Source organism: Fulvimarina endophytica (assembly GCF_003403015.1).
Lineage (GTDB): Bacteria > Pseudomonadota > Alphaproteobacteria > Rhizobiales > Rhizobiaceae > Fulvimarina > Fulvimarina endophytica.
The window spans coordinates 1-56,532 of record NZ_QURL01000010.1; the positions used below are offsets into that span (position 1 = coordinate 1).

Below are 56,532 nucleotides of genomic sequence, written 5' to 3' on the forward strand. Positions count from 1 at the left end.
CGCGCAGGTGCTGGAAGGCCCTCTGGCGAATGTCGAGGCGGCGTTCGAGCGGATCCAGCAGGACGATCGTCATGGGGATGTCTCCCTTCTCGCGCTCGATCCGATCGAAACACGCAGCTTTCCGAACTGGGCGATGGGGTTCGTGGGAACGTCCGATCGTGATGCGGAGCGTTTCGCGGCCGTCGGCACGTCCAGCGGATTCGATCCCGCGCGCCTCAGCGGCGACCAGATCCATACCCTTCTGCGCGATCTGACGATCGAGGAGGAAGCTGCCTGATCGGACGCCTTTCGCCTCGCATGAATTGCGCACTCACGGCCGGTAGGGCGTGAGCAGCGCGTCGCGCTCGAAGGTGCGGCCCTTGCCGGGCGAGAGCTCTTCGTAACGGGCCGAGCGCGTTTCGACGTGGGATCGCGTCAGGTGATGGGTGATGTGGAGGTTCGGCGCGATGAAGCCGTCGCGCCAGCCGCGCGGCAGGAGTGGGCGCTCGTGCACCCGCCCTTCGAAGCGCACGGATCTGCGATTGAGCCGGTACTGAACGTCGGGGTAGAGATCGGCGAGGACGCCGTCGACGAGATTGCGACGCGGCAGGCCGACCGAGAGGGCACCGGTCCCGTCGGCCAGCGCCGCGACCCGGCCGAGATGGGCGAGCGTGTCGTCGTCGAGGCTCTCGTCGGCATCGAGTTGCAGCACCCAGTCGCTCTTCGCCGCGATCTGGCCGGCATTGCGCTGGGCCGCGAAATCGCCGTCGAGCGGTCTTGCCAGCATCCGGACATCGCCGCCGGGCACAGGCCTCGGCGGGACCGCGCTCGCCGAAACCACGAGGACGATCTCCGCAAAGCTCGGCCCCAGAGCCGGCAGCCGGCGCGCGAGCCCTTCGAGATCGGAAGGCCGGCAGAGCATGACGAGAGAGACCGGCACGCGATCGATAAGAGACAAGGGCGACAGCCGGGCGATGGCGGGCAGCGGGCGATAGGGATGGCGAAGCGCATCCCGCTGCGCATCCCCGAGCGGTGTCGTCGCGAGGTCGCGCCCGAGGGCGAGGGTCCGCAGCGCATAGCTCTCGACGGTGATCGGATCGCAGGTCCGGGAGACGAAGTGTTCCGGGGCCAGTCGCTCCTTCAGGAAGCGCTCCAGCGTCCCGTCCTTCGTCCCGGGCCCGGTCCCGGTCCCGGATAGTCGCGGATCGACCAGGATCCCGCAATGCCCGCATTCCGAAAATTCCGCGGCGCCGAGGCCGGACGAACGCTCGCTCGGGCGCAGGCCACGGGCCCCGCAGCAGGGACAGCGCGTCATTCAAACCTCGGATCTGCGTGATGTGAACGGCACCGGACCTCCCTATCACAGGCACAGCTCGGCGGTGAATCGCTCAGTTGGGCGAACGAACCTCTCCGGACGTCCCACGCGGCCTTTCCCATCGCCCACAGACCGGCACCGGTGCTTAAAGCAAATTTTTCTCCCCGACCCGCGATGCCGTTGACAAGTCCGCGGAGGCAACGGAAGATACAGGTATAGACAGGTCTGAGAACAGGTGCGAACAGGTTGAGCGCGAGCGGCATGTCGAGGGCCGGGGTTGGGGCCGGGGCTGGCATCGGGACCGGAGTCGGGGTCGGCAAGCCAGAGAGGATCGCCCGGATCCTCGAACAGGAGATCCGCTCCGGACGGCTTGCCCATGGCGACCAGTTGCAGAGCGAGAGCGCGCTGGTGCGCCGCTTCGCGGTCAGCCGATCGACAGTCCGCAAGAGCCTCGGCCATCTCGCCGAGCGCGGGCTCATCACGACGAGCGTCGGCATCGGGTCCTTCGTCACCTTCGACGGCCGGATCGTCGCCGACGAGGCGGGCTGGACCAAGGCCCTGCGCAAGGCCGGCGCCAACGCCCTGACGCGCACGCTGCGCCTCGAAATCGTCGAGGACGGGGATCTGGCGACGCGGCTCGGCCTCGAGGCCCGCGAATTCGTTGCGCTCGACCGGGCCCGGACCGATGCCGGCGACGGACACGCCATCTCGATCGAACGCTCGCGCATCCCGATGATGCCCGAGATCGAGAACCTGCCCATGCGGGGCCTGAGGGACGGCTCGCTTCATTCGACCCTGCGCGAGGCCGGGCTCGTTCCCGATCACGGCGAGGAGTGGATCGACGTGGTCGCGCTCGAGGCCGAGGATGCCGAAGCCATGGCCTGCCCGCCGGGAACCATGTTCCTGCGCATGCGCCGGGTCATCCGCACCGCCGACGACCGGGTGATGGAACACATCACCAGCCTCCTCAATCCCACCCATTTCGCATTGCATCGGAATTTCTGACGTGACCGCAGACGAAACCCAGTTCGATCGTGCTCTTGGCGCCCTCATGGGCGGGGCCCTCGGCGATGCGCTCGGCATGCCGACGCAGCTTCTCTCGGCCGCCGCGATCCGCCGCGCCTACGGCTTCGTCGATCGCTTCATCGATCCGGCCGGGGATCATCCGGTCTCCCGGGGCCTTCCCGCCGGCATGATCACCGACGACACGGAGCAGACGCTGCTTCTTGCGCAAGAACTCGTGACGGGCGGCGAGCGCTTCGACCACGCGGCGTGGGTCGAGCGGCTCCTTGCCTGGGAAACCGACGTCAAGGCACGCGGCAGCTACGACCTTCTCGGCCCCTCGACCAAGCGCGCCATCGACCTCATCCGCGCCGGCACGCCCGCAAAGGAGGCCGGACGCGAGGGCACGACCAATGGCGCGGCCATGCGCATCGCGCCCGTCGCCATCGCTATGCCCGCCGAGCCGTTGACGGCCCTCATCGACAAGGTGGCCGAGACCTGCGCGGCCACCCATGCGACGACCGTCGCCATCGCCGCCGCCTCGGCGGTCGCGGCCGCCGTTTCCGCCGCGATCGACGGCGCGGACTGGAACGCTGCCGCCGAGCACGGCATCGCGGCCGCCATTCGTGCCCGCGAGGTGGGAGCCTGGACCGCCGCACCCGATATCGCATCGCGCATCCGCTGGGCGCGCGATCTCGTCTCCGGCCAGTCGGAGGAGGCGGCGATCGCCTCCATCGTCGATCTCGTCGGCACCTCCGTCGCCTCGCAGGAATCGGTTCCGGCCGCCTTCGCGGTCGTCGTCGCGGCGAAGGGCGATCCCTGGCGGGTCGCCGTCATCGCCGCCAATCTCGGCGGCGACACCGATACGATCGGCGCGATCGCCGCGACCATGGCGGGGGCTGCGAGCGGGTTCGCGAAGCTTCCCGCAGAGCGCGTCGCCGAACTGCGCGGCCTCGACATCGCCGAGGTGAAACGCCTCGCCGAGGGGCTTCTGCGCCTTCGGGGCGCTGCCAGAGGAGCGCGCGGCTGATGGCGCCCCGCCTCATCCATCTCGGCGGAGCGGTGATGGACTATGTCTATCGCGTGCCAAGCCTGCCCCGGCGGGCGGCAGAGCTTCTGGCGGGAAGCTTCGAGCGCCTGCCGGGCGGGGCGGTGAACATGATGGTCGCGGCCCGGCGCACCGGGCTTGCCACCGCCTGCGGCGGGCATCTGGGCACGGGGGCCGACGGCGACCGGCTGCGCGCCTTTCTCGCGGCCGAGGGGATCGAGGTTCTCCTGCCGCCGCTTGCCGATGTGGACAGCGGCAATTGCGTCGTCCTCGTCACGCCCGATGCCGAGCGCTCCTTCGTCTCATGGCCGGGCGCCGAGGCGCGGGCCGACGGCTTTGCCGCCCTTGCCGGCATGGTGAAGCCGGGGGATATCGTCACCGTCAACGGCTATATCCTCACCTATCCGCGCTGCCGCCCGGCCGTTCTCTCCCTTCTGGAACGCCTCGAAGACGGCGTGGACCTCGTCTTCGACCCGGCGCCCGTCATCGCCGACATTCCGGCCGATGCCCTGTCGGCGGTGCTTGCCCGGGCGACCTGGCTGAGCGCCAATACGAGCGAGATCGCGGCGATCGAGCCGGGCGCGGCTCTCGCCGATGCGGCCGCCCGCATCCTTGCCGAACGCATGCCCCGGGCGCGGGGCGTCGTCGTGCGGGGCGGGGCGGACGGCGCCCATCTCCTCACCCGGTCCGGCACTCTTGCGACCATTCAGGGCTTTGCGGTCGAGGCGATCGATACGAACGGCGCCGGCGACACCCATCTCGGCAGCTTCGTCAGCGCGCTCGCCCGCGGCATGGAGCCGGAAGAGGCCGTCAGATACGCCAATGCGGCCGCCGCCATCGCGGTGACGCGCCATGGCGGGGCGAGCGGCCCCGGCCATGACGAGATCCTCGAATTTCTTGCCCTTAAGGATCAGGATCGGGACCTCGACCGGCGCGGAACCGGTCGAGATCCGATGACACGACAAGCCCCACCCCGGATGATGGTTGAAGGAAACGAGACATGACGAAGACGATGAAGCCGATGCTCCTTTGCGCGGGCGCCCTCCTCCTTGCGACCGGCGCTCATGCCGGCGAGGTCCATGTTCTGAACTGGAAGGGCTATGGCGCGGACGAGCCCTTCGCGACCAAGGCCTTCGAGGAGATGACCGGCGATACGGTCGTCAACGACTTCTTCAACTCCGAACAGGAGATGCTGACGAAGCTACGCACCAATCCCGGCCTTTACGACGTGGTGATGATCAACGCCGCCTTCATGCGCCAGGCCCTCGAGGAGAACCTGGTCCAGCCGATCGACACGGCGAAGATCTCGAACTACGGCGATCTCGATCCCGATCAGGCAGCCTCCGCCATGCTGAACGAGGACGGCAAGACCTATGGCGTGCCATGGACCTGGGGCCTCACCACGATCGCGATCAACGACAAGGCCTTCGACACGGCGCCGACCTCGATCAGGGAGATGTGGAAGCCCGAGCACGAGGGCCGCGTGACGATCCGCGACGACGCGGTCGAGGCGATCCAGCTCGGCGCGCTGGCGACCGGCCAGAACATCAACGACATCAAGGATATGTCGGCGGTCGAGACCTCGCTCACCGAGCTTCTGCCCAATGTTCGCACCTTCTGGTCGGCCGAGAACGACTGGAACCAGATGGTCGCCTCCAACCAGATCGATCTCGGCACCTACTGGTCGGGCTCGGCGGGCCGCGCCAAGGCGCAGTTCAACCTGCCGGTCTCCCTCGCGGTGCCCGAGGAAGGCGCCGTCGGCTGGCTCGACAGCTTCGCCATCCCCGTGGGCTCGGACAATGTCGAGGGCGCGGAGAAGTTCATAAACTACATGATCTCCCCCGAATTCTACGTGGAATGGGACCAGACGGTCGGCGCCCCGGTTTCGGCGAGCCGCCGGGCCGTCGCGGCCCTTCCCGAAGACGCCTTCAACCGGCGCGTCATGGGCTCGCCCGAGATCGCGGAGCGCGTCCAGTTCCAGCAGCCGATCACCGACGAGCAGCGCGAGAGCTACCTCAAGACCTGGCAGAAGCTGAAGGTCGGCGCGAACTGACCGGGATCGTCCCGCCCTGCCCTGCCCTACTCTGCCGCGCGGCCTAGAACCCGCGCGGCAGGCCGCCGCCCATCCACGATCTCGAACCCATCGGGCGACCCCGGGTCGTCATCCGATGCCCAAGGACGACGCAGATGACGCCATCCTTCAAGACGAGACGGCGCAACGGGCTTCTCTCGGCCCTGCCCCTTCTGTTGCCGGCCTATGCGTGGCTGACGCTCGCGATCTTCCTGCCTCTGTCGGCGATGGTCTATTTCTCGCTCCTCAGCGACATCGCGCCGAACGCCCCCTCCCCGTCGCTGACGATCGAGAACTACGCGACCTTCTTCTCAGATCCCCTCTACGCCACCCTGCTGTGGCGCTCGCTGGTCCTCGGCCTCATCGTCACCCTCGCCTGTCTCGTCATCGGCTTTCCCGCCGCCTATGTGCTGGCGAAGATCCTGAAGGGCCGGGCCCGCGAGGCGATCTTCCTCCTCGTCATCCTGCCGTTCTGGAGCAATTCGCTCGTGCGCGTCTTCTCCTGGTCGATGGTGCTGCGCGAGGGCGGCATTCTCGACACCGCCCTCAACGCGGTCCTGCCCTTCGAGGTCACCTTCGACCTGATCTATTCCTATCCGGCGGTCGTGATCGGGCTCGTCCACTCCTACCTGCCCTATATGGTGCTCACCTGCTACCTGACCCTGCAGGCCATCGACGACGCACTGATCGAGGCGGCCCGCTCGCTCGGCGCCTCGCGCCTTTCCGCCCTTCGCCGGATCGTCCTGCCGCTCGCAATGCCCGGAATGCTCGCGGGCTCCGCCCTCATCTTCATTCCCGTGGTCGGCTCCTTCATGGAGCCCCGCATTCTCGGCGGGCGCAACGGCACCCTCTTCGGCACCGTGATCGAGGACCAGTTCACGGCGGTGTACAACTGGCCGCTCGGCGCCGCCCTCTCCTTCATCCTGCTCGCGGTCGTGCTTGTCATCCTCCTTGCCGCAGCGCCCGTCCTCAGGAGAACGGCATGATGCGCTCTTCCTCCCTCCTGTCCGGTCTCGGCCGCGTCTATATCGGCCTCGTCCTCGTCTTCCTCTATCTGCCCCTCGTCATCATGGCGGCGATGTCCTTCAACGCCTCGCCCTTCTACCAGCTGCCCTTCGAAGGAACGACATCCTGGTATGCGGCGCTGGCTTCGAACGAGGGGCTGATCGCATCGACGCTGAATTCGCTTCAGATCGCCGTCCTGACGACGCTGATTGCAACGACGCTCGGCACGGCGGCGTCGCTTGCGCTCTTCCGCAGCGACTTCAGGGGCAAGCGGGCGCTCCAGGCCCTGCTGTTTCCGCCGATCGCCATTCCCTGGCTGATCTCGGGAACGGCGATGCTCATCTTCTTCTTCGGCACCGGCATCGGGCGCGGCCTCCATGCCATCCTCCTCGGCCATGTGGCGCTCGCCCTTCCCTATGTGATCATCGTCGTCTCGGCGCGGCTCCAGACCTTTCCGCGCGAATTGGAGGATGCGGCCGCCTCCCTCGGCGCGAGCCGTTGGCAGACGACGCGCAAGGTCACCCTGCCCGCCATCGCGCCGGGCATCGTCGCCGGCGCCCTCTTCGCCTTCGCGGTCTCCTTCGACCAGTTCGTCGTGTCCTACTTCCTCGCGACACCCGGCCAGACGACCCTGCCGGTCGAGATCTATGCCGCGATCCGCAAGGGCTTCACGCCCGAAATCAACGCCGTTTCGACGATCGTCATCCTGTTCTCCATGGGATTGATGCTCATCGTCTCGCGCTTCTTCCGCTTTGCAGGAGACAGGTAATGGCCCGCGTCGACGTCAAGAATGTCAGCCTGTCCTTCGGTGCCTACCGGGCGCTGAACGATGTCTCGATCTCCTTTGCCGATGGCGGCTTCTACGCCCTGCTCGGGCCGTCGGGCTCGGGCAAGACGACGCTGCTGCGCATGATCGCGGGTTTCGAATATCCCGACGAAGGCTCGATCCTCATCGGCGGCGAGGCGGTGGAGTCCGTTCCCGTCGACAAGCGCCGCATCGGCATGGTGTTCCAGAACTATGCGATCTTCCCGAATATGAGCGTCGCCGAGAACGTCGCCTTCGGCCTTAGGGTGCGCGGCGAAAAGGGCGCGGGCGTCGAGAAGGCGGTTTCGGACGCGCTCGATCTCGTCCAGCTCGGTCATCTGGCCAAGCGCCGCCCGCACCAGCTTTCCGGCGGCCAGCGCCAGCGCGTCGCGCTCGCCCGGGCCATCGTGACGAAGCCGCGCGTCCTCCTCCTCGACGAGCCGCTCTCGGCCCTCGACAAGGGCCTTCGCAAGGACATGCAGATCGAGTTGAAGCGCATCCAGCGCGAGGTGGGCGTGACGACGATCTTCGTCACCCACGACCAGGACGAGGCCCTCTCGATCTCCGATCGCATCGGCATCCTGAAGGACGGGGCCATCGTCCAGGAGGGCGCGCCCGAGGAGATCTACGACCGGCCCCGCAGCGAATTCGCCGCGACCTTTCTCGGCGAGGCCAATATCATCGAGGGCACGGCGGAGGGCGGACGGCTCACCCTCGAAAACGGCGTCTCGATCCCCCTCCCCCAGGAGGCGGCGCGGAGTTCGGGACACCTGCGCTGCGCGATCCGCCCCGAGCGCGTCCATGTCGTGCCCGGCGGCCTTGCGAGCGTGAACCTTTCGCAAGCCGGCACGCTGACGGGCATCGTGCGCCACAAGCTCTTCTCCGGCAGCCTCAGCACCTATTCGATCGACTGCGACGGCCGCCAGTTCCAGGCGATCGTCCCGCGCACCGGCGAAGACGACATCAGGATGGGCTCGCCGGTCGAGGTGACCTGGAAGAAGGAGGACCTGATCATCCTGGCATAGGGACTGCGGTTCCCCGGTCCCGGTGACGGACGAACGCTTTCGCGCCTGACGCTCCACGCCTCTCGATGCTGCCCGGTGGCCGTATCGTGCGAAACCGCAGACACCCCGTCCGCGGAACTCAGGCGCCGCTCGAGCCGCGGACGATCAGGCGTCCGCGCAGGGAGAGGACCTCCTCCGGCTGGTTCTGGTCCTTGCTGCGCGATTGAAGGATCTCGAAGGACCGGCGGATCATCAGGGGCAGCGGCTGCTCGATCGTCGTCAGATCGTAGATCGGCCGGGCCGAGGACGGAAGGCCGTCGAAACCGACCACGGCGATGTCGTCCGGGACCCGCACGCCCGCCAGCCGGAAGGCGTCGAGGACGCCCATGGCCATGATGTCGCTCACCGCGAAGACGCCGTCTGGGCGCTCGGCGGGCGCCATCGCGGCGATCGTCCGCCCGGCCTCAAAGCCCCCGTCATAGGTCGAATGGCCGTCGAGCCTCAGAGCCAGCGTCAGATCGTCCTTCGCAAGGCTTGCCGCGAAGGCGTCCTCGCGCTCCTGCGAGGTCGAGCTCGTCGACGAGGTCCGCACGATCGCGATCCGGCGCCGTCCCTTCGAGCGCAGCAGCTCGGCGAGTTCGCGGCCACCCGCCCGGTTGTCGCAGGTGACCGCGCAGGCGCGCTGCATGGCGACCCGGTTGACCATCACGAGCGGCACCTGATTGGCCGCGCAGATCTCGCTGGCCCGCGATGTCATGATCGCGGACGAAATGATGCAGCCGTCCACCTGATATTGCAGAAGCGCTTCCGCCGTCCGCTCCTCGATGGGGCCGAGCCCGGCGTGGATGATCAAAAGGCGCACGCCGAGCGCCTCGGCCTGCGCCGTCGCCTCGTGCAGGAGTTCGGTATAGAAGGGGTTCGTGGACGGCCCGAGAACCAGACCGTAGAGCCCGCTTCGGCCGGAGGAGAGCGTGCGCGCCAGCGCGTTCGGGGTGTAACCGAATTCGCGTGCGAGGCCGAGGATCCGCTCACGGGTCTTCGTCGATATGCGGCTGTCTCCGCGCAAGGCCCGCGTCACCGTCGAGGGCGCCACGCCGGCCTTCTGCGACAGGGTGACGATGGTCGTGCGCCGGGTGGGCTTCAGCTCGGTTTCTTCTTCCATGGCATCTCCTAGCAAAGCGGAACGGTGCTGTCGCCGGCTACTTTAGGCGCAAGCGATTGCAATGGTTCGAATAGGCCGTTTCGCGCCCATCACGCTCGCATCGATCCCGATTTCTCTATCCCCATACGCAATGGAGTGACTTGACAAGGCGCGTCGGAAGCGGTTCAACACAATTAGTGCGCACACGTTTGCGCAACGAATGAGTGCCGGTGGGAAACCCGTACGCGGCTTGAGGAGGTCGAATTCATGAACGCACCCGACAGACAGATCAAAATGGTGGGGTTCCTGCAGGCGCAGAACTGTTCGATCGCCCCGGGATCCTGGCGCCACCCCGCCAATGCGACGGATTTCCTGACGCCCGACTACTTCCAGAGGGTCGGACGGGTGCTCGAGGACGGCAAGTTCCACCTCGCCTTCTTCGACGATCGCCTCGCGATGCCCGACATCTTCGACGACGATCATTCCGAGGCCGTGGCGAACGGCGTGCGGGTGGTCAAGATGGACCCGGTCTCGATCATCACCGCGATCGGTCTTGCGACCCAGAAGCTCGGGGTCGGCATCACCTATTCGACCACCTATTACGAGCCGTTCCACGTGGCGCGGCTGTTTGCGACGCTCGATCTGATGACGAGGGGCCGCGCGGCCTGGAACGTCGTCACCTCGCTCAACAATTCGGAAGCTGCGAATTTCGGGCGAACCGAACACCTCGCCCATGACCTGCGCTACGAGCGCGCCGACGAATTCCTCGAGGTCGTGACCGGGCTCTGGAACAGCTGGGAGGACGATGCGCTCGTCGTCGACAAGCAGTCCGGCCTGTTCGCCCATCCCGAAAAGGTGCACAGGCTCGGCCACAAGGGGAAGTATTTCAGCTCCCGCGGCCCGCTTCCCGTGCCCCGCTCGCCCCAGGGGCATCCGGTGCTGATCCAGGCCGGCCAGAGCGGTCGCGGCCGCCAGTTCGCGGGCCGCTGGGGCAATCTGATCTTCGTCGTCTATCCCAACAAGGACATGGGCAAGGCGCAGTACGCGGCCGTGAAGCAGGAGGTCGAGGCCGCCGGTCGCAATCCGGACGAGGTCGCGATCTGCCCGGCCTGCTATGTCTGCGTCGGCGAGACCCAGGCGATCGCCGAGGAGAAGCGCGAATATATCCGCGCGCTCGCAAAGCCGGTCGATGCGGTGGTGCTTTTGTCCGAAGCGCTCAATTTCGACTTCGGCTCCAAGCCGATGGACAGCGAATTCACCGAGGAGGAGCTCGCAAAGCTCTCCTGGTCCGGCTTCCGCGACCGCGTCGTCGCCCTGTCCGGCAAGGCCAATCCAACGGTGCGCGACTTCGTCCACTTCTCCGGGCGCGGCACGATCGGGGAGTTCCCGATCTTCTGCGGCACGCCGACGGCGGTCGCCGACCAGATGGAGGAATGGTTCACCGAGCGGGCCTGCGATGGCTTCGTCCTCGCCGCGACCCACACGCCGGGTGCCTTCGAGGACTTCACCCGCTTCGTCGTGCCGGAGCTTCAGCGGCGGGGCCTCTATCACCGCGATTACGCGGGCTCGACCCTGCGCGAGAATCTCGGCCTGCCCTTCCCCGTCCAGGCCGAGCGCCGGGCGGCGGCCGAATAGGGCACGGGAACCCCTCGATCAGGATCGGGCCGCCGACGGCGCCCATTGGGAGGTATAAATGGAAGAATTCAGGATGCTCTCGACGAGCGGCATCCTCGGCTATGGTTATGCCGAGGAGTCGCTGAAGATCGGAATGTCGTGGGAGCCCCACGTCATCGGCTGCGACGGCGGCAGCACCGATCCCGGCCCCTATTATCTCGGCGCCGGCAAGTCCTTCACCTCGCGCCTGTCGGTCAAGCGCGATCTGAGGCTGATGCTCCAGGCGAGCGTCGCCGCCGGCATTCCCTGCATCATCGGCACGGCCGGTGGCGCGGGCGGCGAGCCTCACCTTAAGGCGACCGCCGATCTCGTGCGCGAGATCGCCCGCGAGGAGAAGCTGTCCTTCAAGATGGCGCTCATCCATTCCGAGCAGCCGAAGGCGGATCTGCGCGGCTGGGCCGAGGCCGGGCGCACGAGGCCGCTCGCCCGCATGAAGCCGCTCGACGGCGAGACGATCGATCGCTCCGAGCGCGTGGTCGCGATGATGGGACCCGAGCCCTTCGCCCGCGCCCTCGACGAGGGGGCGCAGGTGATCCTGGCCGGACGCAGCAGCGATCCCGCCCAGTGGGCGGCGCCCGCGATCCGCGCCGGCATGGCCCCGGCGCCCTCCTGGTATGCGGGCAAGATGCTGGAATGCGGCGCCGAGCCCACCGTTCCCAAGGAACCCGACTGTATCTTCCTCAGGGTGCGCAACGACCATGTGGTGTGCGAGCCGCCCAATCCGATCCGCCGTTCGACGCCGCTCGCCGTGGCCAATTTCGCGCTTCACGAGAATTCGAGCCCGATCCACCACGTCGAACCCGGCGGCCTGCTCGACACCAGCGCCTGCCGCTTCATTCCGGTCAGCGACCGGGCGGTGAAGATCGACGGCATGACCTGGACTCCGGCCGACCAGTACACGGTCAAGCTCGAAGGGGTGGAACTCGCCGGCTACCGGGCGATCGCGATCTGCGGCACCCGCGACCCGGTGCTGATCTCCCAGATCGAGGACTATCTGACGACCCATCGCGAAAAGGTCCTCGCCAAGGCCGAGGCCTTCGGCGTGCCGCGCGACGCCTACACCCTCATCGTCCACACCTATGGGCGCAACGGAGTGATGGGCGGCTGGGAGCCCCTGAAGGAGTTCGCCTCCCACGAACTCGGCTTCGTCATCGAGGTGGTCGCGCGCGACCAGGACACCGCGAACGCGGTTCTCGCCATGGCACGGACCTCGATGCTGCATGCCGACTTCCCGGGACGGCTCTGCAAGGAGGGCAACATGGCCTTCCCCTTCAGCCCCTCCGACATCGAAATGGGGGCGATGTACCGCTTCAACGTCTTCCACACGCTGTCGCTCGACGATCCGTGTGCGATTTTCCCGATCGAATACGAGAAGGTCTGAGAACCATGCCGAAGATCAAGGACATCGCCCAGATCTGCAAGAGCAAGAATGCCGGTCCGTTCAACGTGACGATCGACGTGCTCTTCGAGGACCACGACCTCTACCGGAGGGTGAAGGAGACCGGGGTTCTCAACGCCGCGCTCTTCTCGCGGCTCTACGGCGTGCCGGAGGCCGACATCCTCTTCACGCCCTATGACACCGCCGCCGCCTTCAAGGCGACGTTCCCGCGGGCGATCCCGGCGGGCGATTTCGGCGACACCGACGTCTACGGCGCCCAGCAGCACGCGCCGCTTCTCGATGTCGAGATCCCGCTCGAGGCCTGAGCGGAGAAGCTTCAGGACACGGGCGGATCGCCGCCGGCCCGGAAACGGGAAACTTGGCCGCGCGCCGGGGATGAGCGCGCGCGGCCCCATCAATCAGGTGAAAACGGGAGGGCCTCGCGCCGTACGACCATGACCGATGACAAGAAGATACTGCGCAACGCGCTCGGATCCTTCGCGACGGGCGTGACGATCGTCACCACCCGCGCGCCCTCCGGCGTCGATATCGGGCGCACGGCGAACAGCTTCAGCTCGGTTTCGCTCGATCCGCCGATGATCCTGTGGAGCCTGTCGAAGACATCCTCCAGCTTTGCCGACTATCGCGACGCGGAGCACTTCGCGGTCCACATTCTCGGTGCCGATCAGGACGATCTGTCCGGGCTCTTCGCCGGCAAGAAGGCCGACAAGTTCGAGGGGCTGGACATCGAGCGCGGGGTCGGCGACGTGCCGCTCCTGAAGCGTTGCGCCGCCCGCTTCGAATGCCGCACCGTCTACCAGTACGAGGGCGGCGACCACATCATCTTCGTCGGCGAGATCGTCGAGTTCACCCACTGGCCGACGCCGCCGCTCGTCTTCCACGGCGGCCGCTACGGGCTCGTCGTTCAGCACGAGGACGAGGAGCGGACCACCGCCGAGCGCGAGGAAAGTCTCTCGCCGAACGACTTCATCTATCTCATCTCCCGCGTCTTCTACCGGATCCGGGAGGAAGCCGTCGCCGAACGGCGGCGACGCGGCTGGAGCGGGGCCGACTACGCCGTCCTTCAGCTCCTCGGCCATGGCGACGGCCTGTCGATCGATGAGATCAAGCGGATCGGCCGCGCGCGGGGCGACGAAGTCGGCGACGCCACGATCGAGGGCCTGATCGAAAGGGGTCTGCTGCGCCGGGCCTCCGACGATCCGAACGGCTCCGTCCTCATCTATCTGACGGCCGAGGGCCGCCGTGAGATCGTCGAGATCGTCGCCATTCTCAAGGCCTCCGAGGCCCAGTGCCTCGCCGATATTCCCGACAACGAGATCCGCATCCTCAAACGATTGTTGCGCGGCATGGCCTCGGCCGAGGACATCAAGTGGCCGCCATCGCCCAATCCCCGGCCGATGGCCCTCGGGGAGCAGGCGACGCAATGAGGGTTTGGGCGATCGCGCGATAGGCGATCGAGGCCGGCACGACCGGTATCGGCGGGGGCATTCCTCCCCGACGAGGTTGCCCCTTCGTCGCGCTCGGGGCCTCGGGGCCTCCGGGCTCGGCCACAAGGGTTCGAAACACGGCATCGAGGATGATCTTGAACTCAGATATCTCCGTCCCTGCGGGCTCGGCGGGCCCGGCCGATCCGTCCGATGGGCGCGGTATGGCCGCGCGCGGCCTGCTCCGCTCACGCCTCTCCTGCCAGGCCTTCGATCCGCGGGCGACCCTGTCGCGTGCGGCGATCGAAGGCCTGATCGGGGCCGCGGTCCAGGCGCCCAGTGCCTTCAACCTTCAGAACTGGCGCTTCGTCGTCGCCCACAGCCCGAACAGCCGGTCACGGCTCAAGCCAGCGGCCTACGGGCAGGAGAAGATCACCGATGCGGCGGCCGTCGTGATCGTCGTCGGCATCGAGCCGGTCTCGGACGCCTTCTCGGCCCTCATGAACCGTGACGAGGAGGACGGGCGGCTGCCGGCGAGCGAGCGTGAAAGGCTCGATCGGCAGATCGGCCGGTCCTATTCGGACCCTTGCGCAGGCAAGGCCGAGGCGATCCGCTCTGCAAGCCTTGCCGCCATGACGCTCCTTCTGGCCGCCGAAGCCGACGGCATCGCGGCCTGTCCGATGAGCGGCTTCGATCCGGCAGAGGTGGCGCGAGCGTTCGCCCTCGCCGCCGGCGAGACGCCGGTGCTCCTCGTCGCTCTCGGCCGCAACGCCGATCCGGCGCAGGTGCAGAAGCAGCGACGCCCGGTATCTGCGGTGTCGAGCTTCGCGTGATCCTTCGCCGAGGCGCCACGGCGAAACGGCAGTCCGTTCGAGCCATCCGGCCTTTGCAGTGCGGCTCGCGAAAACGAATTGGCCCCGGCCGGTTCCCATCCATTCAGAAGCGGAGACATCAGCCATGACCATCACCTATCTCAAGCGCGGTCGCGAAGAAGCGGCGAAGGCGGCGGACGATCTCGGCGTTCGCCGGTCGGTCGAGGCCGCGCTGGCCGATATCGAGGCGCGCGGCGATGTCGCGGTCCGGGAAATGTCGCAGAGATTCGATCGCTACACCCCGGAAAGCTTCCGCCTTTCCGAAAGCGAGATCGAGGCTCTCGTCGCCCGGCTCTCCAGGCGCGAACTCGACGACATCCGTTTCGCGCAGGAGCAGGTGCGCGCCTTCGCCAAGGCCCAGCGCGCATCGATGACCGATATCGAGGTCGAAACCCTTCCGGGCGTCGTCCTCGGCCACAAGCATATCCCGGTCCAGTCCGTCGGCTGCTACGTGCCGGGCGGCAAGTTTCCCATGGTCGCCTCGGCCCATATGTCGGTCGCCACCGCCTCCGTCGCGGGCGTGCCGCGCATCGTCGCCGCGACCCCGCCCTTCAACGGGGAGCCGAACCCGGCCGTGATCGCGGCGATGCATTTCGGCGGGGCGCACGAGATCTACGTGCTCGGCGGAATCCAGGCGGTCGGGGCCATGGCGCTCGGCACTGAGACGATCGCTCCGGTGCATATGCTCGTCGGTCCGGGCAACGCCTTCGTCGCCGAGGCGAAGCGTCAATTGTTCGGTCGCGTCGGCATCGACCTGTTCGCCGGCCCCACCGAGACGATGGTCATCGCCGACGACACGGTCGACGCGGAGCTCTGCGCGACAGATCTTCTCGGTCAGGCCGAGCACGGCTACAACTCGCCGGCGGTTCTCCTCACCAATTCCCGCCGCCTCGCGGAGGGCACGCTCGAGGAGATCGACCGGATCCTCGCCATCCTGCCGACGGCCGAGACGGCGGGTGCGAGCTGGCGCGACTATGGCGAGGTCATCCTGTGCGACAGCCACGAGGAGATGCTGGCGACAGCCGAGGAGATCGCCTCCGAGCACGTGCAGGTGATGACGGATCGCGACGACTGGTATCTTGAGAACATGACCGCCTATGGCGCGCTGTTCCTGGGCCCGCGCACCAATGTCGCCAATGGCGACAAGGTCATCGGCACCAACCATACGCTTCCGACGAAGAAGGCCGGGCGCTATACCGGCGGCCTTTGGGTGGGAAAATTCCTGAAGACCCATTCCTATCAGCGCGTCGACACGGATGCGGCTGCGGCCGAGATCGGGCGCTACTGCTCGCGCCTGTGCATGCTCGAAGGGTTCGTCGGCCATGCCGAGCAGGCCAATCTGCGCGTGCGCCGCTTCGGCGGCGACAACGTGCCTTACGGGGAAGCCGCCGAATGACCCCGGCGCCCGATTTCTCCCTCGACGGCCGGATCGCGATCGTGACCGGCGCCGGGCGCGGCATCGGTCGCGCGGTGGCGGACGTCTATGCGCGGGCAGGCGCGGATGTGAGGCTCCTGGCGCGAACGGGGAGCGAGATCGAGGACGCGGCCGGTGAGATCCGCGCGGCGGGCTTTCGCGCCGAGGCGGCGGCGATCGACGTGACGGATGGCGGCGCCTTCAGGGGCTATGTCGCCTCGCTGCCCCGGCTCGACATCCTCGTCAACAATGCCGGGACCAACCGGCCGGGACCCTTTCTCGATGTGAGCGAGGAGGATTTCGACCATGTCGCGGGCCTTAACCTGCGTGCGGCGTTCTTCGCCATGCAGGCGGCGGCATCGCGGATGGCCGAAGGCGGCCGTGGCGGCTCGATCGTCAACATGTCCTCCCAGATGGGGCATGTGGGAGCCCGCAACCGCACGCTCTACTGCGCCACGAAATGGGCGCTCGAGGGCCTGACAAAGGCCGCTTCCCTCGAACTTGCCGCCCACGGGATCCGGGTGAACACGATCTGCCCGACCTTCGTCGAGACCCCGATGACGAAGCCGTTTCTTGAGGACGAGACCTTCCGCGCCGACTGCCTCGCGCGGATCAAGCTCGGCCGGTTCGGGTCCGTGTCCGACATCACGGGGGCCGCGCTCTTCCTCGCCTCCGACGCGTCGTCCCTCATGACGGGCACCCATATGCTGATCGACGGCGGCTGGACGGCGGAGTAGGTCTCGCCCGCTTACGGATGGGCGCATCAGGAACAACCGTTTGCGCTTTCAATTACAGCCTGAAAATCGGGAAGGGTCATCCGATATTGCCGACAATAGGGCGCTCCGAACGTCTTGACAGTGAACGAGGAAGACGCGATACATTTCATTAGCGCAATCGTTTGCGCAAAGTCGTAGCGCCGGCTCCTCAACCCGACATCGCGGTAGGACGCGTGTCGGGCCGGACAGAGGAGGCGGCTATCGAGCGGCGTTTCGGGTTGGAGGCTCGGCCGCACCTTTTTCAACGGGAGGAAGCATGAAGATCTTCGCAACCGGCCTGTGCGCCGCAGCCGTCACTCTCGCCGTGACATCCGCGCACGCCGAGGACCGCACGCTCCGTGTCGCCACCAGCGTGCCGCAGCATCACTACCTGACGCGCGCCATCCAGACCTTCGCAGACCGGGTCAACGAACGAACCGATGGCGAGATCTCCTTCGAGGTCTACCCGGCCCAGTCCCTCGTCACCGATCAGCAGATGGACCAGGCCGTCGCCAACGGCACCGTCGATATCGGCATCGCCTCCGCCTCGATCCTCGCCGGCACCATCCCGGCCTTCAACATCTTCGCCGTGCCCTTCTATTTCGACACGCGCGAGAAGCTCGATCACTCCGTCACCCGCGGCAACCCGATCCGCACGACCCTCGATGAGGAGATCGAGAAGAAGGGGCTTCATGCCGCCTTCTGGATTCCCTACGGCTCGATCGCCATGGTGACCCGGGACAAGCCGGTCCACGTGCCGGACGACATGAAGGGCATGAAGATCCGCACCTTCGGTTCGACCGTCAGCGAGTTCGTCGAGGCCGTGGGCGCAGCTCCCGTCGTCACCAGCGGCGGCGAGCAGTTCCTGGCGCTGCAGCGCGGGATCGTCGACGGCGGCCTGACCGGCTGGAGTTCGGTCACCGATCGCCGCCTCTACGAGGTCTCCAAATATGTCGTGGCGACGGACCACATGTACGAGACGCATTTCGCCCTCATGAGCTCCGGTGTCTGGGACAGCCTGTCGCCCGAGACGCAGAAGATCTTCCAGGAGGTCGGCGAGGAGATGGAGTCCGAGCTGATGGACGAGATCTTCACCGTCAACGACAAGGCCAAGGCCGAACTGTCGGAAAAGATGGACGTCATCGAGCTGACCGACGCCGAGAAGACCCAGTGGAAGGAGGCGACGCGTTCGGTCGCCGAACACTTCTACGAAAGCGGAGACGACGTCTCCAAGACGGTCTTCGAGGAGGCCGAAAAGGTCCAGTAAGGCCGAACCGGCTCCACCGGGCGCCCGTGAAGGCGCGTCCGGCGGGGCCGCTCGCGGCCTCGGCTGCCTCGCATCCGCCCCTCGCCCGCGTCATGGCGGCGATCTGCGCCGCGGCCATCGCCCGGTGGCGGCAGGGCGCTCCCACGCGATGGCCGGTTCCCGCGAACGGGCGCGCTCCTCCCCTCCCCTCTCCTGCGTTGACCTCGCCGACCCGTCGTCGCAACGGTCAGGCTTGCGAACTATTTCCAGGGAACAGGTCTCCTCATGACACATGATCAGCATCGGCCACGCATACGGAGCCATCCGCTCGTGCGCCTTCTCGACAAAGCGGTGATGGGCATCGCGGAGCTCAGTTCCTGGATCTATCTCCTGATCGGAGCGATCGTGACCTACGAGGTCGTCGTGCGCTACGTCTTCAACGCCCCGACCCACTGGGTGGAGGAGATGTCACGGCTCGGAATGGTCTGGGCGACGTTCCTCATTCTCGCCGCCTGCCTCAACCAGCGGCAGCTCATCACCATCACGCTGCTTTCGAACGCCGCCGGGCCCCGGGTCAGCGCCGCGCTTGAAGCCATCACCTTCGCCCTGATCGCGGCTCTCGCCCTCGTCATCGCCTGGTACGGCTTCGAATCGATGATGCAGACCGTCTCCATCGGCAGGCGGACCAATACGACGCTCTCGCTGCCCTATTGGAGCTTCTACCTCCCGATCGTCCTCGGCTTCGCGCTTCTGGCCGTCCAGGCGCTCGCCGAACTGGTCCTTCTGCTCGTGTTCGGCGCCAGGGCGAACGAGCCGTTCGAGCCCGAGGATATCTGACATGGAAAGCCTCTTCGTCCTTCTCGCTCTCCTTGCGCTGCTCTTTGCCGGAATCCCGGTCGGCATCGCCCTCACCGCGACCGGCACGGGCCTCCTCCTCCTGAAGGGCATCCCGATCGCCGGCGTGCCGGAGGAGTTTCTCGCCTCCTTCAACAGCTTCATCCTCCTCGCGGTGCCGATCTTCCTCCTGACCTCCAACATCCTCCTGAAGGCCGGGGTCGCCAAGGATCTCTTCGACGCCGTGCAGCGCTGGGTGGGCGGCATTCGCGGAGGCGTGGCGGTGGCCACGATCATCTCCTGCGGAATCTTCGCGGCGATCTCCGGCTCCTCCGTCGCGGTCGCGGCCATGATCGGCACGGTCGCGATTCCGGAAATGACCCGGCGCGGCTACGATCGGCCCTTCGTCATGGGAACGCTGGCGGCCGGTGCGACGCTCGGCATCCTCATTCCGCCCTCGATCCCGCTGATCGTCTATGCGGCGGTGGCCGAGGAATCGACCGCCTCCATGTTCCTTGCCGGTATCGGACCGGGCCTCTGCCTCGTCGCCGCCTTCCTCGTCTACTGCCTCGTCAAGTCCCATCGCGGCGGCGCGCCGGAGACGGGCGATGCGATGGACGACCCGCGAAGCCGGCTCACCCTCAGCATCAAGGCGGCTCCAACGATCATCATCGCACTGACCATGATCGGCGGCATCTATGCGGGCATCTTCACCCCGACCGAGTCCTCGGCCGTCGGCCTGACGATGACCCTCGTCTACGTTCTCGTCCTGCGCCGTTCGCTCGACTTCAAGGGTCTGCGCGAGGCGGTGGTGGGTGCGGGCCTGACGACCGCGAACCTCCTGCTCATCATCGGCGGGGCGAACGTCTTCGGCAAGGCGCTGCTCCTCTACCGGATCCCCTTCGAGATCTCGAACTGGATCGCGACGAATATCGAGACGGCCGGTCTCTTCGTGCTCATCGTCACCGCGCTCCTTCTGGTCCTCGGCCTGTTCCTCGAAGGCATCGCGATGATCCTCATCGTTCTGCCGGTGCTGCTTCCCTCGCTCGGCGTCAACGGGATCGATCCGGTCTGGTTCGGCATCTACTTCGTCCTGATGATCGAACTCGCCCTGATCACGCCGCCCGTCGGCATGAACCTCTTCGTCATCCAGTCGGTGGCCAGATCCGACCTGAACGAGGTCATTCGCGGCGTCATTCCCTATGTCGTCATCATGATGGGGATGGTGGCCCTCATCTACTACGTGCCGAGCATCGTGCTCTACATTCCCTTCTCCGGATGAGGCGGCGGGGGGAACGGCGGATCGGGTTCTCCGGATCGTCCGATCTCCTGCCAGGGAACCAGAGCCCCGCACCCGTTTCCAGAATCGGGTGCGGGGCTTAAGACTGAGGGACCGAAGTGACGGGGTCCGTCATCGCTTCGCCCATCCTCGAAGATGCGCCGGCCCGCCCCGTCACCACGCATCCAGCAAGGCCTCCAGCGAGGCAGTCCTTGTCGCGCGAAAGGCATGATGTGACAGCGTCCCGAAAGAAGAGCGCCGGCGTCAGCCGGCGTCTTGCCGCCATCCTGGCGGTGACGACACTCGTACAGATCCTTGCGACGGCCGCCTGCCTGTCGCTGACCGCGATCGCACCGCTCGTTGCCCGCGATCTCGGGGTGGACGGCCATCTCGTCGGCTATCAGGTCAGCCTCGTCTATCTCTCCGGCATCGTCGCCTCGGCCTATGCCGGGCGCAGCGTGCGCCATTTCGGGGCGGCAAGGGTCGAGGCGATCTGTCTCATCACCTTCGCGGGCGGGCTCTTCGCCTTCGCGACCGGATCGATCGCGGCCATCGCCTTCGGCGCCGCCATCATCGGGATCGGCTACGGGCTGCAGAACCCTGCAGCCTCGGCGCTGTTGCGCAGCGCGACGCCGGAGCGGGCGCGCAATCTCGTCTTCTCCGTCAAGCAGTCGGGCGTCCCGCTCGGGGCGCTGATCGCGAGCCTCTCCTTCCCTGCCCTTTCCGAAGCGATCGGCTGGCGGCCAGCGCTCATCGTCGCGGCCGTCCTGATCCTTGCAGCGGGAACCGCGCTCTTCGTCAGCGAGCCGAGAGCCGCGGGTCCGGGCACGGAGGGGCCGGCGCGGGGCTACGGCTTCGTGGACGGCCAGAGGCTGCTCCTTCGCAGTCCGCAGCTTCGCAGCCTCGCCTTCCTGTCGCTCGCCTACTCGGTCGTGCAGCTCTCCTTCAGCACCTTCGTCGTCACCGCGCTCGTCGAGGACGGCACCTGGTCCCTTGTCGCGGCGGGCGCTGCGGCCGGGATTATGCATGGGGCCGGCGCGGTGGGCCGCATCGGCTGGGGCGTCGTCGCGGACCGCTACGGCGACGGCCTGCGTGTCCTCGGCCTCATCGGCCTCATGGGATCGGTCCTCGCGCTCGCCTTCGCCTTCGCCCTCGAAAGCGGCGCCGGCGCGCTCACCATGTCCGTGTTGTTGGCGGGTGTCGGGGTTTCGTGGATCGGCTGGAACGGCGTCATGCTGGCCGAAGTCGCCCGGTATTCGCCGCCGGATGCCGTCGGCGAGATGACCGGTGCCGTCCTCATGCACACCTATGCCGGCGTTCTCATCGGCCCGTCCGGCCTTGCCCTCATCGCAGGGCTCACCGACCGGTTCAGCATCGCCTTTGCCGCATGCGCCCTGTTCGGCATTCTCGGCGCCATCCTCGCGCGTCTGGCGCGCCGGGCGGGGTGACGGCGTCCGCCACTCCAAAAAAAGCCGGTCGCCCCTCCCCTCGAGAAGCATCCATGCGGCGGCCCGTCCCCGGCACTTGGACGGCCAGCCGCAGAGCGAGGCTTTCCAAAGCAGCGTTCGGTTCGATCATCGTGTAGGATCGGCGCCGTTCGTGCCCCCCTCTCCTGCCCTTTCCTTCCCTCGTCCGCCCTTCCCGATCTTCACCAGAACTGGTCCTCATCCATGTCGGATCGCAATCGCTTCCAGCCTCTCGATGCCGGTGCCGTGCCGCGCTTTGCCGGGGCCTCCACCTTCATGCGCCTGTCGCTCGCCCGGGCCGAGGAGGTGGATCTCGCACTCGTCGGCGTGCCCTTCGACGGCGGCACGACCAATCGCACGGGCGCGCGCCACGGGCCGCGCGAGGTGCGCAACCAGTCGAGCCTGTGCCGGCGCGTCCACCATGCGAGCCTTGCTTCGCCCTTCGACCTGATGCGGGTCGCAGATTGCGGCGATGCGCCGGTCAATCCCGTCGACAAGGAGGAGAGCCTTGACGGCATCGCGACGTTCTTCGGCGAGATCGCCGAGGCCGGCGCCGTGCCGCTGACGGTGGGGGGCGATCATCTCGTCACGCTTCCGATCCTGCGCGGCCTTCACAAGGGACGCCCCCGGGCGCTCGTTCATTTCGACGCCCATACCGATACCTATGACGAGATCTTCGGCACCCGCTACAATCACGGCACGCCGTTCCGCCGGGCCGTCGAGGAGGGTCTTCTCGATCCGAAGCGCATGATCCAGATCGGCCTGCGCGGCGCGATCTCCCATGCCGCCAATTACGACTGGGCCCGGGAGGCCGGCATCCGGCTCGTCTTCATCGAGGAGCTGCGCGAGCGCGGGATCGACGACGTGATGGCTGAGGCGCGGGCGCTGGTCGGCACGGACGAGACCTATGTCTCCTTCGACATCGACGTGATCGACCCCGCCTTCGCGCCGGGCACCGGCACGCCGGAGATCGGCGGGGTGACGAGCTTCGAGGCCCAGCGCCTGGTGCGCCATCTCGCAGGTCTCCACATCGTGGGCGCCGATATCGTGGAGGTTTCGCCGCCGCTCGACGGGACCGGCGTGACCGCGCTGACGGCGGCGACCCTGATGTTCGAGCTTCTCTGCGTAATGGCCGAGGGCATGGCCGCGCGGAACGGGACGAGCTGAGCGCGGCTCGGCGCTCCTTTATTGACATCTGTCAACGGGCGGGCGGCGATCGCCCATGCCGCCACCCCTGCCCGGCCTCGTTTTGACCTAACGAATTGTGAGGCGCGGACCCGTGGATTGACAGCTGTCAACGAGAGGGCGAACGCCTAAGACGGTCTCCCCAAGCAGGCCGGATCGTTCCGCCCGGACGGTGCGAATACCGGCCCCTCGCCTGTTCAACGGGGTGCGAGGGCCCGGTCGGGCCCTGTTGACTCGACTCACGGGCTCGGCCATCGTCGCTAACGGAAGACAAGCGTCGATCCACCTTCGTAGCGTAACAGAAGGGTTCGCGGCGTACCTATGGCGGGAGATCGTGACCGAGACTTCGGCTCGCGCTATCCTGCCGGCGGATGCCCGATCAGTGACTCGACGAAAGCGGCGAACACGGCATGACCAAACAGGCGGCAAGACGGGCCGACGAACAGATCGCGCGCGACGCGGAACTCCTGTCCGGGCAACTCTCGGCCATGCGCGAGCGGCTGTTTCCGCCGACCGCGCAGAAGGCCCTGCGCGCCTTCACTTCCGGCGAAGCCGCAAAGCTCATCGGCGTCTCCGACGGCTATCTGCGCCAGCTCTCCATTTCCGGCGAGGGACCGCAGCCCGAGACCCATGCCAATGGCCGAAGGTCCTATACGCTCGACGTCATCAACGATCTGCGCCGCCATCTGGCCGGCCAGCACGAGCCAGGCAGCGCCAAGGCGCGGCAATATCTGAAATGGCGCGACGGGCAGGCGGGCGAACATCTCCAGGTCGTCGCCGTCACCAATTTCAAGGGCGGCTCGGGCAAGACCACCACCTCGGCCCATCTCGCCCAGTATCTGGCGCTGCAGGGCTATCGCACCCTCGCCGTCGACCTCGATCCCCAGGCCTCCTTCTCCGCGCTTCTCGGCTATCAGCCCGAACTCGACCTGAAAGACAACGAGACGCTCTATGCCGCGATCCGCTATGACGAGCGAAAGAGGCCGCTCCGCGAAGTGGTGCGCAAGACCTATTTCGACGGGCTCGATCTGGTGCCCGGCAATCTGGAGCTTCAGGAATTCGAGCATACGACGCCCCGCCAGCTCGCCGAACGGGGCGGGACGGCCAGCGGCGATGAGGCGGCGGAGCTCCCCTTCTTCGCCCGGGTCGGCGCGGCGATCGAGGAGGTGGGCGAGGATTACGACGTCGTCGTCATCGACTGCCCGCCCCAGCTCGGCTTCCTCACCCTCGGCGCGCTCTGTGCCGCCACCTCCGTTCTCGTCACCGTGCATCCGCAGATGCTCGACGTCGCCTCCATGAGCCAGTTCCTGTTCATGACCTCCGATCTTCTCGCCGTCGTGCGCGAGGCGGGGGCCGAACTGAACTTCGATTTCCTGCGCTATCTCGTGACCCGCTACGAGCCCCATGACGGGCCGCAGGCGCAGATCGCCGGTTTCCTGCGGGCCCAGTTCGGCGCCCGCGTCCTCACCAACGCCATGGTGAAATCCACCGCCATTTCCGATGCGGGCCTCACCAAGCAGACCCTTTACGAGGTCGGCCGCGAGAACTTCTCGCGCGGCACCTATGATCGGGCAATCGAGGCGTTGACAGCTGTCAATCTGGAGGTCGAGACCCTTCTCCGCCAAGCCTGGGGGCGGATATGAACGCGCACGATTTCCATCCGGAACCCGGTGGTGCGGGGCCCGAGCGGTGTTCGTGCCCGCGACTTATCCCCCATCGCCCGAACGCCGCTAGGCTGCCCATTCACGAGTGCGGAGCCGCGAATCGTCGCTTCGCCCGTTCAGGCGGCGAGACCGGGGAGAGGGGAGAGTCATGGTAAAGCGCAAGGACGCGCTGCGGGCGCTTCTTTCCGGCAGCGGCAGGCTGGACGAGGGCGAGGGCCCGGGCAAGGCGGAAGAGACCGGCGCGGCCGCTCCCTCCGGTTCGTCGGCATCGACCGGTGAGACGAGCGGCACCCGGAGACCGTCGGATGTCGGCGCGACGGGAGAGACCGGCGCCACCGGCGAGATGGACGCGATCGGGGAGGGGGCCGGCGAGCCGGCCTCCAGCCCTGCGCCCGCCCGCAAGCCCGTTGCCGATCACATGCGTTCCGGCGCGATCAACGCCATGCGCGAATCCTGGGGCGAGCTTCGCCGGGAGGCCGAGGCCGCGAGGACCATGCGCGAGGAGATCGCCGGCGGCGGCCATGTCGTCCTCGTCGATCCGGCGCTGATCCTGCCTTCGCCGATCACCGACCGCTTGTCGCGCGAGGGCGAGGCCAACGAGGATTTCGAAAGCCTCAAGGCCTCGATCGCGGAAGGCGGGCAGGCGGTGCCGGTGCTGCTGCGCCCCCATTCCGATGCCGAAAAGGCCGGTGCGGGCTTCTACGAGACCGCCTATGGACACCGCCGGGTGCGCGCGGCGCGCGAGCTCGGCCTCAAGGTCCGCGCCATCATCCGCGCGCTCACCGACGAGGAGCTGATCCTCGCCCAGGGCCGGGAAAATGCCGAGCGGCGCGATCTGAGCTTCATCGAGCGCGCGCTCTTTGCCCAGACGCTCGAGGGGCGCGGCTTTGCCCGCGAGACGATCCGCACGGCGCTCGCCATCGACAACACCCAGCTCACCCGCCTCCTCCAGGTGGCGACACGGGTGCCCGAGCCGGTGTTGCGCCGCATCGGGGCAGCGCCGAAGGCCGGGCGTCCGCGCTGGGGCGAACTCGGCGAGATGGTTTCGGTGCGCGGCGGCGCGGAGATCGCCCACGAATTCACCTTGCGCGAGAGCTTCGGCGCGATCGGCGATTCCGATGCCCGCTTCCGCGCGCTGTTCAGGCGCATGCAGGACTGGACCGAGCGGCGCGGCAAGGCAAAGCCGGCGTCCCGGCGCACCATTACCGAGGGCACGGGCGAGGCGATCGCGAGCGTCGGGGAGGCTCGCGGCGGTCGGCCCCAACTCACCCTCGTTGGCCCCGAGGCGAGCGCCTTCGGCGCCTATCTCGCACAGCGCCTTCCGGCGCTTCTCGACGAATTCCGCGCGTCTTCCGACACGGAACGCGCGCAGGAGACGGTGAAACCAGACGGGGAGGGCGCAGACTAGGCAAAAGAAAAGGCCCCGAAGCGGGAGCCGCCTGGGACCTGATCTGAAGACTTTGAACACCTTCCGATTTAGGACCTTCCGAATCACACGTCAATAGATTCCGCGGTTTGCCGCCACGGGTTCCGTTTGCCTCGCGCAAGGAAGCCATGACGGATCGATATCACCGCACGGACCCCGTGCGCCCGGCGTTCGGCCTGCCTTCGGGCGCCGGGCGAATGCTGCTCCATGGCCGGAGCCCAGCCTTCGCGCGTCCATGGCGCGGGGAGGCGAGCGATCCCGCGCCTCATCAGGGAAAGCCCCGAGACGAGGGGCAGGGCGAGGGGAGAGAGCAGGCGAGGGCGGCCGAGTGGGTGAGGGCCGGCGGGGCGGGGGTGATCGAAGCCCCCCGTCCTGACGGGCTCTTGCGCTCAGCTGGCGATCTCGGTCTTTCGCAGGAGCCTGCCGCTCTCGCGCCCCATCCCGACTTCGCGGCCCGGGCCGCCATCTGGCGCGACCAGCGCGCGGGGCTCATCTCCTTCGCCGAGGCCCAGCGCCGCTCGGCCCTTGTCGGAAAGGCGAAGAGCGAGCCGGGTTCGACCGGCGGGAGAGAGACGTTCAAGGACCGTGCCCGCCCGCCCGCGCCTCGCCCACGCCATCTGCGCCCAGCGCCCAGGGAGAGCCGGCAATATGCCCAGCCCATGGCCACGACCTCGGCCCGCGACGACCGGCTGACCCCCAATGCCAAGGCCTTTCTCCAGGTGCTGCGCGCGCGCTGCGGCAAGGGCCGCGAGACGCAGATCACCAAGGGAACCATGGCGAACGTCATGGGCCGCTCCCAGCGCACCATCAGGCGCTATCTCGCCGACCTCGTGCGCTTCGGCTATGTGCGGCTTTCGATCTCGCGCAATCATCGCGGTCTTCACCTCGGCCTTCTCGTCACGCTTACCGAGAAGGTGATGCCGTTCTACGAGGAGGCGAGGGGGCTTGCCCGCTGGCTCGCCGAGACGCCGGCGGCCCTGTTCGAGCCGTTCGGAAACGTGCTGAATCCCGCAAAACCCGGGGTGACAGTTCTGTCACCCAGAAACCAGATCATAAAAGATCATTCTCTTGAGGTCTCGAAGGGCTTGGGACGGGGAGGAAGAACGGGCTTCAGGCCGCCCGACTGACCGGCGATCGAGGCTTCATCAGGTCCGAAGAACCACGACCGGCAGGCATTTGCGTGGTGACGCCCGCTTTCGACGTCTGATTTTCGGGCGATCATTCGGCAGGTGGCCTCCGCTTGTCCGAAGGATTCGGTCATAGGGCACCGTTCGCGCTCGGTGACGTCAGGTAGAGCCACAAGGCTTCAGGCGAACCGGCGGCGAAGACCGCCACGGCAAACGCGATCGCGCAGACGATCTGGAGGAGGAGGATCGCGACGAGCTTCGAGCGAAAGGGTTCCTTGCGCGTCTTGTGGCGGATCGTCTGCTGGGCGAGCACGGTGCCGAGGCTGCCTCCGAGAAGGGCGAGGTTGAGGAGCGTCGCCTCCGGAATGCGCCGCTCTCCGCCCCGCGCCTTCGCCTTGTCCAGCGCCATGGCGCCATAGGAGAAACAGTTGATCGCGAGACCATAGGCGAGAATGCCGATCATCATCTGGCTCGTCATTCGGCAGGGCTCCTCGAGGATCGACGGCGGGACGCCCGGGCGAGGGGGGGAAGGCCGATGGTTCAGCGGTTCGAGAGTGCAAAAGCTCAGGAGCTCAGGAAGTCGGGTCCGCTTCGCCGCGATAGTCTTCGAGCGGGATCGGTCCCCCGAGCCTCTCGACGCGCTCGGCATCGCCTTGTGGGAGCGCACCGTCGAAGAGGTCCAGCCGCTTCCAGGCGGGGAAGGGCTGGCTTCCGTCGGCGCCCGGAAGATGGGGCGAGAGCCTGGAGCCCGCGCTCTGGTGGATGTAGCGACCGCAGTTCACGAAGATCTCCGTCGCGACGATCCTGACGACGCAGTCGGCGCCCGGATAGAGGCCGACCAGCGCCTCGTCTTCGGCAAGCATCGCCCGCCCATGGACGCGCAGGCGATGGGGCCGTTCGAAATCGATGAAGAGCAGGCCCACCTTCGGATTGGCCGCGATATTGCCGAGGCTCATGAACATGCCGTTCCCGTCATAGTTCGGAACCGCCAGTTCGCCCGGACCCGTGATGCGCACGAAGCCGGGAGCGCCGCCCTTGTAGGAGACGGTCGGCTGTCCGCTGTCGTCGACGCTGCTGATGAAGACCATCGCCGCGCTCTCGATGAACAGGCGCTCGGCTTCCTCGAAGACCGCGTGGGCATTGCCCTCCAGCCGGTCGGCCAGCCGCCGCGTGCCGTGCGCATCCTGAAGCTGCCTGTGCGTTTCACCGAAGAAGACGCTCATCCCTGATCCTCCCTGCCCGATCGGCCCCCCATGCGAGGCGTGACATACCATGCCGGTCCGCCAATTCGAAACGGCGCCATTGGAAGCGGCAGGACCGATGGCGCGGAGACCATCGGCGACCGGGATCGGCAAATCCTCGTGATTTCCGCCCGAAAGCGCCTTATGGTTCGGTGCCGGTGCGGCTCACCTCGCTCTGACCGGGACGGACATCCGCGCCGCCATCGCCCGCGTGGAAGCCGCAGGATAAGGCCGCGGGTGATCCGCTGCCGATCGCGGGCGGTCCACGGGAAGGGACCTTGGTCGCCTATGTTTCAGGCCCCGACCACATCACGATCGAACTGATGCAGCCGCCGGCCCGGTAACGGGGCCGGCGATCCCTAGCCCCGCACGACCCTCTGCGTCTGCTCGCCGAGCCCTTCGATGCCGAGACGAACGGTCTCGCCGCCCTTCAGATAGACAGGGGGTCTCTGGCCGAGGCCGACGCCGGGCGGCGTGCCGGTGGAGATGACGTCGCCGGGCTGGAGCGACAGGAACTGCGAGCAGTAATGGATGAGATGGGCGACGGCGAAGATCATCGTCTTCGTCGAGCCGTCCTGATAGCGATGGCCGTCGACCTCGAGCCACATGGCGAGATCCCCCACCTCGCCGGCTTCGTCGGCGGTCACCAGCCAGGGGCCGATCGGGCCGAAGGTGTCGCAGCCCTTGCCCTTGTCCCAGGACCCGCCTCGCTCGATCTGCCAGGCGCGCTCCGAGACGTCGTTGATCACGCAGTAGCCGGCGACATGGGAAAGCGCATCCTCTTCCTCGATATAGCGGCCGCCCTTGCCGATCACGACGCCGAGTTCGACCTCCCAATCGGTCTTCTCGCAGCCGCGCGGGATCTCGATATCGTCGTTCGGACCGCTGATCGCCGAGGTCCACTTGTTGAAGACGATCGGCTCGGAGGGGATCTCGGCGCCGGTCTCGGCGGCATGGTCGGCATAGTTGAGACCGATGCAGATGAACTTGCCGATCCGGCCGACACAGGCACCGAGGCGGGGATCGCCTTCGACGAGCGGAAGGCTCGACACGTCGATGGCGGAGAGCTTCGCCAGCCCTTCGGGTGTCAGCACGTCGCCGGCGATGTCGTCCACGTGCCCGGACAGATCGCGGATGCGGCCCTCTTCGTCGAGGATGGCCGGCTTTTCCTGGCCCTTCGGGCCGATACGAAGGAGTTTCATGGTCTTTCCTGTTTCGCGGATGGGGTGGCCGCCGCGATCGGGGCCTTTTTTCCTCTGTGGGAGCGGGCGCGGCGCCGTCTGGCGGCCGGTCAGATGGTGACGCCGCCGTCGACCAGCATCGCCTGTCCGGTGACGAACCGGCTTTCGTCCGAAAGCAGATAGATGACGATGGGAACGATGTCCTCGACACGGGCAAGCCGGCCCATGGGCTGGCGGGCGACGAAATCCCGTCGCGCCTGGTCGGGATCGGCCGCCGATGCGATGCGGCCCTGAAGCGAGGGCGTGTCGACGGTTCCCGGACAGAGCGCGTTGCAGCGGATGCCCTTCGTCACGAAGTCGGCGGCGATCGCCTTGGTGAGCCCGATGACCGCCGCCTTCGTCGCGCCGTAGGCGGCCCGGTTCGGGAAGCCTTTGATGGAGGAGGCCATGGAGGCCATGTTCAGGATCGAGACGGAGCCGGTCGTCTCGGCCTGCCGCAGGAGGCCCGGCATGAGCGCGCGGGTGAGCCGGAGCATTCCCGTCACGTTGACCGCAAGGCTCGTCTCCCAGGCCTCGTCCGAAAGATCGAGGATCGTGCCGTGATGGACGATGCCCGCGCAGTTGAAGAGACCGTCGAGCGGGCCGAGGCGGGCGGCGAGAGCCTCGATCGCGGGACCGTCGGTGACGTCGAGACCCTCCGTCTCGACGCGCTCGCCGGCAAGGTCGCCGAGGAGGCTTTCGTCGCGATCGGTCGCGATGACGCGCGCGCCTTCGGCCGCGGCGGCAATGACGCTCGCCCGGCCCATGCCCTGGCCCGCGGCGGTGACGAGGATCGTCTTGTCCCTCAGGCGCATCGGGCCGTCTCCCCTATGCCCGAGGACGTGCCGGAAGGCGTTCGGTCCTGAATGCGCGTCATGATCTTCTCGCTCATGGTGGTGTAGTCGCCGTCGTTCTCGATCGAGCCCTTGGTGCGGAATGCGTCCATCACCACGATCCGGTCTGCCAGCGCGACGATTTCGGGCATGTCGCTGCTGATGAGGAGGATCGCCGTCCCGCCGTCGGCGAGCTCGCGCAGGAGATCGTGGAGATAGGCCTTCGTCTTGATGTCGATGCCGACCGTCGGCTCGTCGACGATCAGAAGCCGAACTCCGGCGGCCAGCCACTTGGCGACGGAGATCTTCTGCTGGTTTCCGCCCGAGAGATTGGCGGTGGTCTGGTCGAGGCTCGGGGTCTTCACCTCGAGCCTTGTCAGATAGGGAAGCACCGCCGCGCGGACCGTCGCATCGGACAGGAAGCCGAAGCGGCCCGCCAGCTTGCGCCAGATCGGAACCCCGGCATTGGCGAGCACCGAATGCTGGAGGATCAGGCCCTCGCCCTTGCGGTCCTCGCTGACATAGCCGAGCCGGTATCGATGGATCGCCTCCGAGACGTCCGCGACCCTGACCGCTTCGCCGTCGATCCGAACGGTTCCTTGGGTGACCGGTTCCTGGCCGAGGATCACGCGCGCAAGCTCCGTGCGTCCCGCGCCGACGAGCCCGTAGAGCCCGACGATCTCGCCCGCGCGAACGCTGAGGCCGACGCCCGAGTGACCGAGACCGGAGGCGACGTCGTCGAGCCCGAGAACTTGCGGCGCCGCGCGGGTGTCGCGCTTTCGCCAGCCGGACCCGCTTTCGGCCCGGCCGATCATGAGGCGGACATAGTCCTTGCGGGTGAGGCCTTCCGCCGACTGGCTCTCGCAGGCATTCTGCCCGTCGCGCAGCACGGTGACCCGGTCGCACAGGGCCTCGACCTCCTCCAGCTTGTGACTGACGAAGACGAGGCTCGTCCCGTTGTCGCGCAGCCGCCGGAGGATCTCGAAGAGCGTATCGGTCTCGCCGCTCGTCAGCGAGGCCGTCGGTTCGTCGAGGAGAAGAACACGGCTCTTCTGGGACAGCGCCTTGGCGATCTCGACCAGCTGCATCCGGGCCGTCGACAGTTCGGTGACCGACATCGCGGGATCGATGTCGAGATCGAGCATCCGCAGCCATTCGGCCGCGCTCTCGTTCAGCCGCCTGTAGTCGATCGGTTTGAAGCGGTTCGCGCCGAAGCTCTCGAAGTGGATGTTCTCGGCGACGGAGAAGCGCGGGATGAGATTGCGCTCCTGATGGACGACGCCGATACCGGCGGCGATCGCATCGCGCGGATTGCCGAAGTCGACGCTTCGTCCATCGAGACGCAACTCGCCGGATGTCGGCCGGTGGACGCCGGTCACGACCTTGATGAGGGTCGACTTGCCGGCGCCGTTCTCGCCGAGAAGCGCGTGGATGGAGCCCGGCATGAGCGAGAGACCGACGCCGCCGAGGGCCTTCACGCCCGGAAACGTCTTGACGATGTCGCGGGCTTCGAAAATGGCTTCGCCGTTCATGTCACGCCCTCCCGAAACGGCCGATGAAACGGCTCTCGCGCAGACGGTTGAAGCTGACGGCCGCAAGGATCAGGCCGCCGAGGATGACCTGGGTGAGATAGGGGTCGATCGAGAACAGCACGAGCGCCTGGGTGATGATGGCGACGATGACGACGCCGAGCAGGGTGGCCGCGACGCTGACCGAGCCGCCCGAGAGGACCGCGCCGCCGATGACGGGCGCCGCGAAGGACAGGATCAGCCAGTCGTCGCCGATCGAGGGCTGGCCGACGCCGAGCCGGGCGACGAGGAGGATGCCTGCGAGGGCTGCGAGAAGGCCGGAGATCGCATGGGCCGTCACCACCGTGCGCGCGATCGAGACGCCCGAAAGCTCGGCCGCGTGTTCGTTGCCGCCGACAGCCAGGATGAAGCGTCCGACCGGCTGGCGGCGCAGCATGAACCAGAGCCAGACGGCGACGAGGGCCGTGGGCGCGACCAGCCACGGGACCGGCCCGGCGATGACCGCCGACCCGAAGGCCTTCACCGCCTGGGGGACGCCGTAGAAGGCCTGGGCCTCGGTGATTCCCAGATTGACGCCCTTGTAGATCGACAGGGTGGCGAGGGTGATGACGAAGGCGGACATTCCGCTGATGCGCACGAGAAGCCCGTTGAGGGCGCCGCAGGCAAGCCCGATGATGAGGCCGAAGAGCGCGGCAAGCGGGGCCGGAAGGCCCCAGACCTCCATGGCGCCGGCAAAGGCGATGGCGGCGAGCCCGCCGATCGCGCCGACCGAGAGGTTCATCTGGCCGATCGCGATGATGATCATCTGCGAGAAGGCGATCAGCGCGTTCACCGCCAGCGCCAGGAGCAGGACCTGGATATTGGCGAGGGACAGGAAGGTGGGGCTGACGGACTGGATGATCGCGATCGCCACGATACAGGCGAGAAGCGGGCCGAACCAGTCGGTGCGCACGAAGCGGGTGAGGCTTGGCATCGGGTTCCTCCTCAAGCCAGGTTGCGGCGGCGCAGATAGGATCGCCGGCCCTTGTCGATCATCACGGCGAGGAGAAGCAGGATGCCGAGGAAGCTCTGCACCCAGAAGGCGCCGACCTGCATGAGAAGCAGGCCGCTGGTCAGCATCGTCACGAGGAACGCGCCGAGACAGGTGCCGAGAACGGAGACCTTGCCGCCCTGGAGCAGCGTTCCGCCGAGAACGGGGCCCAGAAAGGCCGGGAGGAGCCAGTCCTGCCCGAGCTGGCCGGCCATGGAGGGGATGGCGGCGCCGTTCCTGGCCGTCAGGAGAAGGGCGGCGAGCGCTGCGAGGAGGCCCGAGAGCATGTGACAGGCGATCACCGTGCGCTCGACCCGCACACCGGACATCTCGGCCGCCTCGGGCCGCGCGCCGGCGGCGAGCATCTCGCGTCCCTGAACCGTGTAGCGATAGAGGACCGAGAGGACGAGGGCCGTCCCGACCGCGATGAGGAACATCGGCGAGACGAAGGTGAAGACCCGCGCGCGCCCGAGATCGGAGAAGACCGCGGGCAGGGCCCGATAGGATTCGCCCTGGGAAAGGAAGATCATCGCGCCGAAGAAGATCGACATGGTGGCGAGCGTGATGATGAAGCTGTGAAGCCCGGTCTTGACCACCATCCAGCCGTTCGTCACCCCGAGACCTGCGCCCAGCGCCAGCCCGCCGAGGACCGCGAGGGGCCAGGCGAGGCCGGCGCCCTCGATCAGCCAGCCGCAGGCCATGGCCGCGGCGACGCCCATCGCGCCGATGGCGAGGTTGAGCCCGCCCGTGGCGAGCACCGTCATCATCGACAGGCCGATGAGAATGTTGACGGCCGCGTTTCGCCCGAGCGCGAACAGGTTGAAGGGCGACAGGAAGCCGTTCGCCAGCCCATGGAAGAGGGCGGCGAAGACGATGATGAGGACGAGGAGGCCGAACTCGTTGGAAAGCAGGAACAGGCGCAGGCTCGAACGCGACGAGAGGCGCGAGGCCGGCCTTGTGTCCATGGCGGACGAGGCGCTGTCGGTCATCGATTGTCATCCATGTTGGGAACTGGCCGGCGAGGGGGGCGCCTTTGTCCGTTGCGCGCCCCGATCGTTGCGCCGTGATCGACCGGGCCGTGGTCGATCAGGCCGTGACGTGGCGTCCCGTCCGGGCGCCGTCGTCGCCGGAAAGCGAAGCGAAGGTCGGAGCGAGGGTCGGGGCGCTGGGTCCCCGACCCGCGTCCGGTTACTGGCAGTCGAGATAGGTCGCCTCGAAGCCGTCCATGATCGCCTTCGTCTCGCCGCGCATCGTCTCGATGTAGCTGTCGGCATTGGACGCATCGACATAGGCGGTGCCCGAGTCGACGAACCGGTCGGTCAGCGCGTTCGACTTGAACGGGGCGTCCGCCTTGATCGTGCAGCCCGAGCGGAGCCGGTCAAGGACATAGGCGCCGATATAGGCCTGGCCGTAGGGGTTCTGGATCATCGTGCCGTCGACGATGCCGTCCTTGATCGCCTTGAGGACCGCTTCGTCGTGATCGATGCCGACCATGTCGATGCGATCGCCGCCCATCTGGCGAAGCGCCTCGGCGGCCGCCACCGCCGGCACCCAGGCCGTCGTCACGATGCCGTCGATATCGCCGGAATGGGCTGCAAGATAGGCGTTGATCTTCTCCTCGGCCGCTTCCGGCGCGTCGATGTCGGCGATGGTCTGGACGACCTCGACGCCCTCCTCCTCGGCCGCGCGGTTGACGGCGTCGATGCGCAGCTGGGTGTTCGGATCGGAGAGGAAGCCGGTGAAGTGGGCGATCCGCTTGGGACCGTCCCCCTTCGCCTTCATGGCCTCGATCAGCTTGCGCGTTCCCTCATAGGCCGAGGCGCCGGTATCGGTGCCGAGGCAGAGGGCGGCCGGGGAGGGGTCCTTGAAGCAGCCGCCGCCCGCCATGACCGGTGCGCCGAAGCCCGAGAGCTCCTCGGCGGTCGAGACGCTGCCCACGGGATCGCCGGGGAAGATCAGGAAGGCGTTGTAGCCCTGGCTGAGTAGGCTCTCCAGAAGCTGGTTCTGCTGGGACAGCTCCCATTTCTGCGGCACCCGGTAGTCCGCGCCGGCGAGGCCGAAATCGCGGGCGGCGTCTTCGCCGGCCTGTGCCCAGGCGCCGAAATAGGGATGCGGCCCGCCCGGCACGAGGGCGATCCTGCTGTCGTCGGCCGCGATCGACGGGGTGCCGAAGGACAGGCCGGCGATCAGGGCGGCTGCGAAATACGATGAGGTCTTCTGCATGATCTTCTCCCTCGCGGTGCGTCGATCCCCGTTCGGATCGAAGGCACCGGCTCCTCCCAAAGTCGGTTGCGTTCCTCCCCAATATACTAGTATACAAGTATCCACAAGAGCAGATTGGCCCCGATCATGAGTTCCAGATCCGTGCAGACCGTCCCGCCCGACCCGAAGCGATCCCAATCGTCCAAGGGCCCGAAGACCGCCTTTGATCCGAACGGCATCGAGGGGATCGAGCTCGTCGTCGACCGGTCCTCGCCGGCGGCGGACCAGGTCTACGAGGCGCTTCGTGCGGCCATCATCGAGGTTCGTCTCGCACCCGGCGCTGCGATCACGGAGAACTCGATCTGCCGGCAGTTCGCCATCTCGCGAACGCCCGTGCGGGCCGCGATCCAGCGGCTGCAGCGCGAGGGCCTCGTCGACGTCTATCCCCAGCTCGGCAGCTACGTGTCGAAGATCGACGTCGAGGACCTGCGCGATTTCCACTTCGTGCGCCGGTCCCTGGAGGTCGCCCTCGTCCGCGAGGCGGCGAAGGTCTGGACCCCGGCGATGAGCGCTTCCCTGCGCGCGGCCGTCGACGAGCAGAAGCGCGTGATCGCGAAGGACGATCCCGACGGCTTCTTTGCCGCCGACGAGGAGTTCCACCGGCTCTTCGCGGTCCTCAGCGGGCATGAAGGCGTCTGGAAGAGCGTTCTGGCCGCCAAGACGCAGCTGACCCGGTTCTACCGGTACTGGGCCAAGCCCCAGCGCCTGCCGGACGTGATCGAGGAGCATCTGGCGGTCGTCGACGCGCTCGATCGCGGCGATGGCGAAGGCGCGGTGAGGGCGATGACCCGGCACCTCGACATGATCTTCCTCATCTTCGACGAGATGGCGGCGAGCGAGAACGAAACGGCCGTCTGAACGGCAGAGGGAGGAACGGTTCCGATGGAATTGAAGGGCAGGACGGCACTGGTGACGGGGGCCGGTGGCAGCATCGGTTCGGCGATCGCCTGCGCGCTGGCGAGCGAGGGCGCGACGATCATCGCACTCGACCGGGACGAGGATGTTCTCAGCGCGATCGCGGGGCGGCTGGACGGCATCTGCCACCCGGTCGGCGTCGATCTGCGCGATCAGGAAAAGCTCGAGGCGGTCGCGCAGGATCTCGTCTCGGAGCACGGGCGGATCGACATCCTCGTCAACAATGCCGGGATCCTCTCGGGCGACAAGCTCGCCGCCGTCACCCTGCCGGACTGGCACGAACTCATGCGGATCAATGTGGACGCGGCCATGATCCTGACCCGCGCCCTCGTGCCGGGGATGCGCGAGAACGGCTGGGGGCGCCTCGTCAACATGACCTCCTTCGCCTGGAAGTCCGGCGGACTGACGGCCGGAACCGCCTATGCCGTATCCAAGGCCGCGCTTGTCGGCCTCACCTATTCGGCTGCCCGCGAACTCGCGCCCTACGGCGTGACGGCGAACGCGGTCGCTCCCGCCTATGTTCTGACGCCGATGATCACCGAGCAGCTCTCCGAGGAGGATCGCAACCGGCAGCTTTCCGCGATCCCGGTCGGGCGCTTCTGCGACCCGGACGAGGTGGCCCATGCCGTGCGATACCTCGCCTCTCCCTTGTCGGGTTTCGTGACGGGCATGGTCATCGACATGAACGGGGGTCTTCAGTTCGGATGACGCACCGTCTCGATCTCTCGGCCCTCGACCACCTGCCCCCATCGGTCGAAAGGCCCGGCTACGCACGCGCCGACGTCACACCCGGCATCGTGCATCTCGGCGCCGGCGCCTTCCACCGCGCCCACCAGGCGGTGTTCGTGGACGATTGCCTTGCGCGGGGAGAAACGGACTGGGGGATCATCGCAGCATCCCTTCGCAGCGCAGACACGCGCGATGCGCTCGCCGGTCAGGACTGGCTCTATACCTATGCCGAGCGGGACGGGGCGAGCGAGCGGCTGCGCATCATCGGCTCTCTCGTCGATTTTCTCGTGGCGCCGGAAGACCCCGACGCCCTGATCCACGCGCTCGCCGATCCGCGCATCCGCATCGTCACGCTCACGGTGACCGAAAAGGGCTATCACGCCGATCCGGGCACGGGGGCGCTGATCGAGGACCATCCGGACATCCTCCACGACCTCGCCGACCCCGCCCGTCCGCGCACGATCTACGGTTTCCTGCTCGCCGCGCTCATCAGGCGCCGGGCGGCGGGGGCGCTTCCCCCGACGCTCGTCTCCTGCGACAATCTCGCCTCCAACGGCCGCCTTCTGAACGCCTGTCTCGCGCGCTTTTCCGAACTCGCCCTCCGTCCCGATCTCGCGGCCCATATCCGGGAAGACGTCGCCTGCCCCTGCGTGATGGTGGACCGGATCGTGCCGGCGACCAGCGAGGCCGATCGCCAGGCGATCGCCGGGCGGATCGGCTTCGAGGATCGTGCGCCCGTTGTGGCCGAGCCGTCCTTCCGGTGGGTGATCGAGGACAGCTTTTCCGGCGGGCGGCCCTCGCTCGAAGCGTCCGGCGCCGAATTCGTCGAGGACGTCGCGCCCTACGAACATATGAAGCTGCGCGTCCTCAACGGGGCGCACACCGCGATCGCCGCGATCGGGCAGGCGGCGGGACTGGAGACGGTCGCCGATGTCGTGGCCCTGCCGCCGGTTCGCGCCTTTCTCGATGCCTATTGGGCCGAGATCCTGCCGACGCTCGATCCGAAGACCGATCCCGAACCCTATGCGGCCGAACTGCGGACGCGCTTTGCCAATACGGCGCTTTGCCACAGATGCGAGCAGATCGCGACGGATGCCTCCCAGAAGGTTCCCCAGCGCCTTCTCGCGCCGCTCGCCGAACTGAGGGATGCGGGACGCCCGAGCGAGGCCGTCGTCATGGCCGTCGCCCTCTGGATCCGCTCCTGCGGCCGGACAGGCGAGGATGGCGCCGAGATCCGCCTTCGCGATCCTGTCTTCGAAGGCCCGAATGCACCGGACCGCGATGCGAGCGATGCGAGCGAGGTCGTCGGCGCGTTTCTCGCGCTTGGCCGGATCGTTCCGCAAGCGCTGCGGAAGGATCGCGATTTCGCCGACGCGCTGCACACGGCCTATGCGGACCTTCGCCGCGATGGCGTCGTCACGACACTCAAGAATCGGTTCGGAGAACGATAGGAATGCTCGAAACCTGGCGTTGGTACGGGGACAACGATCCGATCACACTCGCCCATGTGCGCCAGACCGGCGCGAGCGGTGTCGTGACGGCGCTCCATGAGATCCCGGACGGGCAAGCCTGGCCGCTGGAGGCGATCGAGGATCGCAAGCGGGCGATCGAGGCGGCGGGCCTGACTTGGAGCGTCTGCGAATCGATCCCCATGGAACAATGCGTCAAGCGCGGCGATGCCGGCTCGCCGGCGGCGATCGGCCGGTGGAAAGACACGCTCTACCGTCTCGGCAGGGCCGGCATTGCGACGGTCTGCTACAATTTCATGCCGGTGGTCGACTGGACCCGGACCGATCTTCGCTACGAGACGCGGAGCACCGGCCTCGCGCTGCGCTTCGACATGGTCGACTTCATCGCCTACGACGTCTTCGTCCTTCGCCGTGCCGATGCCGAGGGCGACTATGCGGAGGATCTCGTCGCGAAGGCGAGGGCCCGGGCCGAGGCGATGAGCGAGGAGGACGCTCTGCGGCTGGAGCGAAACATCATCGCGGGGCTTCCGGGCGGCGCCCTCGTCCAGACCCGCCGGTCGATCGGCGATCTGATCGCCTCCTTCTCCGGCATCGATGCCGGGACCATGCGCGGCAATCTCATAGCCTTCCTGAAGGAGGTGGTGCCCGTCGCCGAGGAGGCCGGCGTACGGCTCGCGATCCATCCGGACGACCCGGCGATTTCCCTGTTCGGCCTGCCCCGGATCGTCTCGACGCCCGACGACGTGCGCGCCATTCTGGCGGCGGCGGACGGCGAGGCGAACGGCATCACGCTCTGCACCGGGTCCTACGGCACGCGGCCGGACAACGACCTTGCCGCGATGGCGCGGGAGTTCGCGCCCCGCGTCAACTTCGCCCATCTGCGCAATGTCACCCTCGAGCCGGACGGCTCCTTCATCGAGGACGATCATCTGGACGGGGGAACCGACATGATCGCCGTGATCGAGACGCTCCTTCACGAGGAGGCGCGCAGGCATGGCGAGGGCCGGGCGCGGGCCATCCCCTTCCGGCCCGATCACGGACATCTTCTCGGCGAGGACATCGGGCGTGTCACCAATCCCGGCTATTCCTACAATGGACGCCTCAGGGGACTGGGCGAGCTGCGCGGCGTGATCCGCACGCTGGAACGCTCGATGAACCGGGAGATGAGCGCGTGATGAAGACGAGACCGCTCGCCCGCACGGGCCTTGAACTCACCGAACTGTCCTTCGGCGCAGCCGGCATCGGAAATCTCTATCGCAGGGTGTCGCGCGAGGATGCCATGGCGGTGTTGAACGCGGCCTGGGATGGCGGCATCCGCTATTTCGACACCGCGCCCTATTACGGACAGGGGCTTTCGGAGCGCCGTCTCGGGGATTTCCTGCGCGGCAAGCCACGCGGCGAGTTCATCCTGTCCACGAAGGTCGGCCGCCTTCTCAGGCCGGTTCCCGAGGCGGAGACGCCCGACAACGGGTTCGTCGACGCCCTGCCCTTCGCCGTCGACTACGATTACAGCTATGACGGCATCATGCGCTCGGTGGAGTTCAGTCTCGCCCGGCTCGGCCTCAACCGGATCGATATCCTCTACGTCCACGACCTCGAACCCGGGACCCTCGGGCCGGAGGCCTATCGCCGCCATCTGGACGTCTTCGCGAACGACGGCGCACGGGCGCTCGCGGAACTGAAGGCGAAGGGCGCGATCGGCGCCTTCGGCATCGGCGTCAACGAGGTTTCGGCCTGTCTCGACGTGATGGAGCATGTCGATCTCGACTGCATTCTTCTTGCCGGACGCTACACCCTTCTCGATCGGACCGCCGAAGACCGTCTGCTGGCGCTCTGCGAGGAACGGTCCACCGCTCTCGTCATCGGCGGCGTCTTCAATTCCGGCATTCTCGCGACCGGGCCCGTCCCCGGCGCGACCTTCGATTACGTGGAGGCCTCTCCGTCGATCCGCGAAAGGGTCGCGGAGATGGAGGCGGTCGCCATGGGCTCCGGCGTTCCGCTCGCCGCGGCCGCCATGCGCTTTCCGCTTCGCCACGACAGCGTCGCGAGCGTCCTGATCGGGACCGGCAAGGCCTCGTCGATGACGCGCAATCTCGACCAGTTCGCGATGAACGTTCCGGATGCGGTCTGGCCCGTGATGGACCGGATCGTTATCGGGGGCGGCGATGTCGGCTGATTGCGCTTCGCGGGATGGCTAGGCCGCGGCAGGGGAGACGGGGATGAAGCTCATCGATACCCATCAGCATCTCGTGATGCGCGATCGCCTCGGATATCGCTGGACCGAGGACGAGCCTCACCTTGCCGGCGACTTCACCCGCGCCGATTACGAGGCCCTGGTCGCCGGTCGCGACGTCATGGCCACGATCTTCATGGAGACCGGCGTCGACGATGCCGACTACAGGCGAGAGGCGCGCCTCGTCGCCCGGATGATCGGGGAGGGCGAGGTGCCCATCCGCGCCCAGGTGGCGAGCTGCCGTCCGGAGGAAGGTGAGGGGTTCGAAGCCTGGCTGGAGGAATGCGGCGGCCTCGGCGTCGCCGGCTTCCGGCGCATCCTCCACGTCATGCCCGACGATCTCAGCCGCACCGAGGCCTTCCGTGCCAATATCCGGCGCATGGGGGATGCCGGCTATCCCTTCGACATCTGCATGCTCGCGCGCCAGCTCCCCATCGCACACGAGCTCGTAAGCGCCTGCCCGCAGACGCAATTCGTGCTCGATCATTGCGGGGTTCCCGATATCGCTGGGAACGATTTCGACGCATGGCGCCGGGCGATGGCGAGGCTCGCCGACCATGCGAACCTCTCCGTCAAGCTGTCCGGCCTTCCCGCCTATTGCGGCGACGATGCCGGGATCGAGAACGCCGTGCGGCCTTACGTCGAGGAGACCCTCGCCCTCTTCGGGCCCGAACGGGTCGTCTGGGGCGGGGACTGGCCGGTGGTGAACAAGACCTCCGGCCTTGCCGAATGGATCGCGGTGACCCGCAATCTCCTGAACGGCCTGTCCGCGAGCGAAAAGGCAAGGATCGGCCACGACAACGCGGCAGCGATCTACAGGGTCGGATGACGGGATGCTGGGCTGTCGCGATTGGGATCGGCTGCTGCGGCCGTCGCCGTCCTGATGTCTCGATAGCACCACGACGGTGCTTCTCGCCGATCTGGCGAAGCGATCCACCTTCCGCTATGTATGAGGCAGGATTCGGCGTTTGGCATGGAGGGCAGTGTGGTAACGAGGGCTACGACGCAGAGCCGCTCTGGACGGCGCGGCCGCACGGTGAAGTTCGGCGATGTGACCGTCACCGCGCCGGCGCCATCGGCGACGGCGGTGAAGCATAATGTCGAGCGGAGCACCGAGGCCCTCGAGCGACTTGCCAGGCGTTTCGCCAGGCCGGGCGTTTCGATCCGCGCCCGCAAGGATGTCCCCTTGTTCTCGCTCGACAGCGAAGATCCCGACGTCATGGTCCGCACGATGAATGGTCGGACCGAACGCGGCCATATGGTAGACGGATCATTCCACGCGATCGACTGACCTCGGCGGTCGAGGCGATCCGGGAAATTCGACTTGCCCAGCAGGCTACCGAAAAGCCCCTGGCAATCGTACTGGCTGGTCATAACGGATCCGGCAAGTCGACGCTCTGGCACGTAGCCTCGCGGACGAGATGCAGATGCCCCTCGTCAATGCCGACCGAATGATGGTTTCGATCCTGCCCGAGGCGAACTCGGAGGGCATTCTCCCGTCATGGGCCGTGCACCTTCGCGACACCGACGAGAGCTGGATGCGGGTGGCGCAGAAGGGCGTTCAGGCCTTTGTCGGCCACGCCATGAACGCCAAGGTGCCGTTCGCGATGGAGACCGTCTTCTCCCATTGGGTCGAACGTGAGGACGGAACGTTCGAGTCCAAGATCGACCTGATCCGCGACATGCAGGAGGCAGGTTATTTCGTCCTTCTGATCTTCGTCGGCCTGGCGAGCGTCGAGCTTTCCGTAAGCCGCGTCGCGACGCGTGTGCTTCTGCATGGCCATGGTGTTGCGGAGCCCAAGCTGCGCGAACGCTTCGCGCGGACACAGAAGGCTGTCGCCGCCGCATTGAAGGTTGCAGACGCATCGCTGCTCACCGACAACAGTCGCGACCAGAGACAGGCGTTCACCGTGTGCCGTGTCGAGATTGCCGGCTCCAGGACGTTCGACATTCGGCTCGGCGAGGGGCCCGCACCCCCGAAAGTCATCACGCGCTGGTTGGACGTGGTTGCCGTGACGCCATGAGCCGCCGACAGGCCACGCCCACCTCTTGCCGCTGATACGCAGAGCCAACCGGCTCCAGCCGTGTCGTCAGCCACGCGAGGGAGCTGGTCGAGGCGCTCTGCGAATACGGTGGTCGTCGGCTCGCCTTGGACAAGGAGAACGGCGAGACGATCATCGCGGACTTGGAAGTGCCCCCATGGGGATGGCCGGAGCGGTGATCGGAGCGTCCGCAGCCTTTCGAAGCAGCCGCTCCGGACCGAAAGCCCTGCGCTCCTCGCGTTCGGGGACCGTCTTCTCCCCGCTCGAAGCGACCTGCACCCGGTTGCGGCCGGAAAGTTTCGCCTCGTACAGCGCCGCATCCGCCCGTTCGAGCGCGGCGCCGATGGTTGCCGCCTTGTCCGTCGTCGCGGCGCCGAGACTGACCGTCAGCGCGATCGCGTGACCGCACCATTCGATCGGTTCGTTCTGGATGGCGAACCGCAGGCGTTCGGCGACGGACGGGAGGTCGGACGGGTCGCGGCGGTTCAGAACCGCGACGAACTCCTCTCCGCCGAAGCGGGCGAGAACCGCGCATCCGGGCAGGACCGATCGCGCGCGGCCGACGAATTCGCGCAGGACATGATCGCCGGCAGCGTGCCCGTAGCGATCGTTCACCCGCTTGAAATGGTCGAGATCGGCGATGATCACCCCGGACCAGTCGCCCGAACGCTCGGTCGCGCGATCGAAGCCCTTGCGGTTCAGGGCACCCGTCAGGGGATCGCAATGGGCGATCTCCTCCAGCCGGGCATAGGCCCTTTCGGACTCCAGCGCGAGGATGGCGGTCGTCAGGACGATCGAGGTCACATGGTCGGTGATGGCGATGGCGACGAGGGTCAGCTCAACGAGATCGGCCCTCAGGGGCAAGGCCGGCAGACAGATCGAAACGACGATCGCGGCGAGCGCGAGACCTGCGACCCGTCGGATCATCGAGCCCCGGGATGTCGAGAGCACGTAGCACGCGAGCGCCGCCTCGTGCAGCGCGTAGGCGAGCGTGATGGCGAGGTTCACCGTCTCGGCGCCCTGCCCGAACGCCAGCAAGGTGACCTGCAGGACGGTCGGCAGAGCCGCCAGCACCACCATCACGGGGGTGACGGGCGTTCGGCCGTCGAACACGCGAAACCCGATCCAGAACAGGGTTCCCGCGAGCGTCCAGCCCAGGGGAGCCACCCAGTCGTCGTAGCGACCGAAGTCGTCGAATTCGACCGACATGACGGCGCAGAAGAGAAAGCTCGATCCGAACAGAAGGAAGGAGAGCTTCTCTCGGTGGGAAACCCAATGGCAGAGGAACACCAGACCGCATGTCAGGAAGACGACGGAGTCGGTAAACTGGAGAGTGTGGACGGAAAGACTCATCGCGGGTGCCGGTCTCCTTTTCTCCGGTCTACCTGCCGTGGCTGAACGGTTCCCTGCCTATCGGTGAAAACACTCGCAATGGTTAACGAACCGCTGCTCTCCCGCGCGTCTTCGCCCGGCAGGTCCGATCGCGGCAGGTCGCTGCCGATGCGCTGTTCCATCGCGCATGAACCCGCCCGGATGCGAGCATGCTCGACACCCGGAATTCGGTGATGTGTGAGGTGCGCCCGGTCATCGTTCAGCATGTGCGATCATGACCGTCTCCTGCCGGTCGTCCTGCTGCGGACCTCTGTCGTCGGTGGACATCGCGGTTATGTTCGCAGCTTATGGGGAAGTCGATCGCTGCGCTTGTATACAGATCGGTATAGTCAGGGACATTCGCCGGCATATTCCCTTGCTTATGAAGACGAGACCCTCGATCCGGAGGGTCTCGTTCGTGTCCGGCATCAGACGTCCGACCGGCGGCTTTCCCTTGCGTTCGCGGCTCGCGGGGAACCGGACCTCGCTGCGAGCCCGGCATGGACGTAAACGGCGGAAGACAGGGAAGGAGACGCGCGATGAAGGTGCTCGTCATCGAGGATGACCGCTCGACCGCCGACTACGTCACCGGCGGGCTGAAGGAGGAGGGGCACGACCCGGACCATGCGGCGTCCGGCCCGATGGGGCTCGAGCTTGCCTGCACGCGCGATTACGACGCGATGGTCATCGATCGCATGCTGCCCGGCATCGACGGGCTGTCCATCGTCAGGGCGCTGCGTTCGTCCGGGCGGGACACGCCGGTGATCTTCCTGACCTCCGTCTCAGGGCTCGACGATCGTGTCGAAGGGCTCGAAGCCGGCGCGGACGATTACCTCGTGAAACCCTTCGCCTTCTCCGAGCTGATGGCGCGGCTGAATGCGCTCGCGCGGCGCTCTCCGATGCGGAAGGAGGAAACCGTCCTCAAGGTCGGCGATCTGGAGATGAACCTGATCGCCCGGACGGTGAAGCGGGAGGGACAGGAGATCGATCTCCAGCCCCGCGAATTCCGACTTCTGGAATACATGATGCGCAATCGCGGCCGGGTCCTGACCCGGACCATGCTGCTCGAGCGCGTCTGGGACTTCCATTTCGACCCGAAGACGAACGTCGTCGAGACCCATGTCAGCCGGCTGCGCGGCAAGGTGGACCGGCCCTTCGCGACCGAGATGATCAAGACGATCCGCGGTTCGGGTTATGTCCTCAATGTTCCGTCCTGAGCCCTTCCGATCGACCTCCTTCCGGGTCGCGCTTCTCTACACCGTCTTCTTTCTGGGTTCGGTGCTGACCATTCTCGGGATCACCTATGTGGCGGCCTCCGCCGAGATGGCGGGCATTCTGAGGTCGGCGATCTCCGACGACATGCGCACCTTGCGTGATGCCTTCGACCGGGGCGGCGAGAGCGCTCTCCTGCACGATATGGACGAACTGGACGAGTCGACATCGGAGGATCGCTTCTACCTCCTGCGCCGATCCTCGGACGGAGGGGCGGTCGTCGGCAACCTGCCTGCGGATCTGTGGCGCGATGGCTGGACCGACGCGAGCCTGTCGGCGGAGGCGTTCGACGGGTCCGAGGATCTGAAGCGAGCGGCATCCCGGAACGCGGACGGCGGGGTCCTTCTCCTCGCTCTCGGCGATCGGATCGGCGGCTACGACATCATGATCGGTCGCAACTCCCACGTTCTCGACGAGACGCAGGAAATCATCCTCTCCGCCATGCTCTGGGGGGCGCTGGTAACGACCCTTCTCGCACTCGTCGGCGGCTTTCTCGTCTCCGTGGGGCCGACGCGGCGGGTCGACGAGATCGCCGAAACCACCCGGCGCATCGTCGAGGGCCGCCTCGACCTCAGGCTTCCGGTCACGAAGCGAGGCGACGAGCTCGATCGCCTCGCGATCGACATCAATTCCATGCTCTCGCGCATCGAGACGCTGCTTTCGAGCCTCAGGCAGGTCTCCGCCGATATCGCGCACGATCTGAGGACGCCTCTTGCAAGGTCGAGGCAGAAGCTCGAGGCCGTCAGGCGCCAGCCCCGCTCGCCCGGCGAATACGAAGCGGCGATCGACGGCGCCATCGACGAGAGCGACGCGGCGATCGAGACGTTCAACGCACTCCTGCGGATCGCCCAGATCGAGTCCGGAACCCGGAAGTCCCGCTTTCGCCGATTGGATGTCGCCGACGTCGTCCGGAAGGTCTGCGACATCTATGGGGAGGTCGCGGCCGACGAGGGGCGGGTGCTGGCCTGGGCGAACCTCCAGCCCGCCGAAATCGAGGGCGACGAGGAGCTTCTGACCCAGGCTCTCGCCAATCTCATCGAGAATGCCATTCGCCATGGCTCCGCGCCGGGCCGGATCGACGTTTCCGTTTCGAGGCACGGCGACGACATCGCGCTGGATGTCGCCGACGACGGGCCGGGGGTTCCGGAAGGCGAGCGGGAACGGATCTTCCAGCGCCTCTACCGCCTCGATCGGAGCCGGACGACGCCGGGCAGCGGGCTGGGGCTTTCCCTCGTCGCGGCGATCGCGGACCTTCACGGCGGCAGCGCCTCGGCGCTCGACAATGCGCCCGGGCTGCGGATCAGGCTCGTCCTGCCCGCCGCACGAAAGGCCTCCGAAACGGGCGATTACGAAAGGGTATAGCCGGGGAGAAGCGGTCGCAATGCAGGGCGCCTAGACCCGGGGACGAGCCGCATGGAGCGGCAGCGTCCGAAGGAGCCCCGGAATGAATGCGAACCAATCGGCCCTGACCGAAACCCTCCTCTGCAAGGTCCCCCAGATCACACTCGCCTTCTGGGTGATCAAGATCATGGCGACGACGGTCGGGGAAACCGCCGCCGACTTTCTCATCTTCAATGTCGGCCTCGGCCTCGTCGTCACATCGCTCATCATGAGCGCTCTCCTCGTCGCGGTTCTCGCCTATCAGTTGAAGCTTCGCGAATATGTCGCGACGAGCTACTGGCTCGTCGTCGTGTTCGTCTCGATCGTCGGAACGCTCGTCTCCGACTACATGGTCGACGATCTCGGCATCAGCCTCGTCACCACCACGATCGCCTTCTCGATCGGCCTCGCCGTCACGTTCCTCGCCTGGTACGCCAGCGAGCGCACGCTCTCGATCCACTCGATCCTCACCCGCAAGCGCGAGCTCTTCTACTGGGCCGCGATCCTCTTCACCTTCGCGCTCGGAACCTCCGCCGGCGACCTGATCGCGGAGCGCCTCGGCCTTGGCTACGGCGTCTCGGCACTGATCTTCGGCGCGCTCATCGCCTGCGTCTACGGTGCCTACAGGCTTGGCGGCGGCGCGGTCGCGACCTTCTGGGTCGCCTACATCCTGACCCGCCCCTTCGGCGCCTCGATGGGCGATCTCCTGTCGCAGCCGGCGAACCACGGCGGCCTCGGGCTCGGAACGACCGGCACCAGCGTTCTCTTCCTCGTCACCATCGCCGGCCTCGTCGCCTACCTGACCGTGACGAAGCGGGACAAGATCGAGGATCGGCCTGCCGCCGGCGCGGGGGCTTGAGCCCGGGCACGCACCGGTTCCAAGGCCATGTCGAACATCGGGGCGTCCCAGACGTGGACGCCCTGCAAGCGCGGGAGAAAGAGGGTTCGAGACCGCATGGCGTTCATTGATATCGGCGCTGGGTTCGTCATCCGGCGGTGAACAACCGGCTCCAGGTGACATGAAGGACCAGAGCGAGCCCCGACATCCAGATCGCGACGACGAGAACGAGACCCAGCCGGCTCTTCGGCCGTCGTCCGATGGCTTCCGCCTGTCGTCGCAGTCTCGAGATCTGTGTCTTAGGGATCAGCCGGAGAGCCAGCCAGATGCCTGCGGGAACGAGAACGAGATCGTCGAGAAGCCCGAGGACCGGAATGACGTCCGGGATCAGATCGATGGGTGACAGGGCATAGGCCGCCGTCAGGAAGGCGACCAACCGGGCGGCCAGGGGCGTGTCTGGATCACGAGCCGCCAGCCACAGGGCGACGACATCCCGCTTCAGCCGCTTCGCCGCGACCTTCAGCCGATCGGCGAGATTCAAGATGCGTTTCCGCAAGATCAAGAAGCCACAACCTGCCGTCCCGGGCCCCTGTTCCGATCCCGCGTCGATCCGGTCCGGGTTCGGGACGCTGGCGAAGGCAAACCCGGGCGGTGTCCTTCTCGCGCCCGGGCCGGAGAGCATGGCCGCCGGGTGATCCATCGAGCCGTGAGCATCCGGCGAGAAATGGCGAGGATTACGAAACCGTATAATCGCGGCAAGGCGGGCGCCGATGTCGGGGGCGCAGAAGGAGTGCGGATCAACTCTGCCCGATCGGACCCTCTGTCATGTCACTCGATAACAGCCGCACCCACTGGACCCGCCTCAACGTCTTCCTCCACTGGACGATCGTCGTCCTGATCATCGGCCAGTGGATCGAAGGCGAATTCATGGTCGACTTCTGGGACGGAACGCTGGAGGGCCACGCGCTCGACCAGCTCACGGTCGTCCTCGGATACACCCATATCGTGCTCGGCACCCTCGTCCTCGTCGCGGCGGCGGTTCGTCTTCTCGACCGGTTCGTCAACGGACGCCCGCCCCATGCCGAAGGCGAGCCGACATGGGCTTTGACGCTGTCGAAGGTCACCCATGTGCTGCTCTACGCCGTGCTGCTCGTCATGCCGGCCCTCGGCCTTGCCGCATGGTTCACCGGCAACGACGATCTCGCCGGCTACCACACCCTTCTCTGGAACCCGTTGCTGGCCCTGATCGGCCTCCACATCCTCGGCGCGCTCGCCCAGCACTTCTGGTTCAAGACCGGCGCGCTCAAGCGCATGCTGCCCGGCATCCGTCACGCATCCTGACGCGCCGTCCGCCATCCCCTGAAGGTTCGGCTCGCCCCCGCAGGTGCCCGCAGGCACCGGGGGGCGAGCCGAAGCGTCGAAGAAAGATCGCAGGGCCGCGGCGCGCCCGGCCGCATGCGATCGTTCGCGTCTCGCCCGTCGGCGCCCGCCGCAAACGATGCGAACGTCATCGCCGAGTTTTAAGACGGCTATCGATCCGCATCGGTCCGAAGACGCGGCCGCGAGCCTCGTCCGCGATCGTCGGGCATCTGTCGAGAGGATGTCATGCCCACCCAGTTCGATCTGTCCCTCTTCGCCGCCATTCATGGTTTCGCCGCCGAGACCTTGGCGCCGTTCGAGATCGGGGCGGCGGACTGGCTCGTCGCGCTCGTTCCCCTCGTCCTCGCAGCGCTCTGGATTTGCGGCAGGGACGGCGACCGGAGAGCGGGGATCACGGCGACGCTCGCCGCAGGCTTAGCGCTGGCCGTGTCCGGCCTGGTCTCGTTCCTTGTCTTCGAACCGAGGCCCTTCATGATCGGGCTCGCGGCAAACGTCCTCGACCATGCCGCCGACAGTTCGTTCCCGAGCGACCATGTGGCCGTCATGGCAGCGGTGACCGCGAGCCTCGCCTTTGCCGGGCGCTTCCGGGTCGCCTGGATCCTGGCGGTGGCGAGCGGTCTCGTCGGCGTCTCGCGGATCGCTCTCGGCGTGCATTTCCCGACGGATATCGTCGCCGGCGCATCGATCGGCATTTGTGCCTCCGCGTTTCTGCGATCCGCTTCGCTGAGACCGTTCGTCGCCTTCGTCGTTCGCGTCGCAGAAACTTTGTCGGCGAGAACGGGGCTCGACCGGGTCCTGCCGCCGGACGTTACCCCTGGATCGTCCCGCAAGGACCGGCCGATCCGGCGCAACATGCCCTGACGACGGGCACCCGGTCCCGAACAAGCCTCCTTGGCCGCGCTGTCAGCGCCGATCGCCGGCCCCGGCAGAGCGCATGACGATCATCTTCCGGCTTCCGCGATAGGGCTGTTCGAAGACGATCTCTGCCTTAACATCGAGCGGCGGCGAGCCGATCAGGACGAGGCCTCCATCGGGATGTTCGGCGAGCCAGCGCGAGGCTTCGCCCGGATCAATCTCGGCGAAGGGGGTCGTGCGCCGGGCCAGGAAGTTGAGTTCGCCGTGGTGACTGCCGACGATCGCCATCGGCACATCCTCTCCGAGATCCGCCACGAAGGCGGCCAGCGGCTGGATGTCGTAGCGCGACAGGAGGGGAGAGAAGGCCGCCTGTCCGGCAACCGTCACGGCGAGGATGACGAGCGTCAGGCCGCGGATCGGTCCAAGGACGACGGTCTCGAAGGCTCTGGCCGTGAGAATGACGGCGGCCGGAAGAACCGGCAGAAGGTAGTGGGGCTGCTTTCCGGTGATGAGGCTGAAGATCAGGACGGCCGCGACGATCCAGAAGACGAGAAATCGCAAGGACCGTTCGCTCGCGAGCGCGGCTCGAAACCGCCGCCAGGTCTGTCGCCGGAAGAGGGGATGGGCTTGCCAGAACGGGATCGTCAGAAGCCAGGGGAGCGCTGCCACCGGCAGGAGGACGAGATAGAACCAGAACGGCCTTGCATGGCTTGCCTCGATGGTGCCCGTCACGCGGCCTGCCGCCTGATCCCAGACCAGCCTTTGCAGAAGCTCGCCATTGGTCGCGATCGCAAGCGGCACCAGCCAGCAGGAGATGATCAGGAGCGACAGCCCGAGGGCCAGGAGGACGCGCGATGCGAGGCGTCTCGACGAGAGACCGCGTTCGGTGCGCAGGAAGAGCGCCGCGCTGATCGCCGCGAGAAGAGCATAGAGGATCGCGACGGGGCCCTTGGCGAGAAGCCCGAGGCCGAGAGCGAGACCGGCAAGGATGGCGCCGGCGCGCGTCGACAGTCTCGTATCGATCAGCGCAAGGGTCGCCGCAAGGACGAGGGCCGTCGTCAGGAGATCGAAGAGGATCAGCCCGGCATAGACGACGAAGGCGATATTGCCCGCCATCAGCCATCCGACGCGGCGGCACAGCATCGGCCGGTCCGCGAAGAGGCGGCGTGAGAGCCGGTCCGTCAGGAAGATCACCAGCGCCGAGATGCCGGCGATCGGGACGAGCGCGCTCCACCGCGAAACGCCGAAGAGGGACCAGGACAGATCGATCAGCCAGAAGAGGAGCGGGGGCTTTTCCGCGTAGAGATCGAAATTCAGGGTCGGAACGATGAAGTTCCCGCGCACCATCATCTCCCAGGCGACCGAGAGATATCGTGTCTCGTCGGGAGGCAGCAGGGGGCGCATGGCCGCCGAGGCGAAGACGAAGACGACGATCGCCACCATGGGCCAGAACGGGCCGGCGAGGAGGGTCCTCCATCCGCCCACGGCCCCGTCGCGACCGTCCTCGATCCGGGTATCGTTCATGGAACGGGCCTCTCCTGCCGTGCGATGCGGTCTCGGGTTTCAGCCGAAGCTGCGATCGGACTTGCCCGCGACGGGCAAGGAGGGGACTTCGGGTATCATGGCGGCCTCTTTGCGCTCCTTGCGGATGAGCACCATGTTGCGCGCGTAGATGAACAGCCCCGTCAGCTGGCCGATGATGAAGACCGGGTCCATGCGATGGATGGCGTAGAGAAGAAGCAGCGAGCCGCCTGCCAGGGAGAACGTCCAGAACGCGACGGGAACGACGCTCTTGCGAGCGCGCTCCGAGGCGATCCACTGGATGGCGAACCGTCCCGTGAACATCGCCTGCGCGACGAAGCCCAGCACGATCCATCCGTTGAACTGCTGAACGAAGGTCTCGTGGATGAAATCTGCGATCGCGCTCATCGTGGCTCTGTTTCCAGTCGATCGGAACGGACGGCCGTCGCATGCACCGGCTCGAGGACGATCTCCTCGAGCATGGGGTTCTTCGCACAGCGTCTGATCAGCCACCAGACCCCGAAGAGATCGAGGACGCCGCGCCGCGCCCGATCGAACACCCCGTAATTGGACACGCCCATCCCGCGCGGACGATCCGCGACATCCACATGGACGATCGTGAACCCTTCCCGCAGGACGAGCGCCGGAAGGTAGCGGTGCCAGCCGTCGAAATAGGGAAGTCTGCGAAACACCTCGATGGGCGCGACCTTGAGACCGCAGCCGGTATCCCGCGTATCGTCCTTCAGGACGGCGCGGCGCAGGCCGTTGGCGAGGCGCGACGAGACCTGCTTGACGAACGTGTCGGTGCGCCCCGTGCGTTGGCCGGCGGCAAGCCCGCACGCCTCGCCCGCGGCCTCCAGGGCCTCGACCAGCGCCGGCAGGAAGGCCGGATCGTTCTGGCCGTCGCCGTCGATGGTCGCGATCACGTCGCCGCGCGCTGCGGCCACGCCCGAGCGCACCGCCCGGCTCTGGCCGCATGCCCTGTCGTGTCTGAGGTGACGCACCGGGCATCGGCGCTTGGCGAGATCGGCAAGAAGGCTTCCCGTTCCGTCGCCTGAGCCGTCGTCGACGACGATGATCTCGAAATCCCGATGGCGAAGGGCGGCCTCGATCTCGGGAATGAGGGTCTCCAGATTGCCCGCCTCGTTGCGAGCCGGAATGACGACGGAGATCAGGTGGAAAGAATGCGGGGTCGGCGGCAAGTCTTCACCGTGCAGGCTGGATCTGGAACGAGGGGACATCATCGGTGGCGTGATACCTTGCGGTGCGGAACCCGTCATATCCGACGGTGCGGGGGGAGGGTATTCCACCAAAGCGTGTGCCCGCCATTTTTGCTCGTGGCGCATATCGGCTGGTGTTTTCCAAGTAAAGGAAAGGGCGGCCCGGGGACCGCCCTCCCGTTCGTCAGGCGGCCTTTTTCAGCGAGGGGATGGTGTCGTATCGGTCGAGCATCATCACCTTGTTCCAGGCGGCGACGAAGTCCTTGACGAGGCGTTCGTGGCCGTCGGACGCGCCGTAGACTTCGGCGATCTGGCGCAGCTGGGCGTTCGAGCCGAAGATCAGGTCGCAGCGGGTCGCCGTGAACTTCACCTCGTCCGACTTGAAGTCGTTGAGCGTGAAGGACATGCCGTCCGCATCGGCCTTCTTCCAGGTGTAGTCCGGCGAGGTCAGGTTGACGAAGAAGTCGTTCGTCAGGACGCCCGGACGATCCGTGAAGACGCCGTGCCTGGAGCCGTCCCAGTTCGTGTCGAGGACACGCAGCCCGCCGACGAGGGCCGTCCATTCGGGCGCCGTCAGCGAAAGCAGCATCGCCCGGTCGAGGAAGAGCTGCTCGGGCGGCACGTTGTAGACGATGTCCTCGCGGTGATAGTTGCGGAAGCCGTCCGAAACCGGCTCCAGCCACTCGAAGAACTCGACATTCGTGAGCTCCTGCGTCGTGTCCATGCGGCCCGGGGTGAACGGCACCTTCACGTCGACGCCGGCATCCTTCGCGGCCTTCTCGACGGCCGCGCAGCCGGCGAGAACGACGATGTCGGCAAGCGAGATCCTCTTGCCGCCCGACTGGGCTGCGTTGAACTCGTCGGCGATCAGGCGCAGCGCCGCCAGCACCTTGTCGGTGCGCTCGGGATCGTTGACCTGCCAGCCATTCTGCGGCTCGAGCGCGATGCGGCCGCCGTTCGCCCCGCCCCGCTTGTCGGAATCGCGATAGGTGGAGGCCGAGCTCCAGGCCACGAAGACGAGATCGGAGACCGTGAGGCCGCAATCGAGGATCTTCGCCTTCAGCTGCCCGATATCGGCATCGTTCACCACCTCGTGGTCGAGGTCGGGGATCGGGTCCTGCCAGTCGAGATCCTCGGCCGGAACCTCGGGCCCGAGATAGCGGACCTTCGGGCCCATGTCGCGATGGACGAGCTTGAACCAGGCGCGTGAGAAGGCGTCGGTGAAGGCGTCGAAGTCGTTCAGGAACTTCTCGCAGATCTTGCGGTATTCCGGATCGGTGATCAGCGCGATGTCCGACGTCATCATCATCAGGGGATGCATCTCGTCGGTATGGGCGTCTGGCGTCTTCGGCGCGTTCGGGTCCTTCGGCTGCCACTGGAGGGCACCGGCCGGAGATTTGGTCTTTTCCCACTCGAACTTGAAGAGGTTGGTGAGGTAGTCGTTGTCCCACTTGGTCGGGTTCGGCGTCCACGAGCCCTCGATGCCGTTGGTCATCGTGTACTGGGCAAAGCCCGAGCCGTTGGGATTGTGCCAGCCCATGCCCATCGCCTCGATCGGCGCGCCTTCGGGGGCGGGTCCGATCTTGTCGGGCGAGGTCATGCCGTGGGACTTGCCGAAGGCGTGGCCGCCCGCGATGAGCGCCACCGTCTCCTCGTCGTTCATCGCCATGCGCGAGAACGTCGTGCGGATATCGCGGGCCGAATCCATCGGATCGCCGTTGCCGTTCGGGCCTTCCGGATCGACATAGATCAGCGCCTGATGGGAGGCCGCGAGCGGGTTTTCGAGATCGTAGTGATCGTCCTTGGGCTCGCCTTCCCAGCGCAGGGTGCGGGTCACCATCTGGTTGGGATGGCCCTCGAGCGGACCGGGCGCGGTCTCGCTCGGCTTCTTGCCGTTCCAGCCTTCAGGCCCCCAATAGGTGGCGCGGTCGGCCTCCCAGGCATCGATGCGGCCGCCGCCGAAGCCGAAGGTGGGGAAACCCATGATTTCCAGCGAGCAGTTGCCGGCGAGGATATAGAGATCGGCCCAGGAGAGGGCGGCGCCGTATTTCTGCTTGATCGGCCAGAGCAGGCGGCGCGACTTGTCGGTGTTGCCGTTGTCCCACCACGAATTGATCGGCGCGAAGCGCTGCATGCCCTTGGCCGCACCGCCGCGCCCGTCGGCCCGCCGGTAGGTTCCGGCCGAATGCCAGGCCATGCGGATCATCTGCGGGCCGTAATTGCCGTAGTCGGACGGCCACCAGTCGACCGAGGAGGTGAGGAAGGCCTTGATGTCGGCCTTCACCTCGTCGAGGTTCAGCGTCTTGAACGCCTCGGCATAGTCGAAGCTCTTGCCGAGCGGGTTCGCCTCGACCGGGTCCTGATGCAGAAGCTCCACCTTCAGCCGGTTCGGCCACCAGTGGTCGAGCTGCGGCTCCGATCCCGTCGCACCCCCGATACGCGTGCCGCCGAACGGGCACTCGCCGCGGTTCGAAATGTCTGGTCTCACATTCATGATACCTGTCCTTGTCTTGTCTTGATCTGTCGTTGCCGGGGGACCCGGGCGCCCGGATCGATATCGGGGGCGCCCGGGACGATATCGGGGGCTTGGGCGTCAGAACGCCGCCTGTCTCTCGTCGACCTCGGGATGTGTCTCGTCACCGATCCGGCGGGCATAGACGACCCGGTAGAGGATCGCGGCGACGATCGCGCCGAGGATCTGGACGATGGAATAGGCGAGAACCTGCGTGTAGACGCCCGTTCCGATCGCCGGTCCGAGCGTGCGGGCCGGGTTGAGCGAGGCGCCGGTGACGGGACCGAACGCCATGATGCAGAAGGCCACCGTCATGCCGATGGCGAAGGGCGCGAAATTGCCGGCGGTCCCGCGCAGCGCCGTGTTGAGAACGGCCGTCATCAGGAAGAAGGTGCCGATGAATTCCAGGAACAGCCCGCCCGCGATCGAGGTCATGTCGGTATTGATCATGGTCATGCCGAGATGGTTCGGCGCGTTCGCGCCATAGACGGCGGCAAGGACGAGGCCGCCGACGATGCCGCCCGCGATCTGCGCGAGAAAGACCGGCACGGCCGCCGACAACCGGCCTTCGCCGGCCACCACGACGCCGATGGTGAGGGCCGGGTTCACGTAGGAATTGCTCTCGTTGCCGAACGCATAGGCGAAGACCATGATGACGAAGCCATGGGCAAGGCCGATCGCCACCCAGTTGTTCGGATCCACGGCGACGACCGCCCCGGCGCCGATGAAGATGAGGGCGAATGTGCCGATGAACTCGGCGATGAGTGCTTTTGTCAGATGCATGGATCCGTCCCTAACGGTCGCGGGCAGACGACCTCCGCCCTCTTTGCCGATGGGTAACCCGGTGCGACAGGGCGCGATCCGTAAATTCGGTTTCATAGTATGAACCGCCGTTCATGACCGGCTGGATCCGCCTTCGGGGCGGCTGCGGGCAGCATGGTGCCCCTCTCCCGACACATCGCCGCGAAGGGCCTCCATCCGCATGGCGTGCCTTGCCGTCCAGCCTCGATGCCCGGCGTCCGAGGGTCCCGAAAGCCGGCCCGTCTTTCCGTTCGGTGTCCGGCCCGCGGCCCTTCATGAACTCCGGTTCATTCTGTGAAACCGACTTTAACCGCCACCGGCGGAGGCGAACGCATCCATTCCACCCTGGAACGGTTCTCATCTGCGACGAGGCGGGACGCCGAAGTGGAAGGACGATCGTCCGCAGGTCGGGGCAACCGATCCGGGCGCGCTCCTCCGTCGGGCTCCTCACGCCGGAAACGAGATCTCCAACCCCGCGCGCCGCGATCCCATGACGGAAGGCGCCGCGAGGGCGGGAGCGAGCGAGGGCCAGAGGATGGCGAGCCAGAACAGCACTTTCGGCATCGAGACGGGCCCCGCCGGCTCGCAGACGCGCCAGCAATTCGTCCGCACCTATGTCCAGCCCTCCCTCGCCGGCCTCATCGACGGGTCCGTCTCGACACTCGCGCCGATCTTCGCGACGGCCTTCGCCACCCAGGAGCCTGGCCAGGCGTTCCGTGTCGGCCTCGCCGCCTCCCTCGGCGC

General features: G+C 66.8%; 53 protein-coding genes and 1 pseudogene (1 of these 54 only partly in view). 37 read left to right on the forward strand and 17 right to left on the reverse strand.

Annotation, left to right across the window (positions count from 1 at the left end):
• A partial coding sequence (locus DYI37_RS18095; RefSeq protein WP_147307945.1) for a BLUF domain-containing protein occupies positions 1-277 on the forward strand: 277 nt, incomplete at its 5' end.
• Positions 278-310: 33 nt separating this feature from the next.
• Here the strand turns inward: DYI37_RS18095 and DYI37_RS18100 are convergent.
• The gene (locus DYI37_RS18100) at positions 311-1,294 is read right to left on the reverse strand and encodes a glycosyltransferase family 2 protein (RefSeq protein WP_245413994.1); all 984 of its coding nucleotides are present in this window, start codon (positions 1,292-1,294) and stop codon (positions 311-313) included.
• A 246-nt stretch (positions 1,295-1,540) separates the two neighbouring features.
• Here DYI37_RS18100 and DYI37_RS18105 point away from each other — a divergent pair, with 246 nt between their 5' ends.
• The 7 genes from DYI37_RS18105 to DYI37_RS18135 all read left to right on the forward strand — a co-directional run bounded on the left by DYI37_RS18105 (position 1,541) and on the right by DYI37_RS18135 (position 8,250).
• Positions 1,541-2,299, forward strand: a complete 759-nt coding sequence (locus tag DYI37_RS18105) for a GntR family transcriptional regulator (protein ID WP_245413995.1) — start codon at positions 1,541-1,543, stop codon at positions 2,297-2,299.
• Positions 2,292-3,326 carry an ADP-ribosylglycohydrolase family protein gene (locus DYI37_RS18110; RefSeq protein WP_425365062.1) on the forward strand — a complete coding sequence of 345 codons (1,035 nt, stop codon included), beginning with the start codon at positions 2,292-2,294 and terminating at the stop codon, positions 3,324-3,326. Before DYI37_RS18105 ends, DYI37_RS18110 begins: the two co-directional genes overlap by 8 nt.
• Positions 3,326-4,348 carry a PfkB family carbohydrate kinase gene (locus DYI37_RS18115; RefSeq protein ID WP_116684694.1) on the forward strand — a complete coding sequence of 341 codons (1,023 nt, stop codon included), beginning with the start codon at positions 3,326-3,328 and terminating at the stop codon, positions 4,346-4,348. The genes DYI37_RS18110 and DYI37_RS18115 overlap by 1 nt, the downstream gene beginning before the upstream one ends.
• Positions 4,345-5,397: an ABC transporter substrate-binding protein gene (locus tag DYI37_RS18120; RefSeq protein WP_116684695.1), complete on the forward strand. Its 1,053-nt coding sequence runs from the start codon at positions 4,345-4,347 to the stop codon at positions 5,395-5,397. Before DYI37_RS18115 ends, DYI37_RS18120 begins: the two co-directional genes overlap by 4 nt.
• Positions 5,398-5,531: 134 nt before the next feature.
• The gene (locus DYI37_RS18125) at positions 5,532-6,401 is read left to right on the forward strand and encodes an ABC transporter permease (RefSeq protein WP_116684696.1); all 870 of its coding nucleotides are present in this window, start codon (positions 5,532-5,534) and stop codon (positions 6,399-6,401) included.
• Positions 6,401-7,189: an ABC transporter permease gene (locus tag DYI37_RS18130; RefSeq protein ID WP_116684752.1), complete on the forward strand. Its 789-nt coding sequence runs from the start codon at positions 6,401-6,403 to the stop codon at positions 7,187-7,189. The genes DYI37_RS18125 and DYI37_RS18130 overlap by 1 nt, the downstream gene beginning before the upstream one ends.
• Entirely contained in the window at positions 7,189-8,250 is a 1,062-nt protein-coding gene (locus DYI37_RS18135; protein WP_116684697.1) for an ABC transporter ATP-binding protein, read from the forward strand. Before DYI37_RS18130 ends, DYI37_RS18135 begins: the two co-directional genes overlap by 1 nt.
• Before the next feature lie 118 nt (positions 8,251-8,368).
• Here DYI37_RS18135 and DYI37_RS18140 read toward each other — a convergent pair whose 3' ends face one another.
• The gene (locus tag DYI37_RS18140) at positions 8,369-9,391 is read right to left on the reverse strand and encodes a LacI family DNA-binding transcriptional regulator (RefSeq protein WP_116684698.1); all 1,023 of its coding nucleotides are present in this window, start codon (positions 9,389-9,391) and stop codon (positions 8,369-8,371) included.
• 246 nt (positions 9,392-9,637) lie between these two features.
• Here DYI37_RS18140 and DYI37_RS18145 point away from each other — a divergent pair, with 246 nt between their 5' ends.
• The 15 genes from DYI37_RS18145 to DYI37_RS18215 all read left to right on the forward strand — a co-directional run bounded on the left by DYI37_RS18145 (position 9,638) and on the right by DYI37_RS18215 (position 27,135).
• Positions 9,638-11,005, forward strand: a complete 1,368-nt coding sequence (locus tag DYI37_RS18145; RefSeq protein ID WP_116684699.1) for an LLM class flavin-dependent oxidoreductase — start codon at positions 9,638-9,640, stop codon at positions 11,003-11,005.
• A gap of 73 nt (positions 11,006-11,078) precedes the next feature.
• The gene (locus DYI37_RS18150; protein ID WP_116684753.1) at positions 11,079-12,425 is read left to right on the forward strand and encodes an acyclic terpene utilization AtuA family protein; all 1,347 of its coding nucleotides are present in this window, start codon (positions 11,079-11,081) and stop codon (positions 12,423-12,425) included.
• A 5-nt stretch (positions 12,426-12,430) separates the two neighbouring features.
• On the forward strand, positions 12,431-12,748 hold the full coding sequence (locus DYI37_RS18155; RefSeq protein ID WP_116684700.1) for a DUF4387 domain-containing protein: 318 nt from the start codon (positions 12,431-12,433) through the stop codon (positions 12,746-12,748).
• A gap of 129 nt (positions 12,749-12,877) precedes the next feature.
• Complete coding sequence (locus DYI37_RS18160; RefSeq protein WP_116684701.1) at positions 12,878-13,870, forward strand: flavin reductase; 993 nt, start codon at positions 12,878-12,880, stop codon at positions 13,868-13,870.
• Positions 13,871-14,025: 155 nt separating this feature from the next.
• Positions 14,026-14,700: a nitroreductase family protein gene (locus DYI37_RS18165; RefSeq protein WP_158555215.1), complete on the forward strand. Its 675-nt coding sequence runs from the start codon at positions 14,026-14,028 to the stop codon at positions 14,698-14,700.
• A 124-nt stretch (positions 14,701-14,824) separates the two neighbouring features.
• Positions 14,825-16,135, forward strand: a complete 1,311-nt coding sequence (gene hisD, locus DYI37_RS18170; protein ID WP_116684703.1) for a histidinol dehydrogenase — start codon at positions 14,825-14,827, stop codon at positions 16,133-16,135.
• Positions 16,132-16,890 carry an SDR family NAD(P)-dependent oxidoreductase gene (locus DYI37_RS18175; protein ID WP_116684704.1) on the forward strand — a complete coding sequence of 253 codons (759 nt, stop codon included), beginning with the start codon at positions 16,132-16,134 and terminating at the stop codon, positions 16,888-16,890. The genes hisD and DYI37_RS18175 overlap by 4 nt, the downstream gene beginning before the upstream one ends.
• 295 nt (positions 16,891-17,185) lie before the next feature.
• Positions 17,186-18,175 (forward strand): TRAP transporter substrate-binding protein, encoded by a 990-nt coding sequence (locus DYI37_RS18180; RefSeq protein ID WP_116684705.1) that lies wholly within the window; start codon positions 17,186-17,188, stop codon positions 18,173-18,175.
• Positions 18,176-18,439: 264 nt separating this feature from the next.
• Entirely contained in the window at positions 18,440-18,991 is a 552-nt protein-coding gene (locus DYI37_RS18185) for a TRAP transporter small permease (RefSeq protein ID WP_116684706.1), read from the forward strand.
• A 1-nt stretch (position 18,992) separates the two neighbouring features.
• Positions 18,993-20,270 (forward strand): TRAP transporter large permease, encoded by a 1,278-nt coding sequence (locus DYI37_RS18190; protein ID WP_116684707.1) that lies wholly within the window; start codon positions 18,993-18,995, stop codon positions 20,268-20,270.
• Between the two features lie 230 nt (positions 20,271-20,500).
• The gene (locus DYI37_RS18195; protein WP_158555216.1) at positions 20,501-21,715 is read left to right on the forward strand and encodes an MFS transporter; all 1,215 of its coding nucleotides are present in this window, start codon (positions 20,501-20,503) and stop codon (positions 21,713-21,715) included.
• A gap of 222 nt (positions 21,716-21,937) precedes the next feature.
• Entirely contained in the window at positions 21,938-22,900 is a 963-nt protein-coding gene (speB, locus tag DYI37_RS18200; RefSeq protein ID WP_116684709.1) for an agmatinase, read from the forward strand.
• Positions 22,901-23,328: 428 nt separating this feature from the next.
• Entirely contained in the window at positions 23,329-24,561 is a 1,233-nt protein-coding gene (repA, locus tag DYI37_RS18205; protein ID WP_116684710.1) for a plasmid partitioning protein RepA, read from the forward strand.
• A 169-nt stretch (positions 24,562-24,730) separates the two neighbouring features.
• Positions 24,731-25,990: a plasmid partitioning protein RepB gene (gene repB, locus DYI37_RS18210; RefSeq protein WP_116684711.1), complete on the forward strand. Its 1,260-nt coding sequence runs from the start codon at positions 24,731-24,733 to the stop codon at positions 25,988-25,990.
• 146 nt (positions 25,991-26,136) lie between these two features.
• On the forward strand, positions 26,137-27,135 hold the full coding sequence (locus tag DYI37_RS18215; protein WP_245413996.1) for a helix-turn-helix domain-containing protein: 999 nt from the start codon (positions 26,137-26,139) through the stop codon (positions 27,133-27,135).
• Between the two features lie 130 nt (positions 27,136-27,265).
• Here the strand turns inward: DYI37_RS18215 and DYI37_RS18220 are convergent, their stop codons facing one another.
• The 8 genes from DYI37_RS18220 to DYI37_RS18260 all read right to left on the reverse strand — a co-directional run bounded on the left by DYI37_RS18220 (position 27,266) and on the right by DYI37_RS18260 (position 35,211).
• Positions 27,266-27,613: a DUF1294 domain-containing protein gene (locus DYI37_RS18220; protein WP_116684712.1), complete on the reverse strand. Its 348-nt coding sequence runs from the start codon at positions 27,611-27,613 to the stop codon at positions 27,266-27,268.
• A gap of 94 nt (positions 27,614-27,707) precedes the next feature.
• Positions 27,708-28,358, reverse strand: a complete 651-nt coding sequence (locus DYI37_RS18225; protein WP_158555217.1) for a pyridoxamine 5'-phosphate oxidase family protein — start codon at positions 28,356-28,358, stop codon at positions 27,708-27,710.
• Between the two features lie 377 nt (positions 28,359-28,735).
• Positions 28,736-29,578, reverse strand: a complete 843-nt coding sequence (locus DYI37_RS18235; RefSeq protein WP_116684714.1) for a fumarylacetoacetate hydrolase family protein — start codon at positions 29,576-29,578, stop codon at positions 28,736-28,738.
• An 89-nt stretch (positions 29,579-29,667) separates the two neighbouring features.
• Positions 29,668-30,411, reverse strand: coding sequence for an SDR family oxidoreductase (locus tag DYI37_RS18240; RefSeq protein WP_116684715.1), 744 nt, complete (start codon positions 30,409-30,411; stop codon positions 29,668-29,670).
• Positions 30,402-31,961 carry a sugar ABC transporter ATP-binding protein gene (locus DYI37_RS18245; protein ID WP_116684716.1) on the reverse strand — a complete coding sequence of 520 codons (1,560 nt, stop codon included), beginning with the start codon at positions 31,959-31,961 and terminating at the stop codon, positions 30,402-30,404. Before DYI37_RS18245 ends, DYI37_RS18240 begins: the two co-directional genes overlap by 10 nt.
• A gap of 1 nt (position 31,962) precedes the next feature.
• Positions 31,963-32,931: an ABC transporter permease gene (locus tag DYI37_RS18250; RefSeq protein WP_116684717.1), complete on the reverse strand. Its 969-nt coding sequence runs from the start codon at positions 32,929-32,931 to the stop codon at positions 31,963-31,965.
• 11 nt (positions 32,932-32,942) lie between these two features.
• Positions 32,943-33,977: an ABC transporter permease gene (locus DYI37_RS18255; RefSeq protein WP_116684718.1), complete on the reverse strand. Its 1,035-nt coding sequence runs from the start codon at positions 33,975-33,977 to the stop codon at positions 32,943-32,945.
• Positions 33,978-34,176: 199 nt separating this feature from the next.
• Entirely contained in the window at positions 34,177-35,211 is a 1,035-nt protein-coding gene (locus DYI37_RS18260; RefSeq protein WP_245413997.1) for a sugar ABC transporter substrate-binding protein, read from the reverse strand.
• A gap of 126 nt (positions 35,212-35,337) precedes the next feature.
• On the opposite strand from DYI37_RS18260, the gene DYI37_RS18265 reads away from it, so the two are divergent.
• The 8 genes from DYI37_RS18265 (at position 35,338) to DYI37_RS18300 (ending at position 42,620) form a co-directional block, all read left to right on the forward strand.
• Positions 35,338-36,108 (forward strand): GntR family transcriptional regulator, encoded by a 771-nt coding sequence (locus tag DYI37_RS18265; protein WP_116684719.1) that lies wholly within the window; start codon positions 35,338-35,340, stop codon positions 36,106-36,108.
• Positions 36,109-36,132: 24 nt separating this feature from the next.
• Positions 36,133-36,873, forward strand: coding sequence for an SDR family NAD(P)-dependent oxidoreductase (locus DYI37_RS18270; RefSeq protein WP_116684720.1), 741 nt, complete (start codon positions 36,133-36,135; stop codon positions 36,871-36,873).
• Entirely contained in the window at positions 36,870-38,345 is a 1,476-nt protein-coding gene (locus DYI37_RS18275) for a mannitol dehydrogenase family protein (RefSeq protein WP_116684721.1), read from the forward strand. Before DYI37_RS18270 ends, DYI37_RS18275 begins: the two co-directional genes overlap by 4 nt.
• A gap of 2 nt (positions 38,346-38,347) precedes the next feature.
• Complete coding sequence (uxuA, locus tag DYI37_RS18280) at positions 38,348-39,538, forward strand: mannonate dehydratase (RefSeq protein ID WP_116684722.1); 1,191 nt, start codon at positions 38,348-38,350, stop codon at positions 39,536-39,538.
• A complete protein-coding gene (locus DYI37_RS18285) occupies positions 39,538-40,539 on the forward strand; it encodes an aldo/keto reductase (protein ID WP_116684723.1) in 1,002 nt (333 codons plus the stop codon). Before uxuA ends, DYI37_RS18285 begins: the two co-directional genes overlap by 1 nt.
• Positions 40,540-40,582: 43 nt before the next feature.
• Positions 40,583-41,425: an amidohydrolase family protein gene (locus tag DYI37_RS18290; protein WP_116684724.1), complete on the forward strand. Its 843-nt coding sequence runs from the start codon at positions 40,583-40,585 to the stop codon at positions 41,423-41,425.
• Between the two features lie 156 nt (positions 41,426-41,581).
• A complete protein-coding gene (locus tag DYI37_RS18295) occupies positions 41,582-41,887 on the forward strand; it encodes a hypothetical protein (protein ID WP_199520207.1) in 306 nt (101 codons plus the stop codon).
• A 136-nt stretch (positions 41,888-42,023) separates the two neighbouring features.
• Entirely contained in the window at positions 42,024-42,620 is a 597-nt protein-coding gene (locus DYI37_RS18300) for a toxin (RefSeq protein WP_199520208.1), read from the forward strand.
• Positions 42,621-42,770: 150 nt separating this feature from the next.
• Here the strand turns inward: DYI37_RS18300 and DYI37_RS18305 are convergent, their stop codons facing one another.
• Entirely contained in the window at positions 42,771-43,991 is a 1,221-nt protein-coding gene (locus DYI37_RS18305) for a GGDEF domain-containing protein (RefSeq protein WP_116684725.1), read from the reverse strand.
• A 557-nt stretch (positions 43,992-44,548) separates the two neighbouring features.
• On the opposite strand from DYI37_RS18305, the gene DYI37_RS18310 reads away from it, so the two are divergent.
• The 3 genes from DYI37_RS18310 to DYI37_RS18320 all read left to right on the forward strand — a co-directional run bounded on the left by DYI37_RS18310 (position 44,549) and on the right by DYI37_RS18320 (position 47,520).
• On the forward strand, positions 44,549-45,226 hold the full coding sequence (locus DYI37_RS18310) for a response regulator transcription factor (protein WP_116684726.1): 678 nt from the start codon (positions 44,549-44,551) through the stop codon (positions 45,224-45,226).
• Positions 45,213-46,643, forward strand: coding sequence for a sensor histidine kinase (locus DYI37_RS18315; protein WP_116684727.1), 1,431 nt, complete (start codon positions 45,213-45,215; stop codon positions 46,641-46,643). Before DYI37_RS18310 ends, DYI37_RS18315 begins: the two co-directional genes overlap by 14 nt.
• 82 nt (positions 46,644-46,725) lie before the next feature.
• Positions 46,726-47,520 (forward strand): COG4705 family protein, encoded by a 795-nt coding sequence (locus DYI37_RS18320; protein ID WP_116684728.1) that lies wholly within the window; start codon positions 46,726-46,728, stop codon positions 47,518-47,520.
• A 127-nt stretch (positions 47,521-47,647) separates the two neighbouring features.
• Here DYI37_RS18320 and DYI37_RS18325 read toward each other — a convergent pair whose 3' ends face one another.
• Positions 47,648-48,040, reverse strand: coding sequence for a YkvA family protein (locus tag DYI37_RS18325; RefSeq protein WP_245413998.1), 393 nt, complete (start codon positions 48,038-48,040; stop codon positions 47,648-47,650).
• Positions 48,041-48,324: 284 nt separating this feature from the next.
• Between DYI37_RS18325 and DYI37_RS18330 the strand changes: the two genes are divergently transcribed.
• Complete coding sequence (locus DYI37_RS18330; protein ID WP_116684729.1) at positions 48,325-48,840, forward strand: cytochrome b; 516 nt, start codon at positions 48,325-48,327, stop codon at positions 48,838-48,840.
• 264 nt (positions 48,841-49,104) lie between these two features.
• The gene (locus DYI37_RS18335; RefSeq protein ID WP_116684730.1) at positions 49,105-49,740 is read left to right on the forward strand and encodes an undecaprenyl-diphosphatase; all 636 of its coding nucleotides are present in this window, start codon (positions 49,105-49,107) and stop codon (positions 49,738-49,740) included.
• 42 nt (positions 49,741-49,782) lie between these two features.
• On the opposite strand, the gene DYI37_RS18340 is transcribed toward DYI37_RS18335, so the two are convergent.
• The 5 genes from DYI37_RS18340 to DYI37_RS18360 form a co-directional block, all read right to left on the reverse strand.
• Positions 49,783-51,258 (reverse strand): glycosyltransferase family 39 protein, encoded by a 1,476-nt coding sequence (locus tag DYI37_RS18340; RefSeq protein ID WP_116684731.1) that lies wholly within the window; start codon positions 51,256-51,258, stop codon positions 49,783-49,785.
• A 39-nt stretch (positions 51,259-51,297) separates the two neighbouring features.
• The gene (locus DYI37_RS18345; protein ID WP_116684732.1) at positions 51,298-51,663 is read right to left on the reverse strand and encodes a lipid-A-disaccharide synthase N-terminal domain-containing protein; all 366 of its coding nucleotides are present in this window, start codon (positions 51,661-51,663) and stop codon (positions 51,298-51,300) included.
• Complete coding sequence (locus tag DYI37_RS18350; RefSeq protein WP_245413999.1) at positions 51,660-52,457, reverse strand: glycosyltransferase family 2 protein; 798 nt, start codon at positions 52,455-52,457, stop codon at positions 51,660-51,662. Before DYI37_RS18350 ends, DYI37_RS18345 begins: the two co-directional genes overlap by 4 nt.
• 202 nt (positions 52,458-52,659) lie before the next feature.
• On the reverse strand, positions 52,660-54,969 hold the full coding sequence (katG, locus tag DYI37_RS18355) for a catalase/peroxidase HPI (RefSeq protein WP_116684734.1): 2,310 nt from the start codon (positions 54,967-54,969) through the stop codon (positions 52,660-52,662).
• A gap of 99 nt (positions 54,970-55,068) precedes the next feature.
• Entirely contained in the window at positions 55,069-55,770 is a 702-nt protein-coding gene (locus DYI37_RS18360) for an MIP/aquaporin family protein (RefSeq protein WP_116684735.1), read from the reverse strand.
• Between the two features lie 613 nt (positions 55,771-56,383).
• On the opposite strand from DYI37_RS18360, the pseudogene DYI37_RS18365 reads away from it, so the two are divergent.
• Positions 56,384-56,532, forward strand: a pseudogene (locus tag DYI37_RS18365) (DUF6962 family protein); its annotated part runs 313 nt beyond the window's last position; the annotation flags it as partial.

Excerpts from the sequence above, each read along its gene's own strand:
- DYI37_RS18100 (WP_245413994.1), bottom strand. The coding sequence starts at position 1,294 with ATGACGCGCTGTCCCTGCTGCGGGGCCCGTGGCCTGCGCCCGAGCGAG.
- DYI37_RS18115 (WP_116684694.1), top strand. The coding sequence starts at position 3,326 with ATGGCGCCCCGCCTCATCCATCTCGGCGGAGCGGTGATGGACTATGTC.
- DYI37_RS18120 (WP_116684695.1), top strand. The coding sequence starts at position 4,345 with ATGACGAAGACGATGAAGCCGATGCTCCTTTGCGCGGGCGCCCTCCTC.
- DYI37_RS18125 (WP_116684696.1), top strand. The coding sequence starts at position 5,532 with ATGACGCCATCCTTCAAGACGAGACGGCGCAACGGGCTTCTCTCGGCC.
- DYI37_RS18130 (WP_116684752.1), top strand. The coding sequence starts at position 6,401 with ATGCGCTCTTCCTCCCTCCTGTCCGGTCTCGGCCGCGTCTATATCGGC.
- DYI37_RS18135 (WP_116684697.1), top strand. The coding sequence starts at position 7,189 with ATGGCCCGCGTCGACGTCAAGAATGTCAGCCTGTCCTTCGGTGCCTAC.
- DYI37_RS18140 (WP_116684698.1), bottom strand. The coding sequence starts at position 9,391 with ATGGAAGAAGAAACCGAGCTGAAGCCCACCCGGCGCACGACCATCGTC.
- DYI37_RS18145 (WP_116684699.1), top strand. The coding sequence starts at position 9,638 with ATGAACGCACCCGACAGACAGATCAAAATGGTGGGGTTCCTGCAGGCG.
- DYI37_RS18150 (WP_116684753.1), top strand. The coding sequence starts at position 11,079 with ATGCTCTCGACGAGCGGCATCCTCGGCTATGGTTATGCCGAGGAGTCG.
- DYI37_RS18155 (WP_116684700.1), top strand. The coding sequence starts at position 12,431 with ATGCCGAAGATCAAGGACATCGCCCAGATCTGCAAGAGCAAGAATGCC.
- DYI37_RS18160 (WP_116684701.1), top strand. The coding sequence starts at position 12,878 with ATGACCGATGACAAGAAGATACTGCGCAACGCGCTCGGATCCTTCGCG.
- hisD (WP_116684703.1), top strand. The coding sequence starts at position 14,825 with ATGACCATCACCTATCTCAAGCGCGGTCGCGAAGAAGCGGCGAAGGCG.
- DYI37_RS18175 (WP_116684704.1), top strand. The coding sequence starts at position 16,132 with ATGACCCCGGCGCCCGATTTCTCCCTCGACGGCCGGATCGCGATCGTG.
- DYI37_RS18180 (WP_116684705.1), top strand. The coding sequence starts at position 17,186 with ATGAAGATCTTCGCAACCGGCCTGTGCGCCGCAGCCGTCACTCTCGCC.
- DYI37_RS18185 (WP_116684706.1), top strand. The coding sequence starts at position 18,440 with ATGACACATGATCAGCATCGGCCACGCATACGGAGCCATCCGCTCGTG.
- DYI37_RS18190 (WP_116684707.1), top strand. The coding sequence starts at position 18,993 with ATGGAAAGCCTCTTCGTCCTTCTCGCTCTCCTTGCGCTGCTCTTTGCC.
- speB (WP_116684709.1), top strand. The coding sequence starts at position 21,938 with ATGTCGGATCGCAATCGCTTCCAGCCTCTCGATGCCGGTGCCGTGCCG.
- repA (WP_116684710.1), top strand. The coding sequence starts at position 23,329 with ATGACCAAACAGGCGGCAAGACGGGCCGACGAACAGATCGCGCGCGAC.
- repB (WP_116684711.1), top strand. The coding sequence starts at position 24,731 with ATGGTAAAGCGCAAGGACGCGCTGCGGGCGCTTCTTTCCGGCAGCGGC.
- DYI37_RS18215 (WP_245413996.1), top strand. The coding sequence starts at position 26,137 with ATGACGGATCGATATCACCGCACGGACCCCGTGCGCCCGGCGTTCGGC.
- DYI37_RS18220 (WP_116684712.1), bottom strand. The coding sequence starts at position 27,613 with ATGACGAGCCAGATGATGATCGGCATTCTCGCCTATGGTCTCGCGATC.
- DYI37_RS18225 (WP_158555217.1), bottom strand. The coding sequence starts at position 28,358 with ATGAGCGTCTTCTTCGGTGAAACGCACAGGCAGCTTCAGGATGCGCAC.
- DYI37_RS18235 (WP_116684714.1), bottom strand. The coding sequence starts at position 29,578 with ATGAAACTCCTTCGTATCGGCCCGAAGGGCCAGGAAAAGCCGGCCATC.
- DYI37_RS18240 (WP_116684715.1), bottom strand. The coding sequence starts at position 30,411 with ATGCGCCTGAGGGACAAGACGATCCTCGTCACCGCCGCGGGCCAGGGC.
- DYI37_RS18245 (WP_116684716.1), bottom strand. The coding sequence starts at position 31,961 with ATGAACGGCGAAGCCATTTTCGAAGCCCGCGACATCGTCAAGACGTTT.
- DYI37_RS18250 (WP_116684717.1), bottom strand. The coding sequence starts at position 32,931 with ATGCCAAGCCTCACCCGCTTCGTGCGCACCGACTGGTTCGGCCCGCTT.
- DYI37_RS18255 (WP_116684718.1), bottom strand. The coding sequence starts at position 33,977 with ATGACCGACAGCGCCTCGTCCGCCATGGACACAAGGCCGGCCTCGCGC.
- DYI37_RS18260 (WP_245413997.1), bottom strand. The coding sequence starts at position 35,211 with ATGCAGAAGACCTCATCGTATTTCGCAGCCGCCCTGATCGCCGGCCTG.
- DYI37_RS18265 (WP_116684719.1), top strand. The coding sequence starts at position 35,338 with ATGAGTTCCAGATCCGTGCAGACCGTCCCGCCCGACCCGAAGCGATCC.
- DYI37_RS18270 (WP_116684720.1), top strand. The coding sequence starts at position 36,133 with ATGGAATTGAAGGGCAGGACGGCACTGGTGACGGGGGCCGGTGGCAGC.
- DYI37_RS18275 (WP_116684721.1), top strand. The coding sequence starts at position 36,870 with ATGACGCACCGTCTCGATCTCTCGGCCCTCGACCACCTGCCCCCATCG.
- uxuA (WP_116684722.1), top strand. The coding sequence starts at position 38,348 with ATGCTCGAAACCTGGCGTTGGTACGGGGACAACGATCCGATCACACTC.
- DYI37_RS18285 (WP_116684723.1), top strand. The coding sequence starts at position 39,538 with ATGAAGACGAGACCGCTCGCCCGCACGGGCCTTGAACTCACCGAACTG.
- DYI37_RS18290 (WP_116684724.1), top strand. The coding sequence starts at position 40,583 with ATGAAGCTCATCGATACCCATCAGCATCTCGTGATGCGCGATCGCCTC.
- DYI37_RS18300 (WP_199520208.1), top strand. The coding sequence starts at position 42,024 with ATGCCCCTCGTCAATGCCGACCGAATGATGGTTTCGATCCTGCCCGAG.
- DYI37_RS18305 (WP_116684725.1), bottom strand. The coding sequence starts at position 43,991 with ATGAGTCTTTCCGTCCACACTCTCCAGTTTACCGACTCCGTCGTCTTC.
- DYI37_RS18310 (WP_116684726.1), top strand. The coding sequence starts at position 44,549 with ATGAAGGTGCTCGTCATCGAGGATGACCGCTCGACCGCCGACTACGTC.
- DYI37_RS18315 (WP_116684727.1), top strand. The coding sequence starts at position 45,213 with ATGTTCCGTCCTGAGCCCTTCCGATCGACCTCCTTCCGGGTCGCGCTT.
- DYI37_RS18320 (WP_116684728.1), top strand. The coding sequence starts at position 46,726 with ATGAATGCGAACCAATCGGCCCTGACCGAAACCCTCCTCTGCAAGGTC.
- DYI37_RS18330 (WP_116684729.1), top strand. The coding sequence starts at position 48,325 with ATGTCACTCGATAACAGCCGCACCCACTGGACCCGCCTCAACGTCTTC.
- DYI37_RS18335 (WP_116684730.1), top strand. The coding sequence starts at position 49,105 with ATGCCCACCCAGTTCGATCTGTCCCTCTTCGCCGCCATTCATGGTTTC.
- DYI37_RS18340 (WP_116684731.1), bottom strand. The coding sequence starts at position 51,258 with ATGAACGATACCCGGATCGAGGACGGTCGCGACGGGGCCGTGGGCGGA.
- DYI37_RS18345 (WP_116684732.1), bottom strand. The coding sequence starts at position 51,663 with ATGAGCGCGATCGCAGATTTCATCCACGAGACCTTCGTTCAGCAGTTC.
- katG (WP_116684734.1), bottom strand. The coding sequence starts at position 54,969 with ATGAATGTGAGACCAGACATTTCGAACCGCGGCGAGTGCCCGTTCGGC.
- DYI37_RS18360 (WP_116684735.1), bottom strand. The coding sequence starts at position 55,770 with ATGCATCTGACAAAAGCACTCATCGCCGAGTTCATCGGCACATTCGCC.